Here is a 47,032-nt window from a genome sequence, read left to right as displayed (position 1 = left end):
CTTCGAACGACAACTTGCTTAGTTTATCATCTATGCCCCTTCATGTCAACCCTCATTTACAACCTTTTTTTAAAAACTTTTTCCTTCCTATTATAGGAATAATTATCGCACTATTTATCATAATATCTATTGAACTATTAGCCTGGCTATGATATGATTGTCACCAGTAGAGTAAATATTGTGCGTCAAGTGTCATAAGATGGGATGTTGCTTATGAACGAAGGGTATAACAACCGCGGTGCAATGTTGCGTCCACTACTACACCTGTTAAAGGTAGTCAGGCGCGTACATCAGATCATCTGATATGTCTAATTGTAGGGAGATATTTCGCAGGACTTCTTTCACGCTTCGGTGTAGTTAAAGTTATTACTACACTTATATAGTGAAGGGAGTTTTTTTAATGTCGAAAAATAATAAGACTGTTACACTCGTAACGCTGGCTTTCATGATTGCGCTGGAGATAATCCTCACGAGGTTTTTATCTGTAGACGTAGCCGGAATCGCCAGGATAGGCTTTGGCTTCATACCTGTCGCCATGGTAGCCATCATGTATGGGCCTTGGTTTGCCGGCGGTGCCTATGCCCTGGGAGATATATTGGGTATGCTTATATTCCCTAAGGGAGCATACTTCCCCGGCTTCACCCTTACGGCTTGCCTGACGGGCATCATCTTCGGATTGATTTTGTACAAAAAAGAGATCACTTGGAAAAGGTCTCTGCTGGCCGCAGTGATCGTAGTCGTAACCATGAATCTTTTCCTGGATACGTACTGGCTGCATATACTTATGGGCCAGGGGTTCCTGGCAATGTTACCGCTCAGGGTCGTCAAGTGCTGCTTCGAGATACCTGTTCAGGCAATACTCATTCCACTCGTGTGGAATAAAGTCTTCAAGCGCATACCTATGGCCCGTAACGCGGCCGCTGGTAACGCCAAAGTGGCTTAGTCGATACATTAGTCGTATAAATAAAAAGAGACCGTAAAACTCAAACAGGCCCTTGCCTGATGAGTGTTGCCGGTCTCTTATTATTTAGTCTATGACTTCATACATGTCCGTGGCTGCTTCCTTTCTAACAGAATCTGCTACATTGAGCACTTTTACTGTTACAGAGCTGTTGCCGAATTCTATATGGATCACATCTCCGATGTTCACCTCTGTTCCCGCCTTGGCCACTTTATCGTTTACGAATACTCTCTCCTGGTCACAGGCTTCCTTAGCTATAGTCCTGCGTTTGATGAGCCGCGAATTCTTCAAATATTTGTCTACTCTCATTTTCCCTCCGCCTAAAACAAAAGGACAGCCGAAGCTGTCCTTAAAGTCGTAGTTATTATTTGTTTACTGCATCCTTAAGAGCTTTTCCTGCTTTAAATACAGGAGCCTTAGAAGCAGCGATCTTGATAATTTCATCCGGCTTTCTAGGGTTTCTTCCCTGTCTAGCTTTTCTCTCTCTTGTCTCAAAAGTACCGAATCCGATCAACTGTACTTTCTCACCTTTTACCAATGCTCCCTGTACTGTAGCCAGGAATGCGTTGATAGCCACCTCTGCATCCTTCTTTGTGAAGTTGGTTTTCTCTGCTACTGCAGCAACTAGTTCAGCCTTATTCATTATAAAATCCTCCTTAAACATTAATGACTCACGAAATTTATTTCAGCTTAGCTTCTTCCCAAATTTCGTTCATTTCCTCAAGGGTCATAGACTCAATGTCCGCTCCCCTCGCAATAGCTCTCTCCTCGATAAATCCGAATCTGTCAATGAATTTATCAGTAGAGCCCTTCAATGCCTCCTCCGGGTTCACACCCAGTAGTCTGGAAACATTTACTACAGAAAATAGTAAATCGCCCAGTTCTTCTTCAGCAGATCTCAGATCACCCATACCCAAGGCTGTCCTGAGTTCCTCATACTCTTCCTCGATCTTCGGCAATGCTTCTTCAGCACTGTCCCAATCGAATCCGACCTGCGAAGCTCGTTTCTGCACTTTAGCACTTCTGATAAGTGCAGGCAGAGCTTTAGGTACGTCAGCGAGTCTCTCTACTTTCAAAGATTCACCGTGCTCTTCACGCTTTATATTTTCCCATTTTTCAAGGACTTTGTCAATAGTTTTTGGGCTTTCTGAGTCGAAAATATGGGGATGACGACGTATCATTTTCTCACATTCCTCATTTATTATGTCTGTTATGGTAAATTCACCCATATTTTCCCCGATAATACCATTTAACACCACTTGAAGCATTACGTCACCCAGTTCCTCACGAAGGTTATCAACGTCGCCTTTGTCCACGGCATCCACCGCTTCATATGCCTCTTCTATCATGCAGGTGCGTAGAGACTCGTGAGTCTGGACTTTGTCCCATGGGCATTTCTGCCGCAAAACTCTCACTATATCGATGAGTCTTTTGCAGGCGTCAGTATCATTGTCCGCCGGCTGATATAATTCTTCATATTCCTTATTCATGTATAAACTTCCTTGCTATTTTAGCCAGCTTGGTTCCGCCAGGCATGGTTTCCAGTTCGTCTACGGTTATAGCCTTGACTGCGAAAATCAGTACAGCGTAGATGACCATAGCCGCCAGTATGGCTATGACTGTGCAAAGTCCGCTTATGCCTACGGCGCTGTGTGCGCCGGTGTTTAGTAGTGCAAAGAGTCCTTTGTAGATGCCGAAGGCGCAGCCTGCCATTACAATAGCCGCAGCGGCAGGTCTTCCGTAGGTCAGTTTCATGTCGTACTTGATTCCTGTGTACTTCTTGACGCTGAGTCCGTTGAGGACCATAGCGATGAAATATGCGAACATAGTTCCAAGGGCTGCTCCCTTAATGTTCAATGCAGGTATACCTACCAATACGTATGTAATAACGACTTTACCTACGCATCCGATAGCCAGATTTCTTACAGGTATCATCTGCTTGCCTATTGACTGGAGCACACTTGTAGATGTCTGCATAACTGCCAGGAAAATAACGCTTATAGCCATTATCATCAATGTTGGCGCTGCGTCGTGACAACCCTGTGGCTGTGCGAAATACAAAAGTTTAAGTATAGGCTCTGCCAGGACAAATATACCGAAGGCGCATGGGAAGGCCATTATCATTGTCGTTCTGTATCCCAGGGCTATGGTATCGTTTACCTTATCCATTTCCTTCAGTTTGAAATGAGCAGATATGGCAGGCACCAGACTAACGGCTACAGCCTGGGTGAATATCTGCGGGAAAGCTATCAACGCATTGCAGAAACCACTCAGCAATCCATATAGATAATTAGATTCGGCCAATGACCATCCGGTGCTCTGAAGTACTCTCATTATGATACTTGTATCTATCAGTGTCATTATCGGCATGATCTCGCAGCCAATGATTATTGGAATAGCAATGATCACGATCTTCTTGGCAATTTTCTTGCTGGATTCTACTGCCTGATCATGAACCTCTATTTTATGATTTATCGATTTCTTATTCATAAGATAGATGAGGAAAATAATCAGAAGTCCGGCTATGGAACCAGCCGACGCACCAAAGGAAGCCCCCGCTGCAGCCTTGATAAGACTCGTTTTGTACAATGAGTATGCCAGATATAATCCTACACCGCACCTTACAAGCTGCTCAGTGATTTCAGATATGGCAGTAGGATTCATATTCTGCCTACCATTGAAATAGCCTCTGAACGCCGAAAATACAGGAACAAAAAGCAACGCCGGCGATATGGCCCTTACGGCCGGACCTGCGTCCTTATTTCCGAATAATTCTGCGATCCAATTGCCTCCAAAGAAACATATAGCAAAGGAAATCAGACCCACAGCAAACAGCAGAACTGTGGCCACTCTGAATGTCTTATGAGCATTTTTATACTGCTTGACCGCTATGCTTTCTGAAACCAGCCTGGATATAGCCACCGGAATTCCTGCCGTAGCCAGAACCACCAGGGCACCATAAATGGAATAGGCAACTCCATAATACGACATTCCTGTAGCGCCTATCCAATCTGTAAGCGGAATGCGGAACACCGCACCCAGCACCTTTATCATTATTCCGGCCCCGGCCAGAACAGCCGCGCCCTTAATAAACTTATTCCCCTTATTTGCCATCTATTACTCCCCTATTATAATATTTCGATTATCCCCTTACTATAACTGACTCAAAATCCCTTTAGTCGCCTTCTCTGTCTCAAATATCGCTTTTTCAGTATCGATTGTAACATATTCTCCGTCTTTGTAAAGAACTTTTCCATCGACCATGGTAAGTACTATATCGCTGCCCGATGCCGAATAAACTACATTATTCACCATATTATGTACCGGGTGCATGTGCGGCACGGCCGTATCAAGGACTATAAGGTCTGCCTTGTTACCTGTCTTCAGGGCACCGCAGTCCTTGCGGCCCTGAGAAACAGCGCCGCCCCTGGTTGCAGCCCGCAATGCCTCTACCGGTGTAATCACCGTCGGATCCCCGGCCTTTATCTTGCCTATGAGGGCAAGGGTCTTTATCTCTTCTATAAAGTTCAGGCTGTTGTTGCTGGCCACGCTATCTGTGCCGATAGCCAGGTTTATGCCCTTCTTCAGTATTTCTCCGCTGTTGGCTATACCGCTGGCCAGTTTCAGATTGCTGACTGGATTCGTTGCGACTGTTACGCCCTTTTCCTTCAGAATATCGTAATCGTCGCCCTCTATCCATACACAATGTGCTGCTGTAGTCGATGTATCGAATATGCCGCAGTCCGCAAGGAATTCCACAGGCGTCTTGCCGCCGTGACGACCCTTGCACTCCTCGTGCTCTGTCTTTGTTTCAGAAACGTGGACCTGCATGTTCAGGCCAGCCTCCTTGGTATATTCCGCCAGAGCCCTGGCTGTCTTCTCATCATTGGTATATTCAGCGTGGAGACTGGTGTCCATGATTATTCTGCCGTCTGCCGCTCCATTGAGAGCCTTCACGGCCGCCTTCATTTCCTTTACAGATTCCATTGAGTCGAAATCTTCACCCGCCGGGTTGACTATAGACCTGGAAATGTTATTTTTGGCGCCGCTGTCTGCTACGGCCCGGGCCATATCATCAACAAAATAATACATGTCCGATGTTGACACTATGCCAAAGCTCAGTGATTCAGCCATGCATAACAACGTGCCCCAGTATACGGCGTTGCCAGTGAGCTTTGCCTCAAAAGGAAATATCCTCGTTCCAAGCCAGTCCTGCAGGGCCAGGTTTTCGCCGTAGCCCCGCATGAGAGCCATAGGCGAATGGGCGTGGGCATTGTAAAATCCGCTCATAAGCAGTTTGCCCTTTCCGTCATATTCGTCTCCATAGTCGCCGGACGGCTTCACATCCCCGATATATTCGATTCTGTCGCCATTAGTAGCAACGAATTTATTCTCACCGACTTCAAGATTTTCATCTAATATAGTTATATTTTTAAACAGCATCTTCAGTCTCCTTTCACCAGACTCAGTAATTTCAGCGAGTCTTTCAGTTTGTTGTTTTGATCCATAGGAATTCTGATATATGGCTCCACCCCGCCGTGAACGAAGGCGCGCCCCTTGAAAACTTCATTTATGTTCACTATGCCGAGAGGCGTCAGCTGACTTTTCTCGGCAAAAGTAAATATTATCGTCTTGCCCTGCTCGTAAATGCGTTTGACTGATAACAACTCAGCCAGACCGCGGATCCTGGATACCTTGATCAGATTGAGAGTTTCTCTCGGCACATCGCCGAAGCGATCTATGAGTTCGTCTATGATCTCTTCATCGTCTTCATCGCTTCTCACTGAGGCGATTTTCTTATACATCTGCAGCTTCAGGGTCTCGTTCTCTATATACCAGTCCGGTATGTTGGCCGCTACTGCAAGTTCCACTGAAGTTTCTTCCGAAGTTTCATTTACGATCTCGCCCTTGAGTTTCCTCACTGCGTCATCTACCAGCTTGCAATATAGTTCATAACCTATGTTCATCATGTAGCCGCTCTGCTGACTTCCCAGCAGATTGCCTGCGCCCCTTATTTCCAGGTCACGCATGGCTACCTTGAAGCCGGCGCCGAATTCTGTGAATTCCCTTATAGCCTTCAGCCGCTTCTCTGCTACCTCTGTCAGCACCTTGTCTTTCTGATACATAAGGTAGGCGTATGCCATACGATTGGATCTGCCCACGCGCCCTCTCAGCTGATAAAGCTGAGCCAGGCCGTATCGGTCTGCATCCACTACGATCAAAGTGTTGGCGTTAGGTATGTCTATGCCGGACTCTATTATGGTAGTAGCCAGCAGAACATTAGTCTTGCCATTAACAAAATCCACCATGACGTCTTCCAGTGTCTGCTCGTTCATGCGGCCGTGGCCTATGGCGATCTTTGCCTCCGGAACCAGCCGTTCAATTTTCTCACCTATGCGGCCAATACCTTTGATCCTTCTGGTCACGACGAATACCTGCCCGCCGCGGTCCAGTTCTCTGGTTATAACGTCTCTCATAAGCATGTCATCCTGCTCTAGTACATAAGTCTGGACCGGATATCTTTCCTCCGGCGGCTCTTCTATGAGACTCATGTCCTTGATGCCTGTAAGGGACATATTCAGAGTCCTCGGAATAGGCGTTGCTGACAGAGTCAGAACGTCTACATTCTTCTTCAGTTGTTTGATAGCTTCCTTATGGGCAACGCCGAAACGATGTTCTTCATCTATGACAAGAAGCCCCAGATCCTTGAATTTCACATCCTTGGACAGAAGCCGGTGTGTTCCTATGATCAGATCGATATTTTCCTTGCCCAGTTCTTCAACTATCTTCTTCTGCTGAGTTTCATTTCTGAATCTTGATAACATTTCGACCTTAAATGGAAAATGCTCGAATCTGTCTTTCAATGTGTAATAATGTTGATTTGCCAATATAGTAGTCGGTACCAGTATGGCCGCCTGCTTGCCTTCTGCCAGGCATTTGAACACTGCTCTGGCAGCCACTTCCGTCTTACCGAAGCCAACATCTCCGCAAAGGAGCCTGTCCATGGCTACAGGTTTTTCCATGTCAGCCTTGATCTCACTTATTGAACGCAGCTGATCGTCAGTTTCCACATAAGGAAATCCGTCTTCAAATTCGCGCTGCCAGACAGTGTCCTGCCCGAAAGCATAGCCCTGTTCTACCTCTCGCTCAGCATATAACTTTACAAGTTCATCGGTCATTTCAGCAATGGCAGCCTTGGCTCTGGCCTTGGTCACCTTCCAGTCGTTCCCTGAAAGCTTATTGATCTTAGGTGCTGTTCCCTCTGAGCCTATGTATTTCTGAATTATATCAAACTGTTCCACAGGCACATAGAGAAAATCATTTCCGGCATACTTGATTTTCAGATAATCTTTCTTCTCTCCCTGTATATCAAGTTGCTGAATTCCTACGAATTTTCCAATGCCGTGGTTTTCATGAACTACATAGTCTCCTTTTTTCAGATCCGAGAAGCTTTCTATCTGCTGGCCGCGGGTCTTGCTCTTTTTCTTTTTCCGGCCCTGTTTCTGATCGCCGAATATATCATTGTCGCTGATATAACAAAACTTAAGCTCCTGAAATTCCATTCCTGCAGACAATGTGCCCGTCATGAATTTCACCTTAGAAAGAACGCCGGCCCTGTCTACGAATTCAATGAGATTCTTGCGTCGTTCTTCGCTGCTGGCAACTATGACTATTTCATAGTTCTTTTTTGCGAAGGATTTCAATTCAGACTCCAGCAGATCCATACGTCCGTTAAATGCTACCATCTGGCTGCTCTGATAATTATGCAGTTCGCTCATGCGTTCTACACCTTTGACTGCCTTAGGGAAAGGCGTTATCATATAGACCGGCTCGTGATCAAAGGCTTTCATAAAGTCTTCTCTACCGGAAAGGAGCGCCGTATCCTTAGGAGTGATCTGGCCTCTTTCCAGCATTATTTTAAAATCTGCCTTGATTTCCCTGCTACGTGAATCAAGGAATTCATATATCCTGTCAGGATCGTCTATGAAAACATTTCCAGCCTTCATATAATCCCATAGATACTCTGTAGAATCATAGAAATAATGGAGATAGTTTTCCAGCAACTGTATATTAGTGGCGTTGTCCACATATTCGCAGAGTTCGTCTCTGCGCTTTTCCAGATTATCTACGGCTTCTCTATATTCTTCGCCCTTCTTGGCAAGGCGTGCCGCCTGGGCTGTATATTCCTTGTATATATTTTCTGAGGCCGCTCTGAAAACTTCTCTGTCGGCAAATACCTGCTCGGCAGGTCCTACCTCTACGCTTTTTAGATTTTCTGAAGAACGCTGAGTATCTATATCGAATTCTCTGATAGAATCGACTTCTGTATCGAATAGTTCTATTCTGTATGGATCATTTCCATCTGGAGTGAAGACATCAATTATTCCTCCGCGAATACTGAATTCGCCTCTGCCCTCGACCATAGACATGGCTTCATAACCCATTTCCACCAGGGTTTCTTTCACATGTTTCAGGTCTATATTCTCTCCCAGTGTAAAAGTAAGTTTCTTCGATTCAAATACTCTGTGAGGTATAGCCTTCTTCACTGCGGCGGAAACCGGAGCCACTACTATACATTCAGGATCCGTGCACAAGGCCTTCAGTCCACTTAACCTTTCCAGCAAAGTATCATGATTCTTAGCCTCATAACGCAAGAATACCTGATCTTCCGCAGGCATTGTCACAACTGTTTTATTCGTAAAAAAAGAAAGATCATCGGCAAGCCTTCTCGCTCTTGGCTCTGTAGCAACGATGATCAGGTTCTGTCCCTCTTCTTTTTTAATGATGTCAGATATTATCAGCGCAGAACGGCTTTCCGATATGCCCGAAATACCTATTATACCGGTTTTACTCATGCTTATCCTCAGATTTTTTACTGTTATATAAGTTCATGGCTTTGTCAGTGCCATCAGATATTATGGTTTCGCAGGCTTTCACTGCGTTTGTCACAGCTTCCTCAAGAAGAGGTACTTCCCCTTTAGTAAATCCACCTGTAACAAAGTCTGCCAGGTTTCCCATATGGTCGCTGCCTGTGCCTATTCTTATTCTAGGGAATCTGTCAGACTGTATCTGGAAAATAATTGATTTCATTCCATTATGTGTCCCTGCGCTCCCGAATTTACGTATGCGAATAGTCCCCACATCTATATCGAAGTCATCGTATATAACTATGAGGTTTTCCGGTTCCAGCTTGTAGAAATTCATTATCTCTCTTACTGATTCACCGCTTAGATTCATATATGTCTGAGGCTTGACGAGCAGGACCCTTTCAGAACCGATCCTGCCCTCGCCTGTCAGCGCCTTGAATTTCAATTTGCTGACTTTAATATCATTTTCTTCCGCCAGTCTGTCAATGGTAATAAACCCTAGATTATGCCTGGTGTTTTCGTACTTTTTCCCCGGATTGCCGAGGCCTACGATAACATACATTTGTTCACCTTTATTTAGTCGAATAATTTACTGATAGATCCGTTAGTGAATACTCTGATCATAGCTTCTGCGAACAGCGGAGCTACGGAAAGGAATGTCATCTTGTCCAGTTTCTTTTCCTCAGCAAGAGGTACAGTATTCAACAGAACCATCTCTTTAATAACGGAATCTCTGATTCTTTCCGTTGCAGGTCCGGATAGGATCGCATGAGTCGCACAGGCATATACATCCTTTGCTCCCAGATCTTTGATAGCATTGGCTGCATTTGTTATGGTTCCTGCTGTATCTATCATATCATCAAGGATAATGCAGTTCTTGCCGTCAATATTTCCTATAATATTCATTATCTCGCTCTTATTAGGTTCAGGGCGCCTCTTATCTACTATAGCTATTGGGCAGTCAAGATATTCTGCCATATTCCTGGCTCTTGTAACACTGCCATGGTCCGGAGATACTATGACCACATCCTCAAGGTTCTTCTCCTTGAAATACTTGGCTAATATAGGCATTCCCACCAGATGATCCACCGGAATATCGAAATATCCCTGTATCTGATTAGCATGAAGATCCATAGTCAGAACTCTGTCAGCACCGGCTGCCACCAGTAGATTAGCTACCAGTTTGGCGGTAATAGGATCCCTTGCCTTAGCCTTCCTGTCCTGTCTGGCATACCCATAATAAGGTATTACAGCATTGATCCTGCCTGCAGATGCTCTCTTCATGGCATCTATCATGATCAGAAGTTCCATAAGATTGTCGTTTACCGGACCACAGGTGGGCTGGATGATATACACATCTACTCCTCTAACTGATTCCCACAAGCTTACAGAAATTTCCCCATCGCTGAATTTGGTTACCGTTGCCTTGCCAAGGGGCTTACCCATAATTGAAGTGATTTCTTCTGCAAGCTTCGGATGTGCATTTCCCGCAAATACCTTATAATCCGAAAAAGCGCCATTTTTCATAGTTTGTACCTCCTAAAACTATTTATCTTTTTTGTTGTAAAGACCTCTGGCAGCAGCCCATCCCTCAATGTTCCTCTGTTTGGATCTCGCTATACAAAGCGCATCCTCAGGTACATTCTTAGTGACGGTACTACCCGCTGCTATATATGCTCCATCTTCTACGTTCACCGGTGAAACCAGATTGGTATTACATCCTATGAACGCGCCGTTACCAACGGTTGATCTGTATTTATTAGTGCCGTCGTAGTTTACGAAAACCACGCCGCAACCGATGTTGACATTTTTCCCTACATCAGCATCGCCTATATATGTCAGGTGGGCAGTCTTGGATCCGTCGCCAAAGTTTGAATTCTTGACTTCTACAAAATCTCCTACCTTACATGCTTCTCCTATGTGTGAGCCCGGCCTCAGGTATGCAAAAGGCCCAACTTTCGTGTCCTTTCCTACGGAGCTTTCTATTATTACCGAACTCTGTATCTCGACTCCATCACCTATTTCAGAGTCCTGTATTCTGGTATTCTGGAATATGTGGCAACCTTCGCCGATGACAGTTGCACCCTCAAGAGTGACGCATGGGCCTATTACAGTGCCTGCACCTATTTTCACCTGAGGATCTATATAAGCGGAGTTGATGTCGACAAATTCCACACCATTTTTCAGATGATCGATGGCGATACTTCTGCGCTCATTTTCCTTTTTCATATATTCATCGTAATCCATAGCCTACTCCATTATCATTTTGCCGACCTTATAGATATCCCCTGCACCCATGGTGATGACCAGGTCGCCCTTTGTGGCGTTATTCCTGACATAGTCAGCGATATCTTCAAAGTCCTTCATATACATAACCTTCTTGGTTGGATGTTCTTTCCTGATGGCATCAGCCAACTTGTCCGATGATATCTCGTATATGTCCTTTTCCCTGGCTGCATAGATATCAGCAAGTATGAGCACATCTGCCTTTTCAAAGGCATCAGCGAACTGGTCGAACAGGGCCAGAGTCCTGGTGTATGTATGCGGCTGGAATACGCACCACAGTTCATGGTGAGGTATATTCTCGGCAGCGCTGAGAGTAGCCTTGATTTCCGTTGGATGATGAGCATAGTCGTCTACTACCTTGACGCCTTTGTCAGTAACACCGATAATGTCGAATCGTCTTTCAGTGCCTTTGTAAGATTTCAGTGTAGAGGCGATCACGTCCTCGTCGACGCCCAGTTCATGGCAGCAAGCATAGGCCGCGCTGGCATTCAATATGTTATGTTCACCAGGTATCTGCAGCTTCACCTCTCCCAGATCTTTTCCATCGTGATTCATATGGAAGGAAGGCATTCCTTCTCCATCGAATTTTATATCTGTAATATAGTATGTACAGTCTTTATTATATCCATAAGTCACCACATTTGACATGCCGTTTATTACCTGGTCAACGAATGGATTAGCATCGTAAGCGATGATCTTTCCGTCTTCAGGTACGGATTTGGCAAACTTGTCAAAGGACTTGACAATGTGCTCAATGTCTTTGAAATAGTCAAGGTGGTCTGAATCTATATTCAATATTACTTCTATTTTAGGTCCGAGTTGAAGAAAACTGTCTCTGTATTCGCAGGCTTCTGTGACAAAGTAATCGCTATGACCGACTTTCACATTGCCACCTATTTCCTGAAGTTCTCCTCCGACGAGTATAGTAGGCTTCAGAGCAGCGTGCTCCAAAATCAAAGAAACCATAGAGGTAGTCGTCGTCTTGCCGTGAGTCCCGCTAATAGCAATGCTTGTCTTGAACTCATCCATCAATGTGCCCAATACTTCAGCTCTTCCTGCAAGAGGAATGTTCAGTTCTTTCGCCCTGACTATCTCAGGATTTTCCTCTGCAATGGCTGCCGAATATACGATCAGGTCGGCATTCTCAACGTTTTCTGCCCTATGGCCAATAAATATCTCTGCGCCGTTTTCTCGCAGTCTCTCCGTCACTTCCGATTCTTTCATGTCTGAACCTGTGACCTTGTAACCTCTGGAAATAAGTATCTCCGCTATAGCAGAAAGCCCTATCCCTCCGATTCCAATGCAATGAACGTTTTTATATCTAGATAGATCTATCATTTTTCACTCTCCCATAATTGAATTAGTCGCATAACCAAGTTATGCGATTCCATATGTATGATTATTATAGCATAAAAGAGGCCAAAAATGCTGGACAAATCTTAAAAAGTGCAATAATATTATTTTAGTAATGGAGGCATTTTTATGAAAAGGACAGAACGAATAGGCATAATAGTTAAGACACTCACGGATTCACCGGGCAAATTGTACCCCCTGCATTATTTCTGCGAGTTGTTTGATGTGGCGAAGTCAAGCATAAGCGAGGACCTGAGTCTGGCGGACTCATCCATAAGGTCTACAGGCACGGGCTATATCGAGACAATCTCAGGCGCAAAGGGTGGCGTTCGATTCATGTCATCCATTACGGCCGAGGCTGTGGAAGCCCTGCAGGCTGAGTTTTGTGAGAGGCTCCGCGACAGCAGCCGCATCCTTGGCGGTGGATTTCTGTACACATCAGATCTCATGTTCGACACGGCCCTTGTCTCAAAGCTGGCATCGATTTTTGCGCGAAAATTCCGCGACAGCGGCGCCGACTATGTAGCTACTGTGGAAACAAAGGGCATTCCCCTGGCCACTATGGTGGCCCATCAGCTGGATCTGCCGCTGGTGATCATTCGCAGGGAAGCTAAAGTGTCAGAAGGTTCGACCGTAAGTATCAATTACTTTTCCGGGTCTTACGACAGGGTCCAGAAGATGTCCATATCCAAGAGAGCTGTAGTGCCGGGTTCCAAGGCCCTGGTCATAGATGATTTCATGCGGGGCGGCGGCAGCACCAAGGGTATATCAGATATCCTTGCAGAGTTTGATGTTTCTGTTGTTGGAGTTGGCATCGCCATAGTCAGCCTGGAACCTGAAAAAAAGAGACTCACCGACTATACTGCCGTTTTATATTTGGGCGATGTAGACGAAGAGAACCACACGATACAGGTTTTCCCTAACGAACATATTTTCTAATAGTCAGACATTTTTGAATTTTATATTGCATGGCCAAATAATTAGAGGTATAATATTAGTGCTATTTATAATATTTTAAGCCAGAAAGGTGGTCAGACTATGAATATAACTGATGTGAGAATTCGCAAAGTTGGAGACGACGGGAAAATGAAGGCAGTTGTCTCGGTTACATTCGATGATGAATTCGTAGTTCACGATATCAAGATAATCGAAGGACAGAATGGATTGTTTATCGCAATGCCGAGCAGGAAGATGGGAGAAGGCGATTTCAGAGACATCGCGCATCCTCTGACATCTGAAACAAGGAATCGGATCAAGGAGGCAATTTTCGCCGAGTACGATAAGGTACTTGCAGAAAAAGAAAAAGAGGCTGTAGAAGCCCCTGCTGAAGTTTAATTTAGACATGTGAGCCGCTGCTGTGCAGCGGCTTTTTTAATGGGCACAACTACGAGGCCTACGTTGGGTCCTCGGGGCAGACAGCCATATAGTCTCACTCGTCAAGAACAGAATGTGCGGCAAACTCGTTGAAACCCTCTAAGGTGACTGATAATAATTCGTAACAGTCACCTTTCAAGGACGTTCACCTTGACATATCATACAAGCATGATATGTCTGCGATTCACGCCCTTGGGTTTCAACTCAGACAGTGCCGCACATTTGTCTGTTCTTGTCACTCGTCTGCGACTATGGCTGTAACTGTCCCTGCGGAATCACTCAGGCCTCGTGTTGTGCCTCCCAGGCGAATGCAAAGCCAAAACCAAGGACTCTTTCAACTCCGCCTGACTGCCCTTCCGCCATGCGATTCCGCAGGAGCAAGTGCAACCATAGTCGCAAGCGAACAAGAGGAACAGTTTAATATGGTCGCTATGTTTGACGGCGAAATAAATGGTGACAGAGGAGGAATAATGTACTAGTACAGTTATTCCGATAGTGTCACCATTTGAAGACTTCGCAGAAGGCTTTAAACATTTCGCCTAGTTCGCGACATATTCTGTTCTTCGTGAGAGAGACTATATGATTGCCTACACACGAGGACCAGCAGGAGCGGAAGTGGTGGTCAGGCTGGCGGTTTCTACTCTGATTATATTCGTATTCCCTGACACATTCAGAGGCAATCCCGCGCTAAGGACCACCCGGTCCTCATCGTTCAGAACACCGGCACGTATAGCCTTGCTGATACAGTGAGAGAAAAGTTCCTCAACCTCACCCCTTTGTTCAGCCCTGAGTGGTCTGACGCCCCAGGTAAGCGCCAGTTGATGATATACCTTCAGATACGGCGTTGCGCCGATAATGGTAATATCCGGCCTGAACTTTGCCATTCGCCTGGCCGTGTAACCCGACTTAGTTACAGCCATTATGGCCGCCGCATCGATATCCCTTGCCAGCGTACAGGCCGCATGGCCAACTGCATTAGTCAAATCGTCAGAATCCATCTCATGCCAGACAGTATCCTTGTTTGCGATTCTCGGCTTGTCGTCCTCCGCCTGCTCGGCGATTTTAGCCATGGCCGTGACCGCCTCCACAGGATACTGACCAGCAGCCGTCTCACCGGAAAGCATCACAGCGCTGGTACCGTCGAAGACAGCATTTGCCACATCGTTAGTCTCTGCCCTTGTAGGCACAGGGCTGGAGATCATAGACTCCAGCATCTGCGTAGCCGTGATGACAGTTTTACCAGACTGGACACAGCGCCTGATAAATTTCTTTTGTATTCCAGGCAGTTTTTCAAAGGCCAGCTCTACGCCCATGTCGCCTCTGGCTATCATTATTCCGTCAGCCAGAGACAAAATCTCCTCAAAGTTTTCTACGCCCTGGGTGCTTTCTATCTTGGCTATTATCCTGATCTGCTCGCCACCGTTATCGCACAAAAACTCCCTCATATTGCGTACGTCGTCACCTGTTCTTACGAAAGACGCGGCCACGTAGTCAACATCGTTTTCAATGCCGAACAAAAGATCCGATTTGTCTTTTTCTGACATAAACTCCATTCCCAGATTTACATTGGGAAGGTTGACGCCCTTGTTGTCGCTGAGGACACCTCCGTGTATTACCTTGCAATTTACATCTGTATCTGTCGTATCTATGACTTCAAGCATGACTTTTCCATCGTTTATAAGGACCTTTTTCCCCTTGGACACTTCCCTTGGCATAGCCTCATAGGTCACGGAAACGATTTTCTCAGTTCCTTCGACATCTCTCGTCGTAATAGTAAAATACTCGCCATCCTTCAACAGCACCTTACCGCCCTGGAAAGACCTGATCCTTATCTCAGGACCTTTTGTGTCCAAAAGCACTGCCGCAGGCAGGCCAAGACTATCCCTGACGCGCCTGAACCGCTCGATGTTTTCTCTGTGCTCCTGATGACTGCCATGAGAAAAATTCAGTCTGGCCACGTTCATGCCTGCCTTCAGCAGTTTCTCCATGGTGGCCTCGTCTCTGGACGCCGGCCCTATGGTACATATGATTTTGGTTTTACGCATAAAGCACCCCTTTGTTCCTACTAAATCCTATATCTTTTTGTGATTATTATACAACATTTGTCAAGGTTGTACAGCATATGAAGTTGTACAAAAACAAAACAAGTATTCGGTTGATACTTCACAATTAAAGTGTTATCATTGAAAAAGCAATTTCGATAAATAATTAACATATAAACACAGGAGGGAAAACAATGGAACTGGATCCAAAAGTAAAAGAAAGACTCAGGAGTGACAAAGGCGCAAGCCTGATTATGTCAGCTGATGAAGCAGCAGCAATGGTCAAGGACGGCATGGTCCTAGGCGTAAGCGGATTTACGGCATCAGGATATCCTAAGGCTGTTCCACACGCATTGGCCGAGAGAGGAAAGCGCGGGGAGAAATTCAAAGTCGATGTTTATTCAGGGGCTTCTCTTGGATCGGAAATCGATACAGAAATGACTGAAGCAGGCATTCTCGGCAAACGTATGCCGTACATGACGGATAAAACCTTCAGGAAGGCTGTCAACACCGGCGCATGCGATTATGTGGACATGCACCTTTCTCAATCTGCCCAGTATGTGAACTACGGAGTTATGCCGAAAATCGACATGGCTATCGTTGAGGCTCTTGCCATCAATGAGGATGGAAGCATCGTTCCAACTACATCAGTTGGCAACACGCCGTCATTCATTAGGCAGGCAGATAAAGTCATCGTTGAATTGAACACTTTGCAACCGTTATCACTGGAAGGTATGCATGACTGCATTATCCTTGATAACCCGCCTAACAGAAAGCCGATCAACATCACCAAACCTAACGACAGAATCGGCAAACCATATATGGAATGTGGCTGGGACAAGATCGCAGGTATCGTAATAACGGATATCCAGGACGGTCTGCGCCCTCTTGGAGCCATCAGCGAAGATTCGCAGAAAATCGCTGACAACATCATCGAATTCCTCAACGGAGAAGTTAAAGCCGGTCGTCTGACTGACACTCTTCTGCCGATACAGTCAGGAGTCGGAAGTGTAGCCAATGCAGTTCTCTACGGTCTGCTGGAATCAGACTTCCACGATATGACATGCTTTACAGAAGTAGTACAGGACTCCATGCTTGAGCTTATCAAGGCCGGCAAAGTCAACTGTGCTTCAACTACAGCAATCACCCCTTCTCCTGAGATGAAGGAGAAGTTCGATAAAGAATGCGAACTGTACAAAGGTAAGCTCGTATTCAGACCGGAAGATATCAGTAACAATCCTGAGCTCATAAGGCGTCTTGGCGTCATTTCCATGAACACGGCTCTGGAATGCGATATCTACGGTAATGTAAATTCAACTCATGTTAATGGCAGCGGTATGATGAACGGTATCGGCGGCTCCGGAGATTTCTCCAGAAATGCAGCTATCACTATCTTCTCTACTGTATCTACAGCTAAGCACGGTGATATTTCATCCATCGTTCCTTTCTGTTCTCACATAGACCATACTGAGCATGATGTAATGGTCATCGTTACAGAGCAGGGCTTCGCTGATCTGCGTGGCTGCACACCTAAGGAAAGAGCAGTGAAAATCATTCAGAACTGCGCTCATCCAGATTACAGAGACAAGCTTATGGATTACTTCGAAAGAGCATGCAAGGAAAGCGCTCTTCAGACACCTCATCTACTTGACGAAGCCTTCTCATGGCATATCAAGGCTATGAAGACAGGTAGTATGAAATAATTCATCCATTGGTTTAACCTGAGGGTTCCTTTAAACGGGAGCCCTCTTTTTAATGGCCGTTTTAGGCGTGATACTTGGTACCACGGCCATTGCCCACTATTGAAACTATACCCTCCTCTGAAAGGGCTTTCAATAATTCGGTAGTCTTGGATTTCCCGAACTCTACAGAGTCAGTTATCTCGCTTATTGACTTGGACCTCACCTTACTAAGAGCGCTGTACACTGCTGCCTCATCCTTCGTTAGGTTGGCTTTAGGCCCTATTACGGGCAAAGTAACTTTGATTACGTTATCACTGGTTTCAAAGACCGGCTTTCTCATGCTATTCTCATAAGCCTGCATGATCCTGAATACACCTGTTCCAAAGAGCTCAACCAAACCCAGACGAAAAAAGACATTTCCAATAACAGGATTCCTGAGCAGTGATATCCTGCCTGACAAATACTCATCATTGGTAATGCCATAAGGAAGGCCGCCAGGTGACACTATTTCTATCCTATCGTCAAACATGGATACACGTATGTAAGTTTTCATGTCCCAGGTTCTGTGTATCAGTGCGTTGGCTATAGCTTCCCTGAAGCTTTCCTCCGGGATAAGTTCTACTTTATTTCTCGTCATACCGGAGATTTCTTCATACTGATAATAATCACGGAACAGTTCAACTGCGCTATCGTAAGCGGTTATTATCGACATATTGCCGAAGGTCTTTCTTTTATTTATTATGCTTATGTTCTCGCCGAATTTAGCCACGTCTATAACGGGGAAATCGTTGACATCTGCTAATATCGCAGCAGCATTATTGTATCCGCTGTCATTGGAATATAAATTCAGCGTTCTTAAAACGTCAAGGTCGAATTTCTCTATTCCCGTATGTTCTCTAAGTCTTTGCTCAAGAGTATTGAAGCGCAAATGTTCTTTACCTGATGGTAATTCTTCAAAATTTATGTTTTTGCCTTCTAGAACCATTCTGGTGAATTCATTATTATCTACTTCTATGGTCGCAGTATCATTTCTCTTATATGCCTTTGCCTTATAGAGATATGGCTTGCTTGCACCTCTTCTCACTTCCAAAGACACGGTCTTATCCGTCCTGTTTATGCTAATGGTATAATCCGGGTGTGGCGTAATGCCATCATTCACTTTATTCTCTATAGACAAAGCAAATCCATCAGGATCAGAGATACCTGATACGCTACCGTCGTCAGCAATTCCAAATATGATTGTTCCCCCATCATAATTAGCAAAAGCACTTACTGTCTTCAAAAACGTGTTAGTCATAGTTTGTTTAAACTCCAGAGATTTACTTTCCTTCATGATATGCGTCCCCCATCTTCAAGTTATATGATGATATTATAATATATTTCAGTCGTAAATTCAAGCGTATTTTTTTACGATTTAATTCTTAATCGTCTCGTTTCACCCTCGCGCCTTCTTAAGGTTCAAGTCCTACCCTATTTTAAGCGAAAAAAATCACACCTTTTCAGGTGTGCTTATTTTCGTTTGGTTGCGGGGAGAGGACGCAGCCACTTCGCTTCGCTTGTGTCTTACGTTCTGCGGCTCCCCCTTCGGTCGCCTTGAACCGCTCGGTATTCGACGATTCGCTGAATCGTCTCATTTCACCCTCGCGCCTTCTTAAGGTTCAAGTCCTACCCTATTTTAAGCGAAAAAAATCACACCTTTTCAGGTGTGCTTATTTTCGTTTGGTTGCGGGGAGAGGACTTGAACCTCTGACCTCCGGGTATAAACGGCCGTTGAATTTACTGGGTTTCAGCGGTTATTTTGTTGAAAAGTCGCCATTGTCGCCACTCATCTGACCTCAATTGTTGTCAAGTAATTTACACCTAGTGGCGACATTTTGGCGACATTTTAAACTAGAGTTTTATATTTAGCCTGGCAGGCTTTACCCCACTGGCCATCATATGGCTTAAGTTTGTAGTGCTTCTCGAAAGCTGTTACAGCTGACTCCATCTGGGAGCCGTATCCACCGTCAATAGCACCTTTGTAATAGCCAAGTTTCTTAAGGTACTTTTCAAGATTCGTTACCTTCCACCCAGAATCACCATACTTGAAGTAGCCTCGTACCGGCAGAACTACCTTGGTAGTATGCTTCGTCTTTGCGCCTGATCCGACGCCCATGCCTGCTTTGAATTTCTTCCACTCAGATTCATGGGTGACAAAAAACAGAGGACAAAGCTTACCGTTGACGTCGAAGTGGCGGATGATGTGTGAATCATTGATTCCATATTTCTTAGCCAACTTTTCTCCCAGGGCATACGCATTGTCTAGGGTGCCTTTTGAGTGCTTACCATTTGTACAACACATTTCTATAGAAATGCTGTTGCTGTTAGTGCATTTACCCCAGCGCGAGTGCCCTTTGCTCGCGTAGGCGCTACCTTGGTCAAGCAGCCCTCTGGAGCCTACGGACCATGCCACGTAATCGTCCGGAACGCTTTGGATAATGCCGGCCGCATCTACAAAGTAATGCGCAGAGGCTCCTACGTAATTGTTCTTAAAGTAATTTGCATTGGCTTTGGCTGTATCCGTCCTGTTACCTGTGTAGTGAAACACAATGTACCTGATTGACGATTTACTTCGCCGGTTCCCATAATTTGACCTACGGGATCTAATTTTTTTAATTGACATCGCTGTCACCTGCCTCCGCATCTATGGCCTCCTCATTTTCTACCGCAGCTGCGCTGGTCGCATTATTAATATCAGCAGCTGCTGTCTCGGAGGGAAATCCCTTGGAATCATCGCCAGAATTATAGCTATTTTTCGATTCAATGAATTGTGTAAAAGCTTCGTACATGCCTGTGGATGCCAAGCCTGTCACTGCTCCATAGACGACGGATGTCAATTCTATGTTGGCATTTGACCAACATCCTAGTAACGCGCCAGAGACCGCAAGGATCAGCGGAATCCATTTGTTGTTAGTGGGTAAAACGTGCTTTACTATGTAACCAATAACCAAGCATGCCGCTAGCACGATTGGTATAAACATCTGACTGATAAAAGTAAAATCCATAATAGTTCCTTTCTGCCTGCGTCAGCAGGGCTTTTAAAAAAATAAACGCCTAAGCGTCTGTTTGATCTTTATTTTTTCAACACGATGATGTTGCCATTTTCGTCAATAACTGGTATTTGCTTAATCAGCTCATACATCAATTCCTCCTTGTGATTTCCTCCGTTAGCCTTGTATCGTTCGTGGATGTAATCTGCATTGCACCTGTCTATCAGGTTTATCTCTTTGAACTTAGACAGATATGTAAGTGCCTGATAGATACGGTCATGAAGTAAAACTATGTCGTCCTCCTTCAAATTCTTCATCTCTTCGACCAGGTCGCTTAAAATGCTGCTGATACTCTCAAGGTTCTTCCGGATCTCCTCGATGTCATATTCGAGCTTAGCCATTCGGCCACTTTTACGATCATGCCGATCTATGAAGTATCTTACCAGTCCCGTTACAGCACCTGTTACGGAAGTCGATGTTATTACTGTGATTATCATCTGCTGTGTTGGATCCATTGTTGTGCCTTTCTTTATAAGCTATTTTACAAAAATCAGATATGATTTTCCCCTCACTAGTTTGTATAAAATACATTTAATTTTTTCCCACTGAATTGTGAAAAAAAATCAAGCGTGTTGTCCCCATCCCTTTGAAAAAAGAGCGAAGTATTTGATTGATAATATATGCCACTTGCGTAACTAACGCCCGAAGATCCATAAAATCCAAGTTTATTTATTGGAGACTTCGCAATATAAATTTCTGTCAATTCGCTCATTAAAATATATACTTTATCCGCTGTTATTCCAATATCTACCGAGAACGATGTTGCTCCTGATGGGATTACTGGAAGAGTGATCTCTTTGTATAACACATTAGAGGCACCCCCCCGACCATATTGAATATCATATTAAACCTCCTTGCTTACTGTTCCGTCAGCGTTTACCTTGTAGCCGTCAAGGGCGAGTATTTCGTCCACATCATCCTTTAGTTGCTTGTATCTGCTGATTGCAAATATCGTGTTGTAATTCATTTTTCCAGCTTCAAGCCTCATTGCTATGTATCCTGCCATTGTTAACTCCTTTCTATTTTAATAATAGATATAAATTCTTTTCTGAAAACCATCTCACTAGCCCAGTTGAGTCGAAACTAACTGTCATTTCTGTACCATTGAAATAAATGCTTTCATTCATCATAGCGGTAACATTTCCTGTTCCTGTATATACGCCCAGTATGTATGCTTTTTTTAAGTCATCAACATTGGATGCAACAAGCAAAGTATAGTATTGTTTCTGTCCTGATTGAGACGTATTCACTGGATCAGATACCATGCTGCCTATAGTTGCTGGGTCTATTTCCAAATCCACTGTAAATGATTTTGCATAACTTGTAATAACCGGTAGTTTTATAACCTTTAGATTAGAGGTACCCCCCCCGAACATGTTAAATATTGCCATAATTTTTCCTTTCTGTTATTCTCCAACAATATAGTATTCGTAATTTCCAGCCAGCCTTTTATTCGCATCATCAATTATGAGATTACCGTTCGATATGACCGGAGCGTTCCAGTAAATATCATGAAATGTTCTGTTGTCAGTTGTATCAAATGCCGCATATATATTGCTTCCAACTTTAAATGGGTATGTGAATCGAATATCATATCTGCCTCCTATTCCGTCATGAGGAAGTCGACTGCTTCCTGGGTGCTCTCCAATGATTCGTGCAGTTCCCTGTTTGTCGGAGTCGGGTCGGTCGCTTCCTGGACTTCATAGCGATACTCTTCAGGCACGTTTGCAAGTGTACTGGTGCCGGCCGTTACCTTTGCTATCCAATCATCAACAGTTGCCTTCCGTTCTGCCGCCGCCTGCTCTGCTGCCTGTCTCGCCGCTTCTGCAGCTGCGGCACGTTTGTTTGCTGCTGCCTTGTCTACTGCATCCTGGTCTTTTACGATCTTGGTGTAAGCGGTCTTGGTGACCTCTTCGGCTCCTTCTGGGATCGTGTCGCTTATACCGTAGCTGATTACGGTGTCGTCCGATATTTGTTTATAATATTTCATTTTCTCCTCCTTATATTGCGTCAAAAGCAGATTCTGATACTCCGTAATTAACTGTGAGTAATGAGCTACCATTGTAATTAAAGTCACTACTCCATCCGCTAGGTTTGGATAAGGCATCTGTATATATTTCGCAAATAGTTCCAGTAGTGACAATCGTATCCGGTAATGTCTCAGTATCCTTACTTATCCAAAGTTTTGTATACCCTGTGTTATCTGTAAAATAAATTTTTCTTGAAGAGATTGATTTAGCAAAAATTTTCAATTTTATAATAGTATAATTTCTCGGGTATATCTGCAAATAATTCTTAGGATTTAATGTACCACATTTTATCGTAAAATTTTTCAATTTGGAGTACATACAATTATAATCGTCAGATGATAATATAATATCTTTTTTTATATCATTATCTCCGAAATCGGCGATTACGTCTGACGGATATCCCTCTGAATCAAAGTTATTAAACAAGATGCTACCGTCTGCATTGCTGCCACCGCCGGTGTTTATCATATTTTGTATCATATTTTCTCCTTATTTTATAACCATAACATTGACAGCCACAGCTGCAGTCGGAATGGTTGTGCATTTGAACGTTATCGTGTTGTCGCCCTGGGCGGATCCGAAGATCCCGGCCGCAGTAAAGATATCTTTTGTTGCTGGATCGTATGATACAATCGCCGATGATGCCGTCGTGTCAGTTGTCATTCCGGCGCATGCGACGGTAACTGTAAGGGCCGTTGTGTCCCAGCTTGCTACTGGTATGTTGATGACAGTGCTGGTGATGTTCTTGAAACCGCTGATAAGGGAATCAGTTTGCGCCTTAGTATACGCGTCGATGCCACCGGCAGCCATGATAGCCGCTATAGCGTTATCTTTTGCGTTTGTGATTTCTAGCTCTCCGGCTGTTACCGCCGTATTAACGTCTGCCTCGGCCTTAGTTGCTATTTCTGGGATGCCAGTCATGGCATCAGTGACAAGCTGCAGGGCTGTGCTGGATGTGATCACACGGAAATCCACGAGCGAATCAAAATTGATTCCGTTGAGCTTAACGCCCCAGAGTTTCATCTGGTTAACCTGGCCGGAATCAATGTCTCCGGATGTGATTGTCGGCTCTAAGTACTGGCTAGCATCCGGCGTGCCTTTGACGGCCTTCAGGTCTATATGTTCTTTTGTCCAAGTTACCTCATTGCCGGAGGTGTCGGTTGTTGTCTCTTCTGTCGTGTAGTACTCGGCCACAACAAGGTCATACCTGTAATAGCCGATCGTTCCAGAATCAAGTTCCACTTCCGTGTATCCTTCCGAACTTCTTGTTTTTGCGAGCCTGCCCTGCATGAGCAAACTGCCGGCTTTGATTCTGACCTTATTTGTACCATTCATCTCAGCCGTGAGCTGCTGTGCCGTTGGCAAAACTATCTCCGATGTACCTAAGATCATTCTGTTTATTTCGGCGTCGTCTGTAGCAAAATTGTGAGCTGCGCCGGTGCATCCTGTTATGATCTGCATTATTTACCTCCTATTTCATAGTCGCTTGTTACAATTCCCTTTTCAATGGTCAGATTGTTGTTCGTCACCTCAGCTACTATAGATATTCCTGTCATGGCATCAGTGCCGCCAACGGTGTCTCCGATGTTAGCGCTAAGATCATCTATTGTGATGGCTCGCATTGAATCAGATTCAAGTTCTGCAAAAAAATCAAGGCCCGTTTTGCACAGGCTTTCGTAGTGGTCTTTTTTCAGTTCGTATGTGTTCAACGCATCAAAAGGTGGTGCCTTCACGTCTTTGCGGCCGCTATAGTATTTGTTGGCCGCCCATGTCGGCGGAGTGGTCTTGGTCATCACGTGATAGGTGTTAGTTTTGTCAAAGGTCGGTATTACTGTTTTATTGTCTTTCCGGTAATGCGGCCTTTTTGTGAAACTCGGAATCTTGCCGTTCTTTTCGTCATCATCCTTTTTACAAGTGACGTAGTATGCGTCTGATCGGTCGAGACAATCAACTATTTCTGTTACTTTTGTCTTTTTGCCATTCACAGTTTTGTATGTGATCTTTTTATAAACCTTTCTGTAGTAGGATCCGAAATTTGTATTCCAGTCTGAAGGCTTCGATGTCATGCGCACGTACTTATCTTTGCTGGTAGATGCGTATGACTTGTACTCAACTGATGAGCCATTGTTGAACTTGTAATAGTACTCGCCGTAATTATAAGCCCAGTCAAAAGGCTGAGCAGTGATTTTGATTACATTGCTCATGTCCAGGACTGTTTCGCCCGTCACGGCCGAATAAGTGTAAGTACCTGTGTATTGATCATAGGATGGTGTGTAGTAAGATGCGTAATTTGTATCCCAATCTGACGGCTTCGATGTTGTAAGCGTCATGGAGTCGCTCTCAACACCTTCGAAATTCTTGTAGCTGATTTCCACAGTGCCATCTGAGTCTTCCTCAGTGTCCTTGTAATAATAGTCGTCATAATTCTTATCCCAGTCACCTGGCATAGAAGATACAGCCTTGTATTTGTCAACTGGAGAATCATCACAATCCTTACACTCGGCTATTTCGTCTTGACCAGTAAGAACCTGCATTGATTTGTCCAGGATATAATCTGATGCCTCATAAGGTGTATCCGTAGTCTTGTAGGCCTGAACGGTGCCGCCAGAATCGGTGAACATATGGATCACTCTGAAGTTTCCAACGTCGTCCTTGGATGTCAATACCAAGTGATTTACCAGGTCATAATCCTGCTTGATTTGAAACCCTGTTTGCTCAACTCCTGAGTATTTTAAATAATCGGTGAAGTCCTGCTTAAGAATAGGAATTATATGTATTATATGGTCTGACTGCCACTCTATTGCGATGGTCATGTCGATAGATGCCGCAGCACCTATAATGGCCTCGTAAATCGTCGCACCGGCGTCAATCTCGTATGCGTCAACATAAGTGTCTATTGATGCCTCTACATCCGGAGAATCGGCCTGAAAGAACGTCACGCCCTCTTCATCTAAAAGCATCTGTATGATGTCTGTTATGGACCCCTGGAGTAATCTGGTCGCTCCGGTTATTTCGCAGACATAGGAATCAAGCAGCCCTCTGAAAGATCTGCCTGTGTATTTAATAGTGCCAGATTCTGAATCTACATCTATTGCACCTATCTTTCCACCGATCTCTGTCCCAAGTATGTACCACCACCCTTTTGGGGGAATGGCATAGTCGTTGGCCGTGACTTCGAAGTCCTTTTCATCGGCGAGATCTAAAGAAGCTTTGTATGTGTCCATCATCCCTATATCGTTTCTGTTCTCATCGGTATAGTAGATGCCCTCATAGTCTATTCCGTATGCCATCTTGGTTCGCTCCTCTCTTCAAGGACTTCAAGCTGCCAAAGGAATGTTCCATCATATACAACAGCATTCCGGCCTGACTCGATTCTTTTGAATATGTAGAACCCTGAGTCACGCGTGCCAAACATATTGACGATCGTGCCATCCGCCAAAGTCATGATGGCCGTTTTCTTCGTCGAGTCAATCACCAAATATGCCCCGTCCGGAACATCCGCAGTTATGTGATAGACATTGTCTCCAATTTTAAGATAAGGTGATTCTGCCGGTCCCTGAATGCTAAGCTTGAACTCACTTGGGTTTACGGCCGGGTTTACCAAAATCAACTGTGATGCTGCCTCATTGGTGTAGTCATACGGATATGGATAGCATGGTTCATATTGCTTGTCGAACTCTGAGGCTTCAACCTTGATTTCATTGCCGTATGAGTTCTTTTTCAATACTCGGTACCATGCCTGGCGTTCGCTAACAAAAGTCACCTCTTTTTTTATAACAGCACTGCCATACTGCCAGCTGGTATTTTCTGCGGACGTGATATATCCGTAGCAGTACCAGTTGCCTACTTTAAGAGTGCCAATGGCACCGTCGTATATGTCAGCTTCAATAATGCTGTTAAGTGCGTCGATGGCCTTGTCCCGTTCATCCTTGGTGCTTCCCATGATTACAAGGTTCAATGTTTTTTCAGCGATCTCTTTGTAGAAACCCTTCACAGCGGATCCGGTTCCTTTATCCTTGGAGGTGTATGACCATTTATAATCGAACAGAGGCTCTACGTTCATGTAGTACGGGTAATCAGTCAGACAGATGCTATTCCCTCTGTTGTTAGTGTATGTTACTTTGATTACTCCTGTCCTGCTCATATTGCTCCCACAGCTCCTTTTCTAACTATCTTTCCAAGCTTTCTCTTGTCAAGTTCCACTGCCATGCCTTCTATCCCGGATAAGACTGCATCTGCCAGCTTATCATAATCAATTATGACTGTTGATGATTGATTAGCCTCACGGATGTAGTTCTGCAGCTTGTCAATAGGCACGACTGCTTCAGGTCCAACGGAATCTCCTACGCCGATTACTGACGGTGAATTGAAGATGCCGCCACCCTTGTACCAATCGACCGACAAATGCGGAACGGTCATGTTCTTCAATGAGAACTTTCCTGACAACTTGAAATGTGGAAGCTTGATTTTCGGTAGCTCCCACTTAAACTTAAACAGATCTTTTATTTTATCTACAATGGCTCTTATTTTGGCCAATAGTCCGCTTGCTGCACTTTTGATCCCATCCCATATGGATTTGATCATATTGGCGCCCATTGCTTTCAATTTTCCAAAAGCGTATTTTGCAAGTCTCCCTATCAATTCTCCAGCTAATACAATAAGCTGTGCCGCCAACAGACTTACAAGTCTTAGCAGCGATTTAATGAAAGACCAAACTGTATCCAGTATCTTCCCACTGTTTCCGCTGAACCAGCCAGAAATCTTATCCGCTAGTGATGATACATCTGCCTGAAGCAGTGTCTCGAACAATGAATTCATCTGAGTGGTCAATGTTGAAAGTGCTACCTGAACGAAAGAACCCAACATGCCTGGTATCTGTACAATGATATTCCCAAGCATCGGAATCAAGTTATTGAAAATGAATGTTGAAGCAGTCTCACCAAGAGCCTGAAGTGATGGTCCTATGTCTGCTCCAGTTGCGAGATTGCCCAGGAGATTCTGCGCCGCTGCTTTCATGGCACTGAATGAACCTGTAAATGTCGTGGCGGCTTCTCTGGCCGTTGTGCCCGTAATACCAAGATCGCCCTGAATCGCATGGATCGCGCTATAAACGTCATTTAGATTAGTGATGTCGTACTTCTGGCCGGTCAATTTCGTTGCATCGGTCAATAGTCTCTGCATCTCTGTTTTTGTTCCGCCATATCCAAGCTTCAGGTTGTCCAGCATCGTGTAGTTCTGCTTTGCAAAACCCTGATAAGCGTTCTGTATGTCCTGCATGTTAGTGCCCATCTTATTAGAGTTATCGGACATATCCTGCATTGCCATGTCGGCCGAGTTGGCCGCCTTCTTGGTGTTTCCGCTTACGGACTGCAATAATGAGGCCGCAAAGCTTGTTGTCTGTTCCATATAAGCGTTTGCCGAAAGGCCTGTTGTCTTATATGCGTTTGCCGCATTTTTCTTAACAACATCAGCAGATTTTCCAAATAAGGTTTCAATGCCTCCTATTGACTGCTGTAGTGCGCTGCCTTCTTGGATGGCTGCCTTGAATACCGCGGCAACAGCTGTACCGATGCCAGCGGCTAATAATGCACTTTTGATTTTGCCGCCTATTGCTGTCCCCGTAGATGTGCCGGCAGAGTTAGCTTCACCACTCAATACGTTGGTCAGACTTCCCTTTATGCCCTTTGCTGATGGTATGATCTGCACATAAGCAGCTGCTAATTCTGTAGCCATATCTATCCTTTCTGTGCGATTAATTCTGCACGTCTTTTTTCGAACTCTTCAGAGCTCTCAAAACCTTCAACTTCTATAGGCTTTTCCTGCTGAGTGAGTTTTTCAAAAATTGATTCCGGTTTCCTCGCGTTCTTTTTCCCATGTGCCCAGATCCACAAGTTTAGTTCATCTGCTATCATTGCCAGTAAAGCGGAGTTGAGCGAGGTCTTATTACCTCGCAACGCCTTTTGCACTCTGGAATCTACACTTAGCCCAGCTGTTAAGGTCGATACCAGACGAACCGGCATTTCCTTATAGTTAAAAAGCCCATATGTTTCCGCAAGGTCGCATATGAGCTCATCTTCATAGTGTGCAATTATGTGGGCTAAGGCCGCTATTTTTTTAGGTCTTCACCTTCGCTGGCAACGTCGAAAATTTCCTGTATAGCCGCAAAAATTTCAGAGGCTTTCGCGACTCCGTTTTCATTTCTGCAGTGGTCATATAGTTTTTTCTTCTGTTCCTCTCCAAGTAAACGGTTTATAGTATCCGTTAGAACTCTGAGATTTCCATTGTCCAGTTCCGCTAAATCCTCAAGCAATTCAATGTCATCCATGGCATCGCCCTCAATGACAAACTCGAATCCGTTTTGTGTTTTTCCTGCTATCTTTTTTTCTTCGGCCATTTTCCACTCCTTACTCTATGTACTCATAGTGTGTATTGCCATCTGCATCAGGATGGGCTGATATAGTCAGTGGATAGCCTATTGGCTCGTTGTCAACGTAGACTATATCACCAATCTCTGTGATCTGCCCCTTAGGAATGACCGTCCTTTTAAGTTTGTCACCGTGAAGGATCATGTCGATTATCCAGGCCTGCTCCGGAAGTTCTCCTGAATTGGCCTTGATCGTTATCGCTCCGGATTCGCCTACTATAACGTTAGCATCACCATAAATCGACTTAGGTACATCGCTGTTGAGCGACTCGATCAATGTGTACTGAAAGGTGTCATCTTTCCCTGTCTGCGGATTAGCAACGACATCTCCGCCCCAAGCCTTAATGCTCTCAGTTTCAGGCGAGTTGCTATTTGTAACGCCATCCTCACTTACATAGCCAAGATTCTTGAATCCTGTAGCAAGGTCTGTATGCGCGTCTGTAGGTAGCACTACAGTAGTAGCTGCATATGATATTGCTCCTCCTACCTTAGGCTTCCCAACGCTTACATTCGCTGTATTTGTTGCCATATTATTTCCTCCTAATAATGTGTCAGGTCGTAGACGGCCTGATACCTGTACTTTCTCGTTGATGTGTCCGTGTAGTTGTAGTCACTGTTTCTATCTGACCTGGTGATTTCGGCCAAGGTAATGATATTATCCATGGCAGATTTCACTTCTTCATTCAAAGTCGCAGCATCCGCCAATGTATCAGCATGTGATTTTAGCATTATCACTGCCGTGTTGATATGATCGGCTCCGCCTGAGCCGCCCTTTTCTACAACCACATATTTTGGTGGTTTATCATCCGGTGTTTCCATATATACTGGTACATCCAACTGGACTGCCAGATAATCTTTTACAATTCTCTCTATCATTTTAATGCCTTTATTAAAGTATCATGCTTCAGGTTACTGCGACGTGCGTGCACGGTATCTGGCTTAACAACGGCCTTCGCTCTGTTCTTCCCAACTGAGACATTTACAGAGTATTCATCAGACAGTTCTCCACATCCACTTTTCGTGGCTTCGGCGTGCTCTCTAAGTATTCCCTGCATTTCATTTGACTGCAGCAGTGCCTTGATACCTGCATGGTTCAATTCAATTTTGACATTACTCATAACGTTCCACCTGTATTTTCTGATTCCAATCTAAAGGTATAAGTTCGTCCTGGCCACATATAGGGATACCTACTGTACGCCATCTTTCACCAAAGAATTCAACTACTACATCAGTCCAGATGTGAGTATCACCCTTTGGAATAGCTAATTCATATATGGCTTTCCTGCTGGACAAATCATTTTCACTCACGATGTCGGAAGACGAAACCGGAGCTATAAGTACGTTATTTACTGTAACAGGCTTCTGTGTGTACGTTGGCCTATTGAATGCGTCCGTTCCAGTCCGTGTCTTCTCATACAGTGTTATCGCTATTCCCTTGATCATAGTCAAAGTCAATCACCCCATATTTCTGCCTTCTCAGGCCAAGCCTGGCAAGCTCCGAGTTCTTAATAAAAAGCCCTCCGCCAGGTACCAGATATGTCCCAGAAACAGAATAGCCGAGCGCAGACTCTGAGGTCTGCGTCATCGGCTCTGAATCTGTTGAAGTCATAAGCGTTCTTGCAACCACATCCACTGTGACAGATCTGGCCACATTTGCCAAGGCGGAATCGTTCTGTACAAGTGTGTCGAGATTCTTTCCCACCTTATTTGCTTCTACTCTGAGGCTATCGGATATAACCGGGAGCAGTGCCCCGGCGCGATCCTGCTCATCCGCTGAGAGCGGCCGCCAAAGCTCTGTCACATCATTTATAGTTGCAAAGTCTGCCATGTCCTACTCCTTATCGTCTTCGCCGGCGCCCTCTTCAGTGCCGCCCTCTTCATTTCCGGTTTCGGTACCCTCTTCAGTGCCAGCATCCTCTTCAGCGTCGGCTTCCGTTCCTTTTCTCTTTTTTGCCTTAATGGCTTTCCAGTCTCCACCGTTGATCTCGCACTCAGTTTCTATGACTGCGCCGGTCTTTGTGTTCTTAAACTTCATCTTGCGCCTCCTATGCGGTTATGATCCTTGCGAACGATGCAGCATCCATGATAGCCCATCCAAGGTAAACTTCCGCTCTCAGGTATACCTGATTAGATCCTTTGAGGTCGTTTCCTGAGTTATCAGGATCGCCATAAGGAATGACCTCAAGCGGAATCTCCTTAGCATATCCCCACTTGAACATGTTAGCGAAGTCTCCTACGATAGCACGGTCATGGCTGGACAATGCTGAGATAGTGGAATTCTTGTCTGATGGAATTCCGTTAACTGCTGATGGATTTGCGCCCCATGAAAGTTCTGGGAACTGCTTAACTCCATTGGTCTTCAGGGCTGCAAGTGCGGCCGCGAAGACTGGAGACATTCCAATTCCGGTTACATCGCCGTCTGAACCTTCTACCAGAGCTACTGCAGCTTCTACATTGGTGTCCGGGTCAGCGGAGTCATAAGTTACGGTCTGCGTAATAGCTGTGTCGAAATTGTTGTTACCAACAACAACAGATGCTGTTCCAGTTCTCGGATTAACTCCGTGCAATGCCGCAAGGTCGATACCTCTCGCAACCTTGGCCGCAAATCCGTCATTGAATGCCTGGAGGATGCTGATCTGCTCTTCGTCCTCTGCATCCATGAATTCGTCTGACACTCTTGCGCCATACTCGAATTTTATAGGAATGATCGTAACAGGGTCGATTGTTACGCCCCCTTCAGACTTCTTGCCGTTCTCTGCAACGATGTCGATGTCCTTGTCCATACTGAACGTGAACTCCTTGGTCCCGTTGAATGAGACCGGTGTCTGCAGCCCCAGCTTAGTGAGCGTTGATTTTCCTTTTACCTTGTTCACAAGGTCTGTGACCAACGTTGGGTCGAAAAGTGTTCCTTTTGATAGTGTTGCCATTATTCTTCTCCCTTCATATTCTGCAGCATTCCTTTAAGTGCTGCGTTCTTACTTCCTTTCTCCGTTGGTTCTGTCTCAGGATGAGCCAGAGGCGGAGGTGTGCCTTTTTCATTACCCATGAGTTTTACCAGGCTTTCTGCGTCCTTCTTGATTGCCTCTTCATCTTCACCTGATAATCTTGACGCGAGCTGATACTGAAGCCCTACTTCGTTAGCGATTCTAGCTTTTACTGAAGCTATCTCGTACTTTTTCACTTTGTCAGTGAGCTCTGTAATTGTCGCCTCATTTTTCTTTGACGCTTCAGCTGCTTCTTCTATGGCCTTTGTCTGCTCACCAAGCTGGTCGTTCAGCTTCTTCTGCTGTTCCTGCCATTCCTCTGTTCCGGCATACTTCTTGGTGACCTCATCCGTGATAGTCTTTTTCTCGCGATCAAGCCTATCCTTGATGGCCTTGTCAAAGTCCTCCTGCGTCGTTATTGGTGTGAAACTCATAATGTAATTCCTTTCTCCCACTTTCCCGGTGGTGTCGGTAATTTATGTACTAAAAAAGCACCCATCGTGGTGCTTTTAATAGCCTATTTTCTGTTTGGACGTTTCTTTGTATTCTTTTGCTGCCCAATATGCGAGTGCCACGCTGTCCATGAGCGAGACGTCTGCATCCTTATCAAGTGATTTATATCCGAAGCCGCCATTGCTGCCTATCGCTCTTTTTTCACAATTAGATACAACTCTGGCCAGCGACGGCTGATTTTTATGGACAATGCTTCCGGAGAAAATCCCCTGCTCAAACTGCGCATTAGCCGTTATGATGTTGACCACCTTCGGCAGTACCGGCTTAGGCAGTCTGTTGTCTTTCATTTCGTCTGCCAGCATCTGCTGGCCATTAGCGCCGTCGATTATAACTTTGTTCCATGCGGCCCTCTTCAGGAATTTGATTATCCAGTCATTGCCTGCCTTAGTCGGCCTGCAATCTATGGTTTCTACAAATACTTTTCCTGCGGCCGTCTTTACGGCTATGGACATGGCTACGTTCGCGCCGTTGTGTCCATACTTGATACCGATGAACAGTTTGCCTGTCAGTTTCGGTAAAACAACTACCTCCAAAGCGTTCCATTCCTTCTCGCTTATTGCTGATTTCTGATTATATTTTATCCAAAGTCCAAGGCGCTGGATGTTGAAGTCGATTTCGTCAGTTCCGATCTCATCGGCTATGGCTCTCTCTGTTAAAGTGTAGCCTAAGGATGGATTAGTCTCATACCATATGTCTCTATCATTGACATCTGACATTTCCTCTACGCCCCACTCGGCATATCCGGCATTAGTATTCATACCAGCGAGGGTGTCTCTTCTGAACTTAGTGAATACTGTCCCGGAGCTGGTTGGTGTAGGAGGAGTTCCGCAAAATATGGTTTGTGGGTTTTTAGAATCGGTTACGGTGTATTTTAAGGCTGATTCCTGGTCGTCTTGATATTCCTGTGCCTCATCGATTACAAGCAGGTCAAATCCTTCTCCAATGCCACCTTTAGCCGTCCTGGTCCTGAACTCTATTCGTCCACCGTTGTCGAGAATAATGTGTTCTTTTCCATAGGCTTTGTAAGTTGATACTACGTTGAATGTATATATCGATTCCAAAAAACCAAGAATCCGCTCCCAGGCCTTATGCGTTGTGCTAGTCCTGTGGGCGGTGTGTAATATCTGTTCGCCATCTGATAATCCTTCGAGTTCTCTCATGGCTAAAATTTCATTCTTGCCATCTCGCCTTGATACACAATATCCATAACGTGTATGGACCCATAGCCCATCTTCATTGGTAGCAAGTATGTCATAATTAAGTAACTTCTGCCATGGCATAGTCACTCTACCTGTCTTTTCGTATAGTTCTATTGCATGATCGCCTTTAGACTCCGTATATGGCAATGTGTGTGATTGTGTCGGCGTCTGGCGGCCTTTCCTGTCACCAGCCATATGTATTCCTTTCTGCTACAGTGCTCCTACGGTCTTGCATGCCTCTATGATCTTAGGCAGCTGTATGGCTATCCAGTCAACCATTTCTTCATTCTTGGCCCATGCGTCTATCTCTGATGAACTGGCACTCAGGCCGCTCTCGCTGAGAAACGCATGAACTATTTCGTGTCTTATAGTCTGCTTCCTGTATGTGTCTCTTTCCGCATCAGATTCCAAGTCTATGTAATCAGTTTCTGACATATCCGCGTAAACTATTTTGTGGCTTTCTTCAGAATGATATCCAGCCAGTTGTCTCTTTTTCATTATTTCGTCTTCCGAAATTTTATGCTCTTCGACAGTATATTCTGTGCCAAGTATGTTTACTTTCATTCCGCTCCTTTTTTGCAATACAAAAAGCACTCGCCATGAGTGCTTTAAGGTAAAATAAGACTCCGACCTTCTGGCCGGAGAATTTTTCTATATCATTTTTTCAATATCAATGTCTATTCCTAAATTCTTTAAATCAGCATCCGTAATGCTCAATTCTGATTTCAATGTGTCGAGCACTTCATAATAAGCCTCCCGTCTTCCAAGCTTGAATTCATTCTTGCTATCTTGCTTACTATCGTTAAGAGCACTCTCAGCATTTTCAAGGATTCGGCTAATTATATATGTAATTGTATTATCACTTATTGATTTTTTCATAGATCTCCTCGCTTTCTAAGTTCCTTTTCTCTTCTCTTTATATTATCCTCAAAAGTGCTTATCTCATGTTTCCAATGTTTCAATAGTCCGGTTTTATATTCTTCGTTCAATGTATCCCAATCTTGGTTTTTCGAATAAGGATTTTTAATATATACTTCATGCTCCTTAATTCGTTTTTTGTAATTTATAATTGATTTTTTAATTGAACTGGTTTTTTGTTTCTGTATGTCTGGCTCTATAATATCTTTCTGTGATTGTTTAATCAACAGAGTACGGCTATCTGTATCAATTATACCATTATTGTTTTTATTTTCAATATTTTGGGGAATATTATTAATAATCTTATCCTCCAGACCAACCTTCTTCATTCGCTCCAGCTCATCAATGCTTTTCTGCGAAAGAAAGCCTTTAGTATGCACGTCCTGGACACCCTTGGCGCTATGATGAGTGACTATGCACTTACATCTGTTGTGTCTGCGGAATATGTCTTCAGGTGCTCCTTCCGGATATGAATATGTACCGGCCAATGCATGGCACCAGTCACAGCATTTGCTCATTTCGACTCTTTCTATTGTCTCCTGCAGGCCAGAATCAGATCTGAATTTAGCGTTGGCTTCTACGAAATCATCATACATGTGCTGTGATGTGTTGCTTATAGGCTCACCAAGGAGTTCTTTAATTGCTTCGTCCAGTGTCATCGTTAACCTCTTCATTAACCAAATTCATTAGCTTATTCATGATAGAATCAATGACATCTGCCGGATACTCGCTATTGACAGGTTTGAGTCCAATGCCGGCCTTTTCGTCTTCAGCGGCCAGCTCCTGGGATGCTGCATCATTGATCATCTTATGCACATCGCGCATCATTGGATCTACGATGCGACTTAGTATATTCCAATATAGCTTTCCGTCCGGGAGATCCTCTTCAGTGATGTTTTCTATAAATGTCTCGGAGATGAGCTCTCCTAATCGTCTGGCATACTTCGAAACATCACTTTGGTCAGCCTTTTTGTTCTTTAATTTCTTCTCAAACGACTTTATTTCGATATCAGATTCTGTTTTACGCTTAAATGTTTTTTGTATCTTGGCCAGAAGTTCCGGTACCATATCCTGTTTCATCGTTTTCTCCTTTTATTCCTGTAAGCGTGTGCATGTTCTCAGCACCAAAGTAACCCGGAATTGCCTGGTTGATTTTGACGGCTGCGTCGCCTATGCCTGACATCTGCGATGCGTCAGGTTCGAATATAGGCTCCCATGTAGGCTTTGACAGGTACAACTGTCTACGCTGATACGGATATTTGTCGCGCAGGCAGGCGGCCAAGAACCCAACATTGAGGAATCCGGATCCGAAATTACGCTGTGCTTTGCGTGCCTTTAGTCTCAGGTTTTCGTGTGATGCCTTGATTGCCTCTGCGCTTGACGGGTTCTCCGTTGCGAATCCAAGATCATCCATGGTCAGCCCAGTTTCTCCGGCGAATGACGCCACATAGCTCTTATAATGTGACAGATGTGGCTCCATGCTCTGTTGTGCGAACTGTCCAGGCGCCGGCTTATCTCCATCCTCATCCTTTGTGAAAGTCAACATAGCGCTTATTGTCGCACGCCATGAATCCATAGGTTCAGCGTTTTGCGACATTCCAACTACATATTTCTGTGGGAAGCTGTAAAATTCAGCTGAAATATCTGCTCTGGTCAGACAATGCCTTGCCTTATTCTGTATGTTCATGCATGCTCGTGATATACGCGAGTGGCCAAAAGGTCTTTTGGCGTCTGGCCTGTATATGATAGGTACCAGCAATGGGTACCCTGTATCATTCTTTATATTCTGCACAGTATTATTGGTTTTATCGTAGATCTGTGTATAGTCCGGCGTAAAATAGGCCTCTATTTCCGCTCTCTGGGTGTCACTGTTCCTCTTCAGGACTGCATATCCCTCGTATAGCAGACCCGTTATAGGATCTATCTCACCAGTAGCATTGCCTCCGTCTATTACCTGCAGCCGCGGAAAACCCGTTTCATCTGCAGATATGTAAACAAAGCAACATGACGTGATCAGCGACGAAAGAACTGCGCTGTCAAAGAACGTGTCTGGGTTGTTCATGTCAAAGATGTGATTCAGGTCGAAATTGTCGTTCGTGAATTTGTCGAAAACGAGCCTGTCGGCCAATGCATCTACTGCAGTCTCACACCATCCTAGTGTGGAATTGTATTGATTTCTCAGTTGTAACGGAATCATTGGGCCCGGATCCGGAGCGGCGCTTTTCATCTCGTAATATCTATAACGTAGCTGCGTCCTGCTTCTCTTGGATTCCATTTTTCTTCTGAGATATTCGATTCCTTTCAGCTCTGCCATTACGGCCTCTCTTTCTTTTTCTATCGTGTGTTTTTTTGTACAGTGCAGGGGTGAACGACATCAGGCATGGTCGGAGGGGAGGTATGCCCCTCAAATTTCTTTTATTTTTTGCCTGCTGGTCTATATTCCGCCCAATCACGTGACTGAGGTAACAGTCTATTACTTAATACCTGAGGTTTTGCCTCTGTCTGTACCGTCTTGACTATCTTGTCTGACTTCTGCCTGTTGCAAGTCCAGTGTGCAAGCTGCAGATTATCTATGTCAGATGGATGTCCTCCACGTGCGACCGGGATGATATGATCAACTGTCGGTGCAAGCGGATTTGGAAACTTAAGTGTCTTATCTACCAGCTTACCGCAGATGCCGCAGACGGTCTGGGTGGCTAGTATCTTGCGCTTATTCTTAGCGTATGCGCGACGCATGGGGCCCTCATGGTCTGCTCTCAATCTCTTGTTCTTACCACCTGCAGCATAACTGCCGACGGGTGGAGCTTCATAGGTCTCATCTCTGTACTGTCTGACATGGTTCTTACCTTCATCCAGCGCCGCTTTCAGTTCCGGCTCAAGGCTCTTATACTTTCTGAAGGTCGAGTAACCCAGCGAAAGATTACCTGCTATATCTGCCTCCGTAACTCCTCGCTCAGCCCAGGTTCTTATCTCCGACAAGTATGGCTTTATGTTCGATTCATATTTGCTTTTCATTGTGTCAAGTCTTCCAGCCTTGTCTTGTCTTATGAGTAAACAAAACAGCACCTGTAATCAGGTGCCGCCTTGCAGTTAATTTAAATTATGAGGAGATTGATTAGAACATGTGTCCGTTGTCTTTTATGCCTAATATCATATTACCACAGAATTTTGGTGAATTGTGTTACACTTTCTCTTCCCAGTAATTTTGTATCTTACGAGTGATGGCGCTCCGGCTATATCCTTTTCGCTGGCCAATCTCTTCCTGGCTGAGCCCGTCAGCATAATACAGACGCAGTATGTCCCTCATCTCTGATGATTCAATGTCGTCAAGATAGTTTTCAAGGTCTGCTATCTTCTTATAGATTGTATTTGTCTTCGTGTCGATACGTTTTGCCAAGGCTTCACATTTGGCCAGAGAATAACCATACATGACTCTCGTATGCTTATGACCGGTCCTATAATCTCCGTATGTATCTCCAACCTCTTCAGCCGGAGTCTGGGCATATTGCCTGCGCAGAGTATCAAGTTCCTGCTTCATTGCTCGCAACTGCTCTAGTTCATCTCTGATCATGCGTGTCCTCCTCATAGAAATCAATACCAAGCTGAGACTCACTATAGTTTATGAATCTCTTATAACTCTCTTCGTGCCTCTTCAATTTTCCCTTGTAATACTTCTTGATTCTAGGTTCATCGTCTATGGAAATCATGGAATACTCCAGATGCTGCAGCCCTGTTATAGGATGCTCATACCTTCTGACTGTGTCCTGGTCTATGTAGTATCCCTTCCATGGACAAGGATCGTCCCATAAATTGCTCTCATCTACCTCTTCAATCCGTGGGATTGGAATTATAAGATTGCGGCTATGGCTACACCTGGTACCCCACGGAGAATCTTCTTCTCTGAAAAGTGATGTCGAATGCTTGATCAAGTACTCACCCAGCTTATGATAGTCAGGGTCATCATCAAGCGGTCTTGGAAGTACATGGCCACATCCCCACTTTTCCCTTACGAGACAAAGCGGCGCGTTGGTTATCATGTGATGGTGAAGGCGCTGGCCACCATACTCGGTTACTATGACCCACTTGAATTCCTTGTTGAGTTTCTTCATGGCATACCTCATCCTTGATATGAATCTTTGGAGGATAGCTTTAGCCTCTTCAGGTGATGGCTCTGTCTGATAGGTCAACGTGTCATGCATATCACTAGCACTGAAATTGGCGTTGATAAGTCTTGTTAATTTCTTCCCTGCCATACGGTCGTTATTCTTCTGTACCTTTTCACTTGTGATCTTTCTCTTAGCCGCTCTGTTATTCTCATGTCGACCACTCGGTACCTTGACCGTGACATCTATTACCTTGCCTGCTACACAGATCTCTCTGACAACCTTCATGATTTCCGCCTATCTTTAATACTCTAATCAAGCTGTAAACGGACGCTTTCAGTCCGTTTAGCTTTTTCCTACATATATAACTCTACAGTTCCATGTTATTAAGTACATCTCTGAGCTTTACCAGCTCATCATGTGTCATACCTGGACGCTTCTTAGGTACTCCATCCGGCGCAAACGTCCTTATCTCATAGATAGGCGGCTTATCATACCATTTGGCCAGTACAAGCTGTTTGGTGTATCCGTCAGCTGACGTTCCTATGGTTCCAACCTCATCTATAATTTCAAATGCCATTTCCTTTTTCATGTTAAATATCTCCTTCTGCTCTGTTATTTGCCTTTTCGACATCAAATCCTTCAGGGTATCTATTCTTAAGCTTTTCAATATTCATTTCCATTATTTCTCCTAAGTCATAATTACATGCATGACATATCAATGCTATATACCAGCATATGTCACCTAGTTCCTTTCGGAATTTAATATCGTCCATGTGGGACTCATGAAATATATACTTCTTAACCAGATCATTTAGTTCTCCGACTTCGCCTGACAATCCGAGACATCCCATTATTACTTCTGATATGTTATTGGTCATGTTGCCGTTGAGCTTTATCATAAGACGACTTCTTACTTCACCGTCATTTGTTCTCATTGCCTGTTCCTGATATTCTTTAGTAGTTAACATTTTTATTCTCCTATTCTTCGTAATACTCTTTTCAGTGTTTCTGCTAAATCTCTGATAGCCATCGCTAACATGCCAAAGCCGAGAGGTATCTTCATTACGGGATACAGCTCATAATATGTCATGCCCTTTTCTGCGATATTCTTTGTGAATATATAGGCCATATAGCAGCCCGGAATCCGAATCATAATAAATCCAACCATAATCAGTGTTTATAAAATGTTCCTTCATTTTTCCCACCTAAACTTTTCATGCCATATCTTACCTTCATCCAATGGCTGAAATTCTGCCTTGCATTCATCTGCAAGCCCTTTGTACCTGTACTGAGGTCTCATGTCTATGCCTGCACTGCAAAAGCATTTATCCTCGAAATCATCTGCTTCCAGTTGCCTGCACCTACTACATTGGTATGCTTTCATTCCGCACCATCCTTCTGATTGCCGTTAGGTACAGCCACAAATGCGTTTTCAACCTCGATTACTGTTTTATCTTCAAAGTCCTCAATTTCCCCTTTACTAATTTTGCCTTTCATGGTGACGAATGTCAGATCCTTCAATTCACTTTCATAGATCACATGCATATCCAGCGATTCTGCGATATGCAGTTCCAGCTTCGCGCCTTCGGAATTTTCATATCCTTCAAGCATGAATATGGCGTCGCACTGGATCAGTGCTATGATGTCAGTCATCATATAGGACTTATACGGCAGTCCATTAGGCAAAAGGTTCATTGGATTGACTGCAATGAATCCATTCTTTGTTATGCGACGTTCTGCTGCATCAAAGGTGGCCTTGGCTTTTTCGTAGTCAAGGCCTGTTATAGGACCGCTAATATATATTTTGTTCTTGATTTCCATAATTACCTCACAACTCCAACTGTCCATGCTGTATCTTAGTTTCGAGTTCTCCATAAGTTATTCCTAATATTTTTGCTATCTCTGATTTGTCTGCCAGAGTTAGTTTTCTTTCTTTCTTGGCAATCATGTACCAGTAGACCGCATACAGACCGGCAAGCTCCTGGGCCATCTTCTCATCTAATACGGTTATGATCAGACTTCCAAACTGGCTCAATGGGTGGTCTTTGGATTCTCCATCATAATCTACTGTGAGGTATTCGTTCTGTATCTTATATACCAGGCCGCTAACGGCCTTGCTTCTGTATATCATTGCCGGCCTCCTTGGAGTTCAGGAACTCTGCAGTTTTGTATGCTTCTTTATAGCTGTCATAGACACCATGAATTTCTCTGTTACCGCCATGATCAGTAGCGTCTTTATTCATTAGCCTTATGACTTCATAGTTTACTGTTCCTCCAACATAGTTGGATGATACTTTCCATACGCTTTTCATTATTCGTCCTTTCTTATGGCCTTGCTCATGCTATCGAGTATCGCCTTTATAAACTTATCCATTTTTGCTCCTGTTTCAGGATCTACAGATTTAATCTGTTCCAAGGAATCAATGCATGCTTTAAAGTCTTCCTGAAGCTGAGCTGCTTTGATTTTCAGAGTTACAAGTTCTTCGTTTCCGGATGCGTCTATCACTTTCTGCAATCTCTGTATTTCAAGTTTCGATTCTTTCAATGATTCAAGCATTTCTTTTGAACTATCATCAGCATTCTTTTCTGCTTCAGATCTGCCTGCTTCCATCCATTTTTCTTTGTCTGAATCGTCTTTATCCATAAGGTCCTGCTTTGCCTTTTTTAGTTCATCCTTCATGTTCTGTATTTCTTCATTCAGTTTTTCGGATTTATCAGGCTTGCTTTTCAGTTTATCAAGTTCTGCTTTCAGATGGGCTATCTCCAGGTTTTCTGTTTCCAGTCTCTCATTTTCTGTTTTTACTCTATCAAGTTCTGCTCTGAATTCCTTTGTTGTCATATCTGGCGCATTTGGGTTTGCGGCCACTTCTTCTGCTGCTTCTTCAGGAGCAGATAAAAGCATCCATACCTTTGAAATTCCAATATCCGTCAACGTTGACGGATTTGAAAAGAAACTGTTTTCATCAATAGTTTTTTCGCTAAGTTTCATCATTCTGTTTGCTTTTCTCAGTCCAAATGTGAGATTCTTGGTGCACCAGTCTTCCCACTGGCCATGTTCAAGTCTGTTCTTGACTACCTTTAGTTTTGCACCAGCTTCTGATGCCATTTGCAGGCCCATGTATCCGATTTTGTTCATGGACTCGTAAAGAGCATTGGCCTGAGCAGCCAGCTCTTCATTAGTGCTTTCTTTTACAGGCGTGTATTCTACGTCTATCGCTTTATTGTCTTCCATAACTTTCCTTTCTGCTTTATGCTGCATTCTTATCCTTTATTTTTGGTATATTATATCCATCTTTGATTGTTTCATTGATGAACCGCTTAATCAGGCTTCTTATTTCTTTAGTAGGTACTGCATGCTCTTTTCCGTAACATTCTCTGTATGACCAATCATCATTGAGGGTGAATGTAAAATACGGTTTGTCAGGTTCCTCAGATTTCCTTATAAACATGGTCAGTTCTTTGCGCCGGCTATGGTATTCCGTATAATGCCCATTGCTGTATACACAATGGTTCAGCGTAGTTCCTTCTTTTGCAAAATCTCTTATGCTCCTAGGCATTATGATCAAGTATTTTCCATAACTTTTTTCGAACTTTTTGTGGTATCTTTCATATACTGCATTGAGCAGCCGTTCAAGGTGCCTGTTCTTACTTATTTTTGCTTCAGCCATAACTTTGTTATGCGCATTCTCTATATTGCCAGGTAAAATATATTTCTTTCTTTCTTGGCCGGATTTTGGAGGATTATCTTTTACCAGCCTGTAATCAAGATAATAGTCAATCAGCAGGCCGCTTTCTTTTTTTGTTTCCTTTATTTGCCTGGCAAGGTAATTTATCATCTTGGTGAATGACATATAATTCATCATTTGATTGAATCCTTCCATGTTGTCGCTGTAGAAATGCTCATATGAATCTGAGATGAATCTTATTTTCTCAAACATTTCATCGTTTACCCAGCAGTCAGCAAGCTTCATGATTTGTATTTCCCTGTAAGATGGATCCCATTTTCGAAACGATTGTTTGTATTCATTGCTGATCCCAAATGCTCTTTCAAATGTGTCTCCATTATATTGATTAAAATACAATGTCTCACTTGCTAATTTGTACAGGCCATGTTTCAAAAGTTTAAGCGCTACGTCAGGTAGAGCAGAGTCTATAATTCCAAAGAAGTTGGCTTCTTTGCCATCTATAAGATTCAGTATTTCTGTGAGTGGCTGCAGCTCTTTTACTTCTTCCATATTGTCTTTAACAACCAGCATGTTGCCATTAGGCCTATATCTGGAATCACACCAGGACATATTCATCGGAAGGTATTTGTATTTATATGTTTTGTTATCGCTACTTACTTCAAAATAGTTCAGCTTAATTTTATAGTAGTACCTCCAGCCTCTGGTATGCTCTATTGACCGTTTAACATTACCTTCAATGATCAGCGGCCCTTCTTCCGATTTCTGGCAGTAAACCACTCTTTGTTTGTGGCTTACGCTATCGCACGTTGCGAATCTGGTACTGGCCAGCAGGATCCACTTTCCGCACTTGGGGCATACTATCGTTTGTTTGTGTCTAACATTTTCGGCTGTAAATCTTGCTCTGCAATTCATGCAAAGTATTTTGCTTCTTGCAGTTTTCGTTTTGCCTGTGATGATACCATTTCCGGGAAGTAGGTCATCTATAGCCTTTGTAACAGCTTTAGGAATGTTGCCTATCAAATCATAATGTCTGCATGTTCTTTTCCATTTATTTTCCCTGTAAATATTTTTTCTGTCGTATCTGATATTGCTGAGATAGTCCGGCAACCAATACCCAGGTGAATTATAATCTTTCAGATTCAGATATTCATTTATTGCTGCATCGGTTTTATCATTGTAATTATAGTTGCATCTGGTTGAGTAATAGAATTCTGAGCCAAATGCGAATGGATCCCTGGTACACCAGTTATATTCGTCTCCTTCAAGAGCAAGCGTGATATAATTTCGATTCTCTCGGTCTATGAATGTCCTTGATAATAATGTTTCTTTTTCATACATATCAATGGCTAAAATCTTACCGCATTTCTCATCATCAAAAATTTTTCCTGCAACTTTGAATCCTTTTTTAAATGGAAATTCAGATGGATCTATAACCATTTCTGTAAGCCTTTTTTTAATCAGCATATCAGCCTCCTACAGAAACTGGCTCATGTCGAGCGCGTTGTCTTCATCAGTAAAACCATAATACTTCTTGATCAGGTCTTCTGCCTGATCAGGTGTGATAACAGCCGAGTTTCCATCCTTATGCTCACTAGCAAATTTATCGAACTCTTGTTTAAGGTCAGACAGTTTTTTATCTTCCTGCATGATTTTTTTATAATCGCTATCGTTCTTTGCCATGTCCTTGACCTGACTAAAGAGCATATTTACAAATGCATTGTTTATTGTATTTCTTTCAGACTCCAGTTTTTCTATTGCTTCATTTTTTAACATTGATTTTTCCTCCATCTTTATGCTATAATCAATGTGCGAAGGGCAATTCGCACATTCTACATCGGCATCCGGTTTATCCGGATGTTTTTTTATCTCTTTAAACACTTACCATTACCGCATGGCCATAGTCCTCTGCATCTCGAATGTACATTCATCTGGCATCCTATGCAGTTTATGCGCTGTTTGATATACTTAAGTAGTTTCATCTGTCTTCTTCCTTTCTATGATCTTCCTGCATTCATTTACATATCTATGTGCTTCTGTAGGTCTTTCAGGCGCATGATACATGTGGTGATTTTTGATATAGAACCTGCATGTCCATGATGATTGTGGGTCCGGATCATACAATGTGCACTCATGGCAGCACCTGATGCATACAGGCCGGCGATTCATCAACGGGCACTGTCTTGTCTCTCTTGGGTTTATGTTTCCGCATTTCGGACATTTATACATTTTCCTCACCTCACTCAGGTGTTATCTCGTCAAGGTAGTTTCGGCCAATCATAGACATCCATTCTCTGACGGCCTGCTCCTCTGTAAGGCCCTTTTCCATCTTAGTATCGAGCCATTGTCTCTCAAAGTGTCTTTTCCATCTAAGGTTTTCGGTCTTTGCCCAGGGAGTTATGTTTGCCTGGAGCTCTGCATGTTTGTCGTGACATACGTCTATCTGAAACCCTTCTCTTATGGAAATCTGACGATTGGCCCCTGGGAACACCTCATGGCGCTCTGCATAGGGCTGACCAGTATAGATGCATATCCTATCGGCTTTATCTTTGTAGCCGTTATATAATAGCCTTCTAGCCATCAATACCGACCTCAACAGTTTTCTTCTGCCTGAACTTGACTACGCCCCTAGTTGTCTTGCTTATGCTGAGGATCCTGTCTGAGAGTTCTATCTTCACGAATTCCAGTTCCTCATCGATTATCTTGTCGGCCAGAATGCATACTAGTTTATATGTGTCATCGTCTATCGGAGTAAATCCGGTATCTTGACTGGATGCATGACAGATTTCGTCGATTCTCTGAATCACTACTTTATGTTGCTTTTCTTTGGCCGCCTGGTCACATTCGCACATCTCCGTGGCCTTCTGGTCTGCTTCCTCTTTGGTTTCCGCGTCTATGTTCTGCAGCTGACCGCAGTACTTACACTCACCCTGTATCATTGCCATTTTTGACCTCCTACATGAGTACACGACCGATTGCTATCATGTTGGCCAGATTGCTGTTTGCGGTCGTGTCTATCTTTCTTTTGCTCCCGTCGCTAAAGCAAATCGTTACTGATTCTCTAATGCAATCGTAGCCAGGTACCTGCATGACATTGTATTCGAGTGCATCTATGTTATTGCGACTGTCAGATATAAGCGCCTTCTGGAGGTTGACCAGAAATATGCGCTTATTATCAATCATTAGTGCTGTTTTATTGTCCATAATTCTCCTTAATTTTTTGCATAATAGTAATATTTAAGGCTTACAGTCCATATGGATCGACAAGGCCAGTTATAAATCCAGCTACGACTATGACGGCTATTATTACAGCTGTTGCCTGCATCCATGTCGGCGGATGCCACACATATCTCTTCTTCTTATTCATTACTACCTCCCTATGAATTTATGCTATAATCATATCGATTTGATACTCCTATCGTATTGGATCTCCAGTTTCGGCTTTGTCCAGGAAGAACTGTTCTACATTGATACGTGGTATCTTCCAGTTGATTCCACATTTGGTTGCCTTGATCTGTCCACTTATGCACAGATTTCGAATAACATCAGTTCCAGTGTTGGTGTATTCGGCAGCCTCCTCTGGAGTCATTATAAATTTCTCATTTAGTTTCAAATTGTTTTTCATAATTACTCCTTATCTTCGTCCCAGAAGAATTCCACTTTGTAGCCCTTGTACTCAATACATTCAACGTCGGTTATTTCTGCGACTAAGTCTTCATTATCATCGGTGACAACGATTGCTTTTATTTCCTTATTGTTTATTTTCATTACTACACCCCCCTTCAACTAGGCCTCTTCATTGGGCCCTAGATTTATCAAATTTAATCGGATTCGCTTGGCAAAAAAATAAAATCAAGTGGCATATTGTAGATTTCACTTAAAGCTCTTGCTTGTTTGATTTGGGGCTCGGTTTTACCTTTTTCCCAGTTTACGATTGTCTGCTTTCCAACGTGTAATCTATCTGCTACTTGACTTTGAGTCAGTCCGGCATTTACTCTTGCCGCTGCCAGTGTGATTTGTATATCTTTCATTTTTGCACCTCCCTTTTCGAAGATTATAAATCAAATTTAATTTGATGTCAATACTGAAATCAAAATTAATTTTACTTTGAGTTGCTTTTTGTCCATTAAAATTATATAATTAGCAAACAGGAGGTATTGAAATGGATGATAATTTACAAAATAAGATTTTTTCTTATAATCTTAATAAACTATTAAGCATGCATGAAGTAAGCCAAGCAGAGGCAGCTAAGGCGATTGGCGTTTCTCCGCAAACTTTTAATACATGGAGCAAGGGCATTGCAATACCAAGAATGGGAAGCATACAAAAACTTGCAGATTATTTTAATGTGAATAAATCAGATTTAATTGATTGCAAGAATGAATTAAACCAATCAATAGTACCTCATAACGAAGTAATATTGATGAGTTCTTATAGAAAACTAAATAGCGAAGGCCAGCAACGAGTAATTGAATATACCGATGATTTACTATCCTCAGGCAAGTATTCTGATACTGAAG

General features: G+C 43.8%; 65 protein-coding genes and 1 riboswitch (1 of these 66 running past the window's edge). Of the genes, 5 read left to right on the top strand and 60 right to left on the bottom strand.

What is annotated here, in order from left to right:
* Positions 1 to 165: 165 nt before the first annotated feature.
* A riboswitch (THF riboswitch) is annotated at positions 166 to 260 on the top strand.
* Positions 261 to 400: 140 nt separating this feature from the next.
* Positions 401 to 943 (top strand): folate family ECF transporter S component, encoded by a 543-nt coding sequence (locus EV211_RS01030; protein WP_133527575.1) that lies wholly within the window; start codon positions 401 to 403, stop codon positions 941 to 943.
* Positions 944 to 1,027: 84 nt separating this feature from the next.
* Here EV211_RS01030 and EV211_RS01025 read toward each other — a convergent pair whose 3' ends face one another.
* From EV211_RS01025 to murC, 10 genes are read right to left on the bottom strand one after another with little or no spacing between them, the layout of a single operon-like run.
* Positions 1,028 to 1,270 carry an RNA-binding S4 domain-containing protein gene (locus EV211_RS01025; RefSeq protein ID WP_133527574.1) on the bottom strand — a complete coding sequence of 81 codons (243 nt, stop codon included), beginning with the start codon at positions 1,268 to 1,270 and terminating at the stop codon, positions 1,028 to 1,030.
* Positions 1,271 to 1,325: 55 nt separating this feature from the next.
* On the bottom strand, positions 1,326 to 1,604 hold the full coding sequence (locus EV211_RS01020; protein WP_133527573.1) for an HU family DNA-binding protein: 279 nt from the start codon (positions 1,602 to 1,604) through the stop codon (positions 1,326 to 1,328).
* Between the two features lie 37 nt (positions 1,605 to 1,641).
* On the bottom strand, positions 1,642 to 2,451 hold the full coding sequence (gene mazG / locus EV211_RS01015) for a nucleoside triphosphate pyrophosphohydrolase (protein ID WP_133527572.1): 810 nt from the start codon (positions 2,449 to 2,451) through the stop codon (positions 1,642 to 1,644).
* Positions 2,444 to 4,075 carry a putative polysaccharide biosynthesis protein gene (locus EV211_RS01010; RefSeq protein ID WP_133527571.1) on the bottom strand — a complete coding sequence of 544 codons (1,632 nt, stop codon included), beginning with the start codon at positions 4,073 to 4,075 and terminating at the stop codon, positions 2,444 to 2,446. Before EV211_RS01010 ends, mazG begins: the two co-directional genes overlap by 8 nt.
* Positions 4,076 to 4,114: 39 nt before the next feature.
* Positions 4,115 to 5,404 (bottom strand): amidohydrolase, encoded by a 1,290-nt coding sequence (locus EV211_RS01005; protein WP_133527570.1) that lies wholly within the window; start codon positions 5,402 to 5,404, stop codon positions 4,115 to 4,117.
* 2 nt (positions 5,405 to 5,406) lie between these two features.
* Positions 5,407 to 8,817 carry a transcription-repair coupling factor gene (mfd, locus tag EV211_RS01000; RefSeq protein ID WP_133527569.1) on the bottom strand — a complete coding sequence of 1,137 codons (3,411 nt, stop codon included), beginning with the start codon at positions 8,815 to 8,817 and terminating at the stop codon, positions 5,407 to 5,409.
* Positions 8,810 to 9,391 carry an aminoacyl-tRNA hydrolase gene (pth, locus tag EV211_RS00995; protein ID WP_133527568.1) on the bottom strand — a complete coding sequence of 194 codons (582 nt, stop codon included), beginning with the start codon at positions 9,389 to 9,391 and terminating at the stop codon, positions 8,810 to 8,812. Before pth ends, mfd begins: the two co-directional genes overlap by 8 nt.
* Positions 9,392 to 9,405: 14 nt before the next feature.
* The gene (locus EV211_RS00990) at positions 9,406 to 10,356 is read right to left on the bottom strand and encodes a ribose-phosphate diphosphokinase (RefSeq protein WP_133527567.1); all 951 of its coding nucleotides are present in this window, start codon (positions 10,354 to 10,356) and stop codon (positions 9,406 to 9,408) included.
* An 18-nt stretch (positions 10,357 to 10,374) separates the two neighbouring features.
* Positions 10,375 to 11,076, bottom strand: coding sequence for a UDP-N-acetylglucosamine diphosphorylase (locus tag EV211_RS00985; RefSeq protein WP_133527566.1), 702 nt, complete (start codon positions 11,074 to 11,076; stop codon positions 10,375 to 10,377).
* Positions 11,077 to 11,079: 3 nt separating this feature from the next.
* Complete coding sequence (gene murC, locus EV211_RS00980) at positions 11,080 to 12,453, bottom strand: UDP-N-acetylmuramate--L-alanine ligase (protein ID WP_133527565.1); 1,374 nt, start codon at positions 12,451 to 12,453, stop codon at positions 11,080 to 11,082.
* A gap of 144 nt (positions 12,454 to 12,597) precedes the next feature.
* On the opposite strand from murC, the gene purR reads away from it, so the two are divergent.
* Together purR and spoVG are read left to right on the top strand one after the other, a co-directional pair.
* Positions 12,598 to 13,407 (top strand): pur operon repressor, encoded by an 810-nt coding sequence (purR, locus tag EV211_RS00975; RefSeq protein ID WP_133527564.1) that lies wholly within the window; start codon positions 12,598 to 12,600, stop codon positions 13,405 to 13,407.
* Positions 13,408 to 13,506: 99 nt separating this feature from the next.
* Positions 13,507 to 13,803 carry a septation regulator SpoVG gene (spoVG, locus tag EV211_RS00970; protein WP_133527563.1) on the top strand — a complete coding sequence of 99 codons (297 nt, stop codon included), beginning with the start codon at positions 13,507 to 13,509 and terminating at the stop codon, positions 13,801 to 13,803.
* Between the two features lie 626 nt (positions 13,804 to 14,429).
* Here the strand turns inward: spoVG and pyk are convergent.
* Entirely contained in the window at positions 14,430 to 15,887 is a 1,458-nt protein-coding gene (gene pyk / locus EV211_RS00965) for a pyruvate kinase (RefSeq protein ID WP_133527562.1), read from the bottom strand.
* A 191-nt stretch (positions 15,888 to 16,078) separates the two neighbouring features.
* On the opposite strand from pyk, the gene EV211_RS00960 reads away from it, so the two are divergent.
* Positions 16,079 to 17,587, top strand: a complete 1,509-nt coding sequence (locus tag EV211_RS00960; protein WP_133527561.1) for an acetyl-CoA hydrolase/transferase family protein — start codon at positions 16,079 to 16,081, stop codon at positions 17,585 to 17,587.
* 61 nt (positions 17,588 to 17,648) lie between these two features.
* Here EV211_RS00960 and EV211_RS00955 read toward each other — a convergent pair whose 3' ends face one another.
* The 49 genes from EV211_RS00955 to EV211_RS00735 form a co-directional block, all read right to left on the bottom strand.
* Positions 17,649 to 18,899 carry an ATP-binding protein gene (locus tag EV211_RS00955; RefSeq protein WP_133527560.1) on the bottom strand — a complete coding sequence of 417 codons (1,251 nt, stop codon included), beginning with the start codon at positions 18,897 to 18,899 and terminating at the stop codon, positions 17,649 to 17,651.
* A 552-nt stretch (positions 18,900 to 19,451) separates the two neighbouring features.
* Complete coding sequence (locus EV211_RS00950) at positions 19,452 to 20,228, bottom strand: peptidoglycan recognition protein family protein (RefSeq protein ID WP_279222016.1); 777 nt, start codon at positions 20,226 to 20,228, stop codon at positions 19,452 to 19,454.
* The gene (locus EV211_RS00945) at positions 20,218 to 20,610 is read right to left on the bottom strand and encodes a phage holin family protein (protein WP_133527558.1); all 393 of its coding nucleotides are present in this window, start codon (positions 20,608 to 20,610) and stop codon (positions 20,218 to 20,220) included. Before EV211_RS00945 ends, EV211_RS00950 begins: the two co-directional genes overlap by 11 nt.
* A 68-nt stretch (positions 20,611 to 20,678) precedes the next feature.
* Entirely contained in the window at positions 20,679 to 21,110 is a 432-nt protein-coding gene (locus EV211_RS00940; protein ID WP_133527557.1) for a hypothetical protein, read from the bottom strand.
* A gap of 56 nt (positions 21,111 to 21,166) precedes the next feature.
* Positions 21,167 to 21,463 carry a hypothetical protein gene (locus tag EV211_RS00935; RefSeq protein WP_133527556.1) on the bottom strand — a complete coding sequence of 99 codons (297 nt, stop codon included), beginning with the start codon at positions 21,461 to 21,463 and terminating at the stop codon, positions 21,167 to 21,169.
* A 36-nt stretch (positions 21,464 to 21,499) separates the two neighbouring features.
* Positions 21,500 to 21,661, bottom strand: coding sequence for a hypothetical protein (locus EV211_RS10640; RefSeq protein ID WP_166635319.1), 162 nt, complete (start codon positions 21,659 to 21,661; stop codon positions 21,500 to 21,502).
* A 13-nt stretch (positions 21,662 to 21,674) separates the two neighbouring features.
* Positions 21,675 to 22,046: a hypothetical protein gene (locus tag EV211_RS00930; protein WP_133527555.1), complete on the bottom strand. Its 372-nt coding sequence runs from the start codon at positions 22,044 to 22,046 to the stop codon at positions 21,675 to 21,677.
* A 212-nt stretch (positions 22,047 to 22,258) separates the two neighbouring features.
* Positions 22,259 to 22,645 carry a hypothetical protein gene (locus tag EV211_RS00925; protein ID WP_133527554.1) on the bottom strand — a complete coding sequence of 129 codons (387 nt, stop codon included), beginning with the start codon at positions 22,643 to 22,645 and terminating at the stop codon, positions 22,259 to 22,261.
* Between the two features lie 10 nt (positions 22,646 to 22,655).
* Positions 22,656 to 23,165, bottom strand: a complete 510-nt coding sequence (locus EV211_RS00920) for a hypothetical protein (protein WP_133527553.1) — start codon at positions 23,163 to 23,165, stop codon at positions 22,656 to 22,658.
* A gap of 9 nt (positions 23,166 to 23,174) precedes the next feature.
* On the bottom strand, positions 23,175 to 24,146 hold the full coding sequence (locus EV211_RS00915) for a hypothetical protein (protein WP_133527552.1): 972 nt from the start codon (positions 24,144 to 24,146) through the stop codon (positions 23,175 to 23,177).
* Positions 24,146 to 25,975 carry a hypothetical protein gene (locus tag EV211_RS00910; protein ID WP_133527551.1) on the bottom strand — a complete coding sequence of 610 codons (1,830 nt, stop codon included), beginning with the start codon at positions 25,973 to 25,975 and terminating at the stop codon, positions 24,146 to 24,148. Before EV211_RS00910 ends, EV211_RS00915 begins: the two co-directional genes overlap by 1 nt.
* Positions 25,960 to 26,829, bottom strand: a complete 870-nt coding sequence (locus EV211_RS00905) for a hypothetical protein (RefSeq protein WP_133527550.1) — start codon at positions 26,827 to 26,829, stop codon at positions 25,960 to 25,962. The genes EV211_RS00910 and EV211_RS00905 overlap by 16 nt, the downstream gene beginning before the upstream one ends.
* Complete coding sequence (locus EV211_RS00900) at positions 26,826 to 28,418, bottom strand: hypothetical protein (protein ID WP_133527549.1); 1,593 nt, start codon at positions 28,416 to 28,418, stop codon at positions 26,826 to 26,828. Before EV211_RS00900 ends, EV211_RS00905 begins: the two co-directional genes overlap by 4 nt.
* A 2-nt stretch (positions 28,419 to 28,420) precedes the next feature.
* On the bottom strand, positions 28,421 to 28,597 hold the full coding sequence (locus EV211_RS10855; protein ID WP_243108523.1) for a hypothetical protein: 177 nt from the start codon (positions 28,595 to 28,597) through the stop codon (positions 28,421 to 28,423).
* Positions 28,598 to 28,791: 194 nt separating this feature from the next.
* Positions 28,792 to 29,079, bottom strand: coding sequence for a hypothetical protein (locus tag EV211_RS00895; protein ID WP_133527548.1), 288 nt, complete (start codon positions 29,077 to 29,079; stop codon positions 28,792 to 28,794).
* Between the two features lie 10 nt (positions 29,080 to 29,089).
* Entirely contained in the window at positions 29,090 to 29,638 is a 549-nt protein-coding gene (locus tag EV211_RS00890; RefSeq protein WP_133527547.1) for a phage tail tube protein, read from the bottom strand.
* An 11-nt stretch (positions 29,639 to 29,649) separates the two neighbouring features.
* Positions 29,650 to 29,985 (bottom strand): hypothetical protein, encoded by a 336-nt coding sequence (locus tag EV211_RS00885; RefSeq protein WP_133527546.1) that lies wholly within the window; start codon positions 29,983 to 29,985, stop codon positions 29,650 to 29,652.
* On the bottom strand, positions 29,982 to 30,227 hold the full coding sequence (locus EV211_RS00880; RefSeq protein ID WP_133527545.1) for a hypothetical protein: 246 nt from the start codon (positions 30,225 to 30,227) through the stop codon (positions 29,982 to 29,984). Before EV211_RS00880 ends, EV211_RS00885 begins: the two co-directional genes overlap by 4 nt.
* Positions 30,220 to 30,552: a hypothetical protein gene (locus tag EV211_RS00875; RefSeq protein WP_243108522.1), complete on the bottom strand. Its 333-nt coding sequence runs from the start codon at positions 30,550 to 30,552 to the stop codon at positions 30,220 to 30,222. Before EV211_RS00875 ends, EV211_RS00880 begins: the two co-directional genes overlap by 8 nt.
* Complete coding sequence (locus EV211_RS00870; protein WP_133527543.1) at positions 30,521 to 30,937, bottom strand: phage Gp19/Gp15/Gp42 family protein; 417 nt, start codon at positions 30,935 to 30,937, stop codon at positions 30,521 to 30,523. Before EV211_RS00870 ends, EV211_RS00875 begins: the two co-directional genes overlap by 32 nt.
* A gap of 3 nt (positions 30,938 to 30,940) precedes the next feature.
* The gene (locus tag EV211_RS00865) at positions 30,941 to 31,144 is read right to left on the bottom strand and encodes a hypothetical protein (RefSeq protein WP_133527542.1); all 204 of its coding nucleotides are present in this window, start codon (positions 31,142 to 31,144) and stop codon (positions 30,941 to 30,943) included.
* A 10-nt stretch (positions 31,145 to 31,154) separates the two neighbouring features.
* A complete protein-coding gene (locus EV211_RS00860) occupies positions 31,155 to 32,036 on the bottom strand; it encodes a phage major capsid protein (protein WP_133527541.1) in 882 nt (293 codons plus the stop codon).
* Positions 32,036 to 32,527 carry a phage scaffold protein gene (locus EV211_RS00855; RefSeq protein ID WP_133527540.1) on the bottom strand — a complete coding sequence of 164 codons (492 nt, stop codon included), beginning with the start codon at positions 32,525 to 32,527 and terminating at the stop codon, positions 32,036 to 32,038. Before EV211_RS00855 ends, EV211_RS00860 begins: the two co-directional genes overlap by 1 nt.
* A gap of 75 nt (positions 32,528 to 32,602) precedes the next feature.
* The gene (locus EV211_RS00850; RefSeq protein WP_133527539.1) at positions 32,603 to 34,000 is read right to left on the bottom strand and encodes a terminase large subunit; all 1,398 of its coding nucleotides are present in this window, start codon (positions 33,998 to 34,000) and stop codon (positions 32,603 to 32,605) included.
* Between the two features lie 15 nt (positions 34,001 to 34,015).
* Positions 34,016 to 34,369 (bottom strand): hypothetical protein, encoded by a 354-nt coding sequence (locus tag EV211_RS00845; RefSeq protein ID WP_133527538.1) that lies wholly within the window; start codon positions 34,367 to 34,369, stop codon positions 34,016 to 34,018.
* Positions 34,370 to 34,456: 87 nt separating this feature from the next.
* A complete protein-coding gene (locus EV211_RS00840) occupies positions 34,457 to 34,684 on the bottom strand; it encodes a transposase (protein WP_133527537.1) in 228 nt (75 codons plus the stop codon).
* On the bottom strand, positions 34,681 to 35,382 hold the full coding sequence (locus tag EV211_RS00835) for a hypothetical protein (RefSeq protein WP_133527536.1): 702 nt from the start codon (positions 35,380 to 35,382) through the stop codon (positions 34,681 to 34,683). The genes EV211_RS00840 and EV211_RS00835 overlap by 4 nt, the downstream gene beginning before the upstream one ends.
* Positions 35,360 to 35,803 carry a hypothetical protein gene (locus EV211_RS00830; protein ID WP_133527535.1) on the bottom strand — a complete coding sequence of 148 codons (444 nt, stop codon included), beginning with the start codon at positions 35,801 to 35,803 and terminating at the stop codon, positions 35,360 to 35,362. The genes EV211_RS00835 and EV211_RS00830 overlap by 23 nt, the downstream gene beginning before the upstream one ends.
* A complete protein-coding gene (locus EV211_RS00825; protein WP_133527534.1) occupies positions 35,751 to 37,037 on the bottom strand; it encodes a phage portal protein in 1,287 nt (428 codons plus the stop codon). Before EV211_RS00825 ends, EV211_RS00830 begins: the two co-directional genes overlap by 53 nt.
* Before the next feature lie 101 nt (positions 37,038 to 37,138).
* Complete coding sequence (locus EV211_RS10850; protein ID WP_243108521.1) at positions 37,139 to 37,738, bottom strand: HNH endonuclease; 600 nt, start codon at positions 37,736 to 37,738, stop codon at positions 37,139 to 37,141.
* Positions 37,739 to 37,904: 166 nt separating this feature from the next.
* The gene (locus EV211_RS00815) at positions 37,905 to 38,294 is read right to left on the bottom strand and encodes a sigma factor-like helix-turn-helix DNA-binding protein (RefSeq protein ID WP_166635318.1); all 390 of its coding nucleotides are present in this window, start codon (positions 38,292 to 38,294) and stop codon (positions 37,905 to 37,907) included.
* Complete coding sequence (locus EV211_RS00810; protein WP_133527532.1) at positions 38,281 to 39,114, bottom strand: rolling circle replication-associated protein; 834 nt, start codon at positions 39,112 to 39,114, stop codon at positions 38,281 to 38,283. Before EV211_RS00810 ends, EV211_RS00815 begins: the two co-directional genes overlap by 14 nt.
* A gap of 82 nt (positions 39,115 to 39,196) precedes the next feature.
* The gene (locus tag EV211_RS00805) at positions 39,197 to 39,418 is read right to left on the bottom strand and encodes a hypothetical protein (RefSeq protein WP_133527531.1); all 222 of its coding nucleotides are present in this window, start codon (positions 39,416 to 39,418) and stop codon (positions 39,197 to 39,199) included.
* A 1-nt stretch (position 39,419) separates the two neighbouring features.
* Complete coding sequence (locus EV211_RS00800) at positions 39,420 to 39,797, bottom strand: nucleoside triphosphate pyrophosphohydrolase family protein (RefSeq protein WP_133527530.1); 378 nt, start codon at positions 39,795 to 39,797, stop codon at positions 39,420 to 39,422.
* A 224-nt stretch (positions 39,798 to 40,021) separates the two neighbouring features.
* Positions 40,022 to 40,213: a hypothetical protein gene (locus EV211_RS00795; RefSeq protein WP_133527529.1), complete on the bottom strand. Its 192-nt coding sequence runs from the start codon at positions 40,211 to 40,213 to the stop codon at positions 40,022 to 40,024.
* Positions 40,210 to 40,650: a DUF4406 domain-containing protein gene (locus tag EV211_RS00790; RefSeq protein ID WP_166635317.1), complete on the bottom strand. Its 441-nt coding sequence runs from the start codon at positions 40,648 to 40,650 to the stop codon at positions 40,210 to 40,212. The genes EV211_RS00795 and EV211_RS00790 overlap by 4 nt, the downstream gene beginning before the upstream one ends.
* A 7-nt stretch (positions 40,651 to 40,657) precedes the next feature.
* On the bottom strand, positions 40,658 to 40,960 hold the full coding sequence (locus tag EV211_RS00785; protein ID WP_133527527.1) for a hypothetical protein: 303 nt from the start codon (positions 40,958 to 40,960) through the stop codon (positions 40,658 to 40,660).
* Positions 40,935 to 41,141, bottom strand: coding sequence for a hypothetical protein (locus EV211_RS00780; RefSeq protein WP_133527526.1), 207 nt, complete (start codon positions 41,139 to 41,141; stop codon positions 40,935 to 40,937). The genes EV211_RS00785 and EV211_RS00780 overlap by 26 nt, the downstream gene beginning before the upstream one ends.
* Positions 41,141 to 42,061, bottom strand: coding sequence for a DUF3102 domain-containing protein (locus tag EV211_RS00775; RefSeq protein WP_166635316.1), 921 nt, complete (start codon positions 42,059 to 42,061; stop codon positions 41,141 to 41,143). The genes EV211_RS00780 and EV211_RS00775 overlap by 1 nt, the downstream gene beginning before the upstream one ends.
* Positions 42,062 to 42,077: 16 nt before the next feature.
* Entirely contained in the window at positions 42,078 to 43,979 is a 1,902-nt protein-coding gene (locus EV211_RS00770; RefSeq protein ID WP_133527524.1) for a PcfJ domain-containing protein, read from the bottom strand.
* Between the two features lie 9 nt (positions 43,980 to 43,988).
* A complete protein-coding gene (locus EV211_RS00765) occupies positions 43,989 to 44,288 on the bottom strand; it encodes a hypothetical protein (protein ID WP_133527523.1) in 300 nt (99 codons plus the stop codon).
* Positions 44,289 to 44,480: 192 nt separating this feature from the next.
* Positions 44,481 to 44,741 carry a hypothetical protein gene (locus EV211_RS00760; protein ID WP_133527522.1) on the bottom strand — a complete coding sequence of 87 codons (261 nt, stop codon included), beginning with the start codon at positions 44,739 to 44,741 and terminating at the stop codon, positions 44,481 to 44,483.
* Positions 44,742 to 44,751: 10 nt separating this feature from the next.
* A complete protein-coding gene (locus EV211_RS00755; RefSeq protein ID WP_133527521.1) occupies positions 44,752 to 45,093 on the bottom strand; it encodes a hypothetical protein in 342 nt (113 codons plus the stop codon).
* A complete protein-coding gene (locus EV211_RS00750) occupies positions 45,086 to 45,457 on the bottom strand; it encodes a hypothetical protein (protein WP_133527520.1) in 372 nt (123 codons plus the stop codon). Before EV211_RS00750 ends, EV211_RS00755 begins: the two co-directional genes overlap by 8 nt.
* Positions 45,458 to 45,467: 10 nt before the next feature.
* Entirely contained in the window at positions 45,468 to 45,716 is a 249-nt protein-coding gene (locus EV211_RS00745) for a hypothetical protein (RefSeq protein WP_133527519.1), read from the bottom strand.
* A gap of 40 nt (positions 45,717 to 45,756) precedes the next feature.
* Positions 45,757 to 45,879 (bottom strand): hypothetical protein, encoded by a 123-nt coding sequence (locus EV211_RS10960; protein ID WP_279222015.1) that lies wholly within the window; start codon positions 45,877 to 45,879, stop codon positions 45,757 to 45,759.
* 48 nt (positions 45,880 to 45,927) lie between these two features.
* Positions 45,928 to 46,137 carry a helix-turn-helix domain-containing protein gene (locus EV211_RS00740; RefSeq protein ID WP_133527518.1) on the bottom strand — a complete coding sequence of 70 codons (210 nt, stop codon included), beginning with the start codon at positions 46,135 to 46,137 and terminating at the stop codon, positions 45,928 to 45,930.
* 2 nt (positions 46,138 to 46,139) lie between these two features.
* The gene (locus EV211_RS10630) at positions 46,140 to 46,298 is read right to left on the bottom strand and encodes a hypothetical protein (protein WP_166635315.1); all 159 of its coding nucleotides are present in this window, start codon (positions 46,296 to 46,298) and stop codon (positions 46,140 to 46,142) included.
* Positions 46,299 to 46,333: 35 nt separating this feature from the next.
* Positions 46,334 to 46,543 (bottom strand): helix-turn-helix transcriptional regulator, encoded by a 210-nt coding sequence (locus EV211_RS00735; RefSeq protein ID WP_133527517.1) that lies wholly within the window; start codon positions 46,541 to 46,543, stop codon positions 46,334 to 46,336.
* Positions 46,544 to 46,674: 131 nt separating this feature from the next.
* Between EV211_RS00735 and EV211_RS00730 the strand changes: the two genes are divergently transcribed.
* Positions 46,675 to 47,032, top strand: the 5' portion of a protein-coding gene (locus EV211_RS00730; RefSeq protein WP_133527516.1) for a helix-turn-helix transcriptional regulator. The gene runs 59 nt beyond the window's last position; only the first 358 of its 417 coding nucleotides appear in the window; its start codon is at positions 46,675 to 46,677; its stop codon lies beyond the right edge, outside the window.

Source organism: Aminicella lysinilytica, from assembly GCF_004362975.1.
Lineage (GTDB): Bacteria > Bacillota > Clostridia > Peptostreptococcales > Anaerovoracaceae > Aminicella > Aminicella lysinilytica.
The sequence above is the reverse complement of the archived record's forward strand: the minus strand, read 5'-3'. Positions and strand labels throughout refer to the sequence as shown.

What these genes read in the sequence shown, in the direction of transcription:
- EV211_RS00825 (WP_133527534.1), bottom strand. Translation starts at nt 37,037, where the DNA reads ATGGCAGAGCTGAAAGGAATCGAATATCTCAGAAGAAAAATGGAATCC.
- spoVG (WP_133527563.1), top strand. Translation starts at nt 13,507, where the DNA reads ATGAATATAACTGATGTGAGAATTCGCAAAGTTGGAGACGACGGGAAA.
- EV211_RS00870 (WP_133527543.1), bottom strand. Translation starts at nt 30,937, where the DNA reads ATGGCAGACTTTGCAACTATAAATGATGTGACAGAGCTTTGGCGGCCG.
- pyk (WP_133527562.1), bottom strand. Translation starts at nt 15,887, where the DNA reads ATGCGTAAAACCAAAATCATATGTACCATAGGGCCGGCGTCCAGAGAC.
- EV211_RS00910 (WP_133527551.1), bottom strand. Translation starts at nt 25,975, where the DNA reads ATGGCATACGGAATAGACTATGAGGGCATCTACTATACCGATGAGAAC.
- EV211_RS00865 (WP_133527542.1), bottom strand. Translation starts at nt 31,144, where the DNA reads ATGAAGTTTAAGAACACAAAGACCGGCGCAGTCATAGAAACTGAGTGC.
- EV211_RS10960 (WP_279222015.1), bottom strand. Translation starts at nt 45,879, where the DNA reads ATGAATAAGAAGAAGAGATATGTGTGGCATCCGCCGACATGGATGCAG.
- EV211_RS00845 (WP_133527538.1), bottom strand. Translation starts at nt 34,369, where the DNA reads ATGAAAGTAAACATACTTGGCACAGAATATACTGTCGAAGAGCATAAA.
- EV211_RS00795 (WP_133527529.1), bottom strand. Translation starts at nt 40,213, where the DNA reads ATGAAAGCATACCAATGTAGTAGGTGCAGGCAACTGGAAGCAGATGAT.
- EV211_RS00860 (WP_133527541.1), bottom strand. Translation starts at nt 32,036, where the DNA reads ATGGCAACACTATCAAAAGGAACACTTTTCGACCCAACGTTGGTCACA.
- EV211_RS00755 (WP_133527521.1), bottom strand. Translation starts at nt 45,093, where the DNA reads ATGGCTAGAAGGCTATTATATAACGGCTACAAAGATAAAGCCGATAGG.
- EV211_RS10640 (WP_166635319.1), bottom strand. Translation starts at nt 21,661, where the DNA reads ATGGCAGGATACATAGCAATGAGGCTTGAAGCTGGAAAAATGAATTAC.
- murC (WP_133527565.1), bottom strand. Translation starts at nt 12,453, where the DNA reads ATGATAGATCTATCTAGATATAAAAACGTTCATTGCATTGGAATCGGA.
- EV211_RS00930 (WP_133527555.1), bottom strand. Translation starts at nt 22,046, where the DNA reads ATGGCAATATTTAACATGTTCGGGGGGGGTACCTCTAATCTAAAGGTT.
- EV211_RS00780 (WP_133527526.1), bottom strand. Translation starts at nt 41,141, where the DNA reads ATGAAAAGCGTATGGAAAGTATCATCCAACTATGTTGGAGGAACAGTA.
- EV211_RS00740 (WP_133527518.1), bottom strand. Translation starts at nt 46,137, where the DNA reads ATGAAAAACAATTTGAAACTAAATGAGAAATTTATAATGACTCCAGAG.
- EV211_RS00990 (WP_133527567.1), bottom strand. Translation starts at nt 10,356, where the DNA reads ATGAAAAATGGCGCTTTTTCGGATTATAAGGTATTTGCGGGAAATGCA.
- EV211_RS00960 (WP_133527561.1), top strand. Translation starts at nt 16,079, where the DNA reads ATGGAACTGGATCCAAAAGTAAAAGAAAGACTCAGGAGTGACAAAGGC.
- EV211_RS00875 (WP_243108522.1), bottom strand. Translation starts at nt 30,552, where the DNA reads ATGATCAAGGGAATAGCGATAACACTGTATGAGAAGACACGGACTGGA.
- EV211_RS00765 (WP_133527523.1), bottom strand. Translation starts at nt 44,288, where the DNA reads ATGTTAAAAAATGAAGCAATAGAAAAACTGGAGTCTGAAAGAAATACA.
- EV211_RS00815 (WP_166635318.1), bottom strand. Translation starts at nt 38,294, where the DNA reads ATGATCAGAGATGAACTAGAGCAGTTGCGAGCAATGAAGCAGGAACTT.
- EV211_RS00855 (WP_133527540.1), bottom strand. Translation starts at nt 32,527, where the DNA reads ATGAGTTTCACACCAATAACGACGCAGGAGGACTTTGACAAGGCCATC.
- EV211_RS00925 (WP_133527554.1), bottom strand. Translation starts at nt 22,645, where the DNA reads ATGAAATATTATAAACAAATATCGGACGACACCGTAATCAGCTACGGT.
- EV211_RS01025 (WP_133527574.1), bottom strand. Translation starts at nt 1,270, where the DNA reads ATGAGAGTAGACAAATATTTGAAGAATTCGCGGCTCATCAAACGCAGG.
- EV211_RS00880 (WP_133527545.1), bottom strand. Translation starts at nt 30,227, where the DNA reads ATGAGTAATGTCAAAATTGAATTGAACCATGCAGGTATCAAGGCACTG.
- EV211_RS00940 (WP_133527557.1), bottom strand. Translation starts at nt 21,110, where the DNA reads ATGGATCCAACACAGCAGATGATAATCACAGTAATAACATCGACTTCC.
- EV211_RS00785 (WP_133527527.1), bottom strand. Translation starts at nt 40,960, where the DNA reads ATGATATACAGAAGCAAGGCCGTTAGCGGCCTGGTATATAAGATACAG.
- EV211_RS00810 (WP_133527532.1), bottom strand. Translation starts at nt 39,114, where the DNA reads ATGAAGGTTGTCAGAGAGATCTGTGTAGCAGGCAAGGTAATAGATGTC.
- EV211_RS00915 (WP_133527552.1), bottom strand. Translation starts at nt 24,146, where the DNA reads ATGCAGATCATAACAGGATGCACCGGCGCAGCTCACAATTTTGCTACA.
- EV211_RS00850 (WP_133527539.1), bottom strand. Translation starts at nt 34,000, where the DNA reads ATGGCTGGTGACAGGAAAGGCCGCCAGACGCCGACACAATCACACACA.
- EV211_RS00890 (WP_133527547.1), bottom strand. Translation starts at nt 29,638, where the DNA reads ATGGCAACAAATACAGCGAATGTAAGCGTTGGGAAGCCTAAGGTAGGA.
- EV211_RS00840 (WP_133527537.1), bottom strand. Translation starts at nt 34,684, where the DNA reads ATGAAAAAATCAATAAGTGATAATACAATTACATATATAATTAGCCGA.
- EV211_RS00920 (WP_133527553.1), bottom strand. Translation starts at nt 23,165, where the DNA reads ATGATACAAAATATGATAAACACCGGCGGTGGCAGCAATGCAGACGGT.
- EV211_RS00895 (WP_133527548.1), bottom strand. Translation starts at nt 29,079, where the DNA reads ATGGCCGAAGAAAAAAAGATAGCAGGAAAAACACAAAACGGATTCGAG.
- mazG (WP_133527572.1), bottom strand. Translation starts at nt 2,451, where the DNA reads ATGAATAAGGAATATGAAGAATTATATCAGCCGGCGGACAATGATACT.
- EV211_RS00805 (WP_133527531.1), bottom strand. Translation starts at nt 39,418, where the DNA reads ATGAAAAAGGAAATGGCATTTGAAATTATAGATGAGGTTGGAACCATA.
- EV211_RS00750 (WP_133527520.1), bottom strand. Translation starts at nt 45,457, where the DNA reads ATGGCAATGATACAGGGTGAGTGTAAGTACTGCGGTCAGCTGCAGAAC.
- EV211_RS00830 (WP_133527535.1), bottom strand. Translation starts at nt 35,803, where the DNA reads ATGAAACAGGATATGGTACCGGAACTTCTGGCCAAGATACAAAAAACA.
- EV211_RS00770 (WP_133527524.1), bottom strand. Translation starts at nt 43,979, where the DNA reads ATGCTGATTAAAAAAAGGCTTACAGAAATGGTTATAGATCCATCTGAA.
- EV211_RS00775 (WP_166635316.1), bottom strand. Translation starts at nt 42,061, where the DNA reads ATGGAAGACAATAAAGCGATAGACGTAGAATACACGCCTGTAAAAGAA.
- EV211_RS00985 (WP_133527566.1), bottom strand. Translation starts at nt 11,076, where the DNA reads ATGGATTACGATGAATATATGAAAAAGGAAAATGAGCGCAGAAGTATC.
- EV211_RS10850 (WP_243108521.1), bottom strand. Translation starts at nt 37,738, where the DNA reads ATGAAAAGCAAATATGAATCGAACATAAAGCCATACTTGTCGGAGATA.
- EV211_RS00950 (WP_279222016.1), bottom strand. Translation starts at nt 20,228, where the DNA reads ATGTCAATTAAAAAAATTAGATCCCGTAGGTCAAATTATGGGAACCGG.
- EV211_RS00835 (WP_133527536.1), bottom strand. Translation starts at nt 35,382, where the DNA reads ATGACACTGGACGAAGCAATTAAAGAACTCCTTGGTGAGCCTATAAGC.
- pth (WP_133527568.1), bottom strand. Translation starts at nt 9,391, where the DNA reads ATGTATGTTATCGTAGGCCTCGGCAATCCGGGGAAAAAGTACGAAAAC.
- EV211_RS00945 (WP_133527558.1), bottom strand. Translation starts at nt 20,610, where the DNA reads ATGGATTTTACTTTTATCAGTCAGATGTTTATACCAATCGTGCTAGCG.
- EV211_RS00745 (WP_133527519.1), bottom strand. Translation starts at nt 45,716, where the DNA reads ATGGACAATAAAACAGCACTAATGATTGATAATAAGCGCATATTTCTG.
- EV211_RS01005 (WP_133527570.1), bottom strand. Translation starts at nt 5,404, where the DNA reads ATGCTGTTTAAAAATATAACTATATTAGATGAAAATCTTGAAGTCGGT.
- EV211_RS00900 (WP_133527549.1), bottom strand. Translation starts at nt 28,418, where the DNA reads ATGGCTACAGAATTAGCAGCTGCTTATGTGCAGATCATACCATCAGCA.
- EV211_RS00885 (WP_133527546.1), bottom strand. Translation starts at nt 29,985, where the DNA reads ATGATAGAGAGAATTGTAAAAGATTATCTGGCAGTCCAGTTGGATGTA.
- EV211_RS00955 (WP_133527560.1), bottom strand. Translation starts at nt 18,899, where the DNA reads ATGAAGGAAAGTAAATCTCTGGAGTTTAAACAAACTATGACTAACACG.
- EV211_RS00905 (WP_133527550.1), bottom strand. Translation starts at nt 26,829, where the DNA reads ATGAGCAGGACAGGAGTAATCAAAGTAACATACACTAACAACAGAGGG.
- EV211_RS01010 (WP_133527571.1), bottom strand. Translation starts at nt 4,075, where the DNA reads ATGGCAAATAAGGGGAATAAGTTTATTAAGGGCGCGGCTGTTCTGGCC.
- EV211_RS00790 (WP_166635317.1), bottom strand. Translation starts at nt 40,650, where the DNA reads ATGGAAATCAAGAACAAAATATATATTAGCGGTCCTATAACAGGCCTT.
- EV211_RS00800 (WP_133527530.1), bottom strand. Translation starts at nt 39,797, where the DNA reads ATGTTAACTACTAAAGAATATCAGGAACAGGCAATGAGAACAAATGAC.
- EV211_RS00735 (WP_133527517.1), bottom strand. Translation starts at nt 46,543, where the DNA reads ATGAAAGATATACAAATCACACTGGCAGCGGCAAGAGTAAATGCCGGA.
- purR (WP_133527564.1), top strand. Translation starts at nt 12,598, where the DNA reads ATGAAAAGGACAGAACGAATAGGCATAATAGTTAAGACACTCACGGAT.
- mfd (WP_133527569.1), bottom strand. Translation starts at nt 8,817, where the DNA reads ATGAGTAAAACCGGTATAATAGGTATTTCGGGCATATCGGAAAGCCGT.
- EV211_RS01030 (WP_133527575.1), top strand. Translation starts at nt 401, where the DNA reads ATGTCGAAAAATAATAAGACTGTTACACTCGTAACGCTGGCTTTCATG.
- EV211_RS10855 (WP_243108523.1), bottom strand. Translation starts at nt 28,597, where the DNA reads ATGATAGCAGATGAACTAAACTTGTGGATCTGGGCACATGGGAAAAAG.
- EV211_RS00760 (WP_133527522.1), bottom strand. Translation starts at nt 44,741, where the DNA reads ATGTATAAATGTCCGAAATGCGGAAACATAAACCCAAGAGAGACAAGA.
- EV211_RS01020 (WP_133527573.1), bottom strand. Translation starts at nt 1,604, where the DNA reads ATGAATAAGGCTGAACTAGTTGCTGCAGTAGCAGAGAAAACCAACTTC.